The following is a 53,947-nucleotide window of genomic DNA, read 5'->3' on the forward strand; positions in this document are numbered from 1 at the left end:
ATCTGCTCGCGGTCGTGATTACGCATCTGCTCTGCAAGAGATTTCATCGCATCACCTCATAGGCCCAGTCAGTGTTGTTAAAGTCCAGATCCGGCTTGCCAGATTCTTCGCCTGTCTGCTGCTTGTTGCGTTTGATATCGAGTTGGGTCCACTTGTCGCGCAGCGTTGCCGGGCATAGAACATTCCCCTTCCAGAACTTGTCGTTACAGGCCCATTTGAACAGGTCAGCGATTTCGTAATGGGTGCGATCGTCACGCTCGCGCATCAGGCGGATGTCGTTAGCCCACGCTGCATAGTTTGGTTTTTTGGCAGATGGTGAAATGCTTTGCACCATGCTGAACAGCCATTCAGCGCAGCGTAGGTCTTCTGAGTTACCCCACTTCGTGCCGCTCTGAATTGCCGCTTCAGGTTTCATGACAGGCGGTTTCTTTCCGGGCTTGTCAGAGGATTCGTCAGAATTCTCGGACGTAGAGTTATTTATATTCTTGTTATTACCTTCTTGTTCATGATTCTCGGTGAAAAGCTCGGGTAGATGCTCGTCGTAATGCGCGGCATAACCTTCAGAAGCCGCGCCATTACTGTCTCTGCCATGCTCGGCATTAAGCGCGGAGATATGCGCGGTGAAACGCTCGGGTGAATTGTCCGTTTTTTGAGCATATTCAGCGTAATTTATGATGGTTATCACAGAGCCTTTTCGCTTCTCTCCGGAGCGGGAAATCATTCCTTCACGCTCGAAAACATCAAGCATCCTGTCGACGGCGTGGCGACTGCATGGCTTCCCTTCCCTGTCGCATAAATTCAGCCCGAGATCGGCTGAGGTGGTGACCAGTTGCCCGGTATGCAGCGGCCATTGGCGCCCCTTGAAGTTTGCCGTGTATGGCTGGCGAGCAGCACACAGCAGCAGGTTTTCCCACAGCGTGCGCAGGAAGACGTCCTTCGACCAGGTTTGCTTAAGAACACTCCGGTACAACGGGATGAATCCGGTTTTCTGGTTCTCCATCCGGTTGCTCCTGGCGGCGGAATGCGCCGCGAAATTTGCGTAAGCGACGTTCGACACAGTTAAACCTCCTGCGCCTGGCGTTTTGGATTAGCGTTTGTCATAATGACCTCGTAATTACTGCCGTAATTGCACCTGAAAGCCGTTGGTGTTCCAGCACCGCGGCTTTCGCCTTTTCAGAGCAGTCCAGGCTGCTGCACACGCTTAACGCGCTTCTTTTCGAACTTGTCTGACGGAACTTGCTGCTTCTCTGCCCAAAGCTTCGCGTGTCGTAACACGTCATCGAAAATCCTCCCCTTGCGACTGGCCTGTGACATACGCTTGTACATATCGACGGCCTGAAATGCCCCCCCTGAGCCACCGCTACGGTGAATCCCTGTTTAATCAGTTCATCGCGCACATGCTTCTCGATAAATTCGATGTGGTTCATGGTCTTCTCCGGTTACATGACGCCTAGCATCGACGTGACCATCGTCATCAATGGTCCTACCTGCTCCGGCATGAGGCGGAACAGCGAAGCTATACCCTCGCTTACCTCTTTCAGCTTTTGATGCTCTGGAGCGTCCAGCAGCACAGCCTGCTTAGCTTCGGCACACTCTTTCATCGCGGACGCGATCAGCGACATCGTGTCGTTCTGCGGCGCCAGGCGGTTGCGGTACTCCAGCGGCAGGACCGACATGATTGCCGGGGCCAACTGGCGAATGTTGTTGGCGGCGTATTCGGTGTCGCCGTCGATCCAGCGGAATACCTTCTGCATCTGGCGGTGCGAGTCAGTCGGGATATCCAGTCCGGTGCCGCCGGTAGCCCGCCACTCTTCCACAATCAGCGCCGCAACAAATTCACGGCTGCGGCAATCAGCTGCCCAGGCGCGAACAGCTGCGCGGATCCCATCGATGTTTAACGCCGTGGAATCAGGTTCCCGGCGATTCTGGTAAATCATCGCCGTTGGCGAAAATTTGTTACCTTGTTGATACGCAAGTGAATGCATTGCTTTCCCTTTCGTTGTTAGGGCCGCCGTTAAGCGGCTTTTGGTTTACTGATTTCAAGAATCTGGCTCTCGGTAAACTGTCCACCAGATACAGCTGCGATTTTGGATGCATAGCCTGTTTCACCGGTGTAATCGGTACGCGGCAGACAACCGCTGTTAATCCATTTGTAGATAGCGCGGGGAGTGCGCCCGCAAGCCTTCGCCACCACCGGTACACGGATTTGCTTGATGATGTCGCCAAGGTTTTTAGGTTGCATTTGGTAACCCTCAAATTGAACTGTAAGTACATACTATGTCGGAACTGATAGTTCACGCAAGTGATATTATGATTGAACCCATGGTTCAAGAAGAAAGAGCGCGTAAAGAGTTCTCCCAACGGCTAGCGCTGGCCTGCGATAAAGCTGGTTTACCTGCACATGGTCGTCAGACTGAGTTGGCAAAACTCATGAAGCTGACACCTAAAGCGGTAAGCAAGTGGTTCAATGGGGAGGCTATTCCAAGACGTGGGAAGCTGCAGGAATTGGCAGCTATACTTGGCACATCCTCCTCTTTCCTGTTGGGCGATAGCGCTGCTGATGGCATATCTGAAGGGCATATGGCGATGAGGGATGATTCTTTCCGTGTAGACGTTTTTGACATTCAGGCTAGTGCTGGGCAGGGAGTTCTCGTGCGAGATGAATTCATTGAAACCATCAGATCCATTGAGTATTCAACTGAAGAGGCTCACGCCGTCTTTGGAGGCCGCCCGGCTGATCACATAAAAATGATTGCCGTTAATGGCGATTCGATGTCTGGCACGTTCGAGCCGCGAGACCAGATCTTCGTCGACGTCAGCATCGACTGCTTTGACGGTGACGGCATATACATTTTCGTTCTGGACAATGATCTCTACATCAAACGCCTTCAAAAGCAGCACAAAAAATTAGCTGTGATTTCAGACAATAAAAAATATGAAACCTGGTACATCGAAGATGGTGATTTTTCTTCTCTCCGCATATGCGCGAAAGTGCTGGTAAGCCAGTCAAGGGCATACAGATTTCATAGCTGAGGAAGTTAAGCATGGAAGCAAATAAGGTTACTGATCTGAGTGATGGAAGCGTCTTGTACGAGCTTGGCGATCACCTCATCACCTGCAAATTAAGCCAGGATAGGCAGTGGCAGCTAGGGGCTTTTAAACGTGACGAAAGTAACCTGAGAGATGACACGCTTGCGGTTTTGAAGAATGAAAAATTCATGTTTATGGTTAAGCTCGGCGGACAGCTCTCTCCCAAGCCTCAATGCATAGCTGTTAACGGGCGATTTTTATTTTCTGTTCATACCGGCAAAGACAATAACATGGCTGCAACCATAGTCATGGATAAAACCGGGAAAGAGTTATTCAAGGTAGAAACTTCCACTCACCTCATCAGTTCGGCCATATCGGAATTTGGCCGCTACATCGCCCTATCGTTTGCCGGCAGCAAAAATAAGGATGATTTTTACGCGAACCGGCTTGAGGTCATAAACATTGATACCGGAGAAGTGTTGATGTCCGTTATCAAAACAGACTTCCTTCGATACGCTGAACTTTCAGTTGTTGAGCCAGACGGCGGACTTTTCGCAACTTTCAATGGTCGCACAAGGCTTGTCGATGTGACGAACCTCTAATAAATCAAACCAGCCCCAACCCTTCTCGCCTCAATCAATAAAAAACAAAAAAATATTTCTCCTTAAAGTTCATAAAGATAATCGGATATGAACTTTCCATTCATATAAAATGTACTTTCGGTACTTTACATGAATGAACTATTGGTACATTATCAATCCATCGAAACGAAACATCGACAGCTGAGCGAAGTTAGCCAGCGGCGAAGTGGACATTCGGTCAGTCGAACGGCGCGACAGTAAACCATGCGTCGGACGCCCGGCGGGCTCAGGGAGAGCGGCAATGGTGCGTAACTGGAATGTTTTGGGGTGTGGTGGGCAGCTGATTCGTGATGCTCACGGATCAATCCGGTCCACGAATCCACCACACCGACCAAAACATTTCTCCCGCATCAGCGGGTAACGACAGAGGGTAAGAGCATGCGTAAACCTAAAGCTACAAGCGAAACAGTAGTTCATTTCACCATGATGCGCCGACCTGATTGTGCAAAGCATGGTGATCAGCGCGGCAGAGTGTGGCGACATAAGTATCAATTCCTTGATAGCGCATTTTGCAGGGCTGCAAGCCAAATATCTCCCCGCTCATTTAATTTCAATCAATAGCCGCCTAACCAGCGGCTTTTTTCATACCTCAGTCGCTTCACCGAGGCGGCTTAGTTATGACAACCGGCGGCCATCCACCGCCCATTGAAACACTGAATAAATGCGTTGAAGTCTTGTATTAACCGTTCCGTTCGCCGCGATAAGGCTAAGAGGATTTATGACAGACCTGAAAGATATAATCGCAAAGCTTTTAGAAGACGCCCGTCACCTTAATGAAATCGCTCCGAACGCTGGCACCGCAGCGCGTATCAAAGAAGCCGAAGAGGCTCTTAAGGCTGCATCATGACAGTCACCCACAACGGCAAGCAGTACACCGCCAAAAAGCTCAACGATAACGAGTGGCAGCTGACGTCGGTATCGGCACCGCGCGACAAGCTGACGCTTAACCGCCTGCAGATGCATATCGCTGGCCTCCTGAAACAGGTTGAGGTGAAGGTATGATTGGAATGCACTACGGCACCGCATCAGTGCCACGTAGCGAGGTTTTACCGGGCACAATGCTGCAACACCACGGCAAAACTTATCGCGCCTCAGCGAACGTTGAGAAAGGCCTGTACGCCTTCAACATATTCGAAAAAACCATCATCAAAAGTGATTCCGTCGTTGTGCTGCTGAATGAGCGCGGCGAGCCGATGGTTCACTGAGGCCGCTGATATGGAAATCAAAACTCCAGCAAACCCAAGCAAAAAGGCGACGGCCAGAGTAAAGAATCCTCTTCCCGCGCCAACTAATTGTCACCTGTGCTCTGGTTTAGTGCGGATCGGCACTCATGAAGAAGTCTATGGGCGCGACTTCAGTGAATGGCCGTATGTCTATCTTTGCGAATGCTGCGGAGCATACGTCGGGCTTCATCCTTTCACGGCGATACCTCTCGGGACTCTGGCAGACAAGCCAACCCGCGACGCGCGGAAGAGCTGCAAGATGCCTTTTGAACGTATCTGGAAGTCGGGCGCTATGACTCGCACTGAAGCTTACCAATGGCTGGCTGACAAGATGGGCATACCTGTTCATGAATGCCACTTCGGCTGGTTCACCGTAGAGCAGTGCCAGGCTGCAATGCATCACTGTAACGACTGGCTAAACCGCTAACCACCCTATTCAACCGATCGGCCTGGCTCAATGCGGGCGGGATCTGCACATCCAAATTTCAGGAGTTCAGCCATGAACGCATACCTAACTTACGACCGCATCGAAGATCGGCGCTGGGCTGAGCAGCAGCTCACCGACGAGAAAGAGAAGTGGATCGACGACCGGGCGCAGCAAATTATCGACATGATGCCAAAAGAGCCGTCCGGCCTCTTCCACTTCACGATCCCGATCGACTCCAGCCCATACGAAGGACTTCGCAGCGATAAAGCTGGCGAGGCCTACAACGATTTCATTTCGGCAGTTGCTTACGCCCAGGCGGAATACGACTGGGAACACCGTACCGGCTGCCCGTTTTAATTTTTGAGGGGATTAACGATGGCAAACGATTTAACAATCACAGCGACGTCACTTCAGGAGATAGGTGTCGACGTCTCCACCTGGAGCGCGCTGAAGAATAGCATCTACCCTGGCGCCAAAGACGAATCGGTAATGATGGCGCTTGACTACTGCCGCGCACGCCAGCTGGATCCGTTGCTCAAACCTGTCCACCTCGTTCCGATGTACGTCAAAGACTCGAAAACAGGTAAAGGCGACTGGCGCGACGTGGTCATGCCGGGCATCGGGCTTTACCGCATTCAGGCAGACCGCTCCGGCGATTATGCCGGGGCCCGTGAGCCTGAGTTCGGGCCAGACACGACTCAGACGCTTTCTGGTGTCGAGGTGACCTTCCCTCAGTGGTGCAAATACACCGTCTACAAGCGCATGCCCAGTGGAGAGATCGTCGAGTTCAGCGCCAAAGAATACTGGATTGAGAACTATGCCACCGGTGGCCGCGACACCACGGCGCCGAACGCGATGTGGAAAAAGCGCCCTTATGGCCAGCTGGCTAAATGCGCAGAAGCCCAGGCGTTGCGTAAGGCATGGCCTGAGATTGGGCAGCAGCCTACCGCCGAAGAAATGGAAGGAAAATCACTGGATGTTGATATCCGTGACGTCACTCCCCGCAGCACAACAGAATCACTTCCACCAGCAGCAAGCGAAGAAACGCTCCAGGCGATCACCGATCTCTTAACAACTCTGGATAAAGACTGGGAGAAAGACTTCCTCCCACTGTGCAGCGACATCTTCAAACGGCAAATTCTTGAGGCGTCAGAACTCACGGAAGAAGAGGCGCAGAAAGGATTTGGCTTCCTTCAGAAAAGGGCTAAGGCAGTAGCATGACACCAGAAATTATCCATGCCCGGACCGGCATTGACGTAACCACTATTCAACAGGGCGATGAGGCGTGGCACCGGCTGCGCCTCGGCGTTATCACTGCCTCGGAAGTGCACAACGTCATATCCAAGCCACGATCTGGGAAGAAGTGGACAGACATGAAAATGTCCTACTTCCACACGCTGCTCGCAGAGGTATGCACCGGCGTCGCGCCAGAGGTTAACGCCAAGGCGCTTGCCTGGGGCAAGCAGTACGAGGAAGACGCCCGCGCCCTCTTCGAGTTCACCACGGACGTAAAAGTCACGGAGTCTCCGATCCTGTTCCGTGACGAGAGCATGCGCACTGCGTGCTCCCCTGACGGCCTTTGCAGTAACGATTTCGGCCTCGAATTGAAATGCCCTTTCACCTCCCGCGACTTTATGAAATTCCGTCTTGGCGGTTTCGAAGCCATCAAGTCCGCCTACATGGCCCAGGTGCAGTACAGCATGTGGGTGACCGGCAAAGACGCATGGTTCTTTGCCAACTATGACCCGCGCATGAAGCGCGAAGGTATTCACCACGTCGTCGTTGAGCGGGATCCGCAGTACATGACCGACTTCAACGAAATGGTGCCGGATTTCATTGAGAAGATGGACGAAGCGCTGGCGGAGATCGGCTTCACGTTCGGAGAGCAGTGGAAATGAAACGCACACCCTTCTACCGCCGGCCCGGGCGAACCGGGCAATTCTCTGGACTACGTGAGCGCGTTATCTGGATGATTCAGACGCGGGGCCGTCCGGTAACCGGCAGCGAAATCGCTGAGAAGTTTGGCGTAACGCTCATTGAGTTTAACCGGGTCGCCAACGGAATCACCCGCGGCTCCGGACAGATAGCGCAGATCGTTGAGTCTGAGAAATGGCTCAACGAAGACGGCATCTGCGACCGGAAATTTAGCCTGGCCAGCAAGCCAAAGGTTGTAACGCCGCAAGGCAAATCACGGTTGTTCACCCGGCGCGCTATTGAGCAATCGCAGGAAGGTAGACGGCAGGAGTGCATTGAACGTGCCGCCCGCCGTCGTCGCCTGATTGCCGCAGGCCTCTACATCGACGAAATGGAGTCAGTGCTATGAAAGCGTGGTCACTCGAAGAACTGGCGCTGCTGTGGAGACACTCAAACGCTGAAGTCGCAGCGATAACCGGCCGCAGCATTGAAGAGGTAGGAGATAAGCGGCTGCAAACCAATATTGAGCGTAATGGCTGGGATGTTAACGATCCGGAGCGGGAGGATGCATGAGCAAAGTAGGCGACTATTTCTTCGAGTTCCCGGCGTCTCGCGGCATGCAGGGTGGCACGGCGACTTACATGATCACGGCGCCTGCCCGCGCGCTAACGCGCATACTTGCGTCCGACAATCACGGCAGCACGCTCGAGCGCTCTCAACGCGAAATTAACCAGGCGCGCGTGAAGAAGTTTTACCAGTACCTCGTCAATGCATACCAAAATAAAGAGCCCTTCATCATCCCGCCGCTGGTCGGCAACTGCGACGCGGATATTGAGTTTGAAGAGTTCGGCAATACGAATGTGGGCGTCGCACGCTTTCCTATGGATGCAGTGATCAAGCTGTTCGACGGCCAGCACCGCGCCGCCGGGTTAGCTGAGTTCTGCCGGACTTACGGAGAGCCAATCAGCATCCCGCTGATGCTGACCCATAATCTCCCGCTGAAGGCACGCCAGCAGTTCTTCTCCGATATCAATAACAATGTCTCGAAACCTTCCGCTGCGATCAACATGGCCTATGACGGGCGTAATGATGTGGCCCAGGGCATGGTGACGTTCCTGTCTCAGCATGACACCTTCGCAGAAGTGACAGACTTCGAGCACAACGTCGTTCCGGCGAAAAGTAAGCTGTGGGTGAGCTTCAAGGCGCTTAGCGACGCGACGGCCAAGTTTACCAACGCGGGCAGTAAGCCGCTGGAAATGGGCGACATCGAATCCATCTGGGAGGCCTGGTTGGCCCTGACGCAGATCGAAGCGATTCGCCACGGCACCAGCCAGGCAGACTACAAGCGCGACTACATTCAGTTCCACGCAGTGATGATTAACGCCTTCGGCTATGCCGTTCAGCGGCTGATGGCTGACCACTCAATCGTCGATATCGCCCAGATGATTGAGGATCTGGCGAGCTGTGCGGGCTCCTCTGAGATGGAAGACTTCTTCCTGATTTCGCGATGGGGTGGCGTCTGTGTGAATGCCGAAAAAGACCGGCCAACGATCATTGCCTCCGTTCCGGCGCAGAAATCAGCTGCTGAAAGGTTGGTGTCCGTAATAAGAAACGGTGCACTGGAGGAACAAAATGCCGCAGCATAACTATCAAAATGGTAAGCCCTGGTCTGATTCCGACATTGCTTTTCTCCGGAGAATGGCCGGCGTAATGACGTTGCGTGATATTGCGTCAGAACTTAACCGCACTCACGCTGCGGTACGTACGATGAGTACGAGACTGTCCCTCAATCTTCGAGAAAGCTACGCCAGGTGGACCTCAGTAGAGCTTCAGATATTGAGATCGTGTGCGGGCACCATGACTGCCACTCAAATTGCTGGAAAGCTCGGGCGCACTCTCGATTCTGTTAAGGGGAAAGCCAGCCTGTTGGGCTTAAGCCTGCTATGTATTGGCGAAAGACATCATCATGCAGTTTACAGTGATCACGACGTATCTCTGTGTGTTGCGCTTCATGAAGAGGGCCTATCACAAGCTGTCATCGCAGAAAAAATGGAGATACCCGCCCATAGCGTTCATGCCTTTATACACGGCCGGAGGCTTACTCATGATGATGCTTCGTGGAGGAGCATGTCTCGGAAAGGAGGCGCTTGATGAGCGGTAATTACTCTCTTATCTACGCTGATCCGCCATGGTCTTACGGCAACACAATCAGCAACGGCGCTGCCTCCGATCACTACTCCACCATGAAATTAATCGACATTAAACGCCTGCCAGTGTGGGAACTTGCCGCCGAAAACTCGGTGCTGGCGATGTGGTACACCGGCACGCACAACCAGGAGGCTATCGAACTGGCCGAGGCCTGGGGATTTACAGTTCGCACGATGAAGGGCTTTACCTGGGTGAAGCTGAATCAGAACGCGGAATTGCGCATCAACAAGGCGCTGGCAGAGGGTGAAGTCACCGACTTTTACGACTTCCTCGATCTGCTTAACGCCGAGACGCGCATGAACGGCGGCAACCACACCCGGGCCAATACCGAAGACCTGCTGATTGCCACCCGCGGCGCCGGGCTGGAACGTAAGCACGCCGGGATTAAGCAGGTTGTCTACAGCCCGCTCGGCCCGCACAGCGAAAAGCCGTGGGAAGTACGCCACCGACTGGAACTGCTTTACGGTGATGTGCCACGCATTGAACTGTTTAGCCGTAGCGCGGCGCCGGACTGGCATCACTGGGGAAACCAGTGCGACACCGCCGCGGTAGAACTGCTGCCAGGCTGCGCCATTGATGTTGTGAAAACGGAGGCAGCATGACGCCAGAAACAGACAACGCCATCCGCGCCGCCTGCCGCCGCTGCACCGAGGAAATACAGCAGGCCATGCGCAAGAAGCCAAAGCCTAACTGGAACGAAACGGTTCCTCCCATCATCAACAAGCATCACAAGAAAATTGAAGCTCTGGGGGTTAGCCTCCTGGAGTTCGTCGTCAAAACTGGCCGCCTTAACGGGCGGTTTGGAGCCGAACAATGATTCGCCGACAGATTGATACATCAACTCGATTTCTGCTTGATACCGCCTTTCACCGACTTGAAATAATCCGTGATGACGGTCTTTACCGCCACCTGCGCATGAAGCAGCCCGGCACTTCCTGTTATTACTTCGACATTATCACCTGGCCGGGATATCTGACTGTCACCGGCGACATGGGCACCTGGACATTCTCCCGTATCGCGGACATGTTCGACTTTTTCGGTCCGTGGCAAGACGGTATTAACACCGGTTACTGGTCAGAAAAGCTGGAGGCTGGCGCTGGCTATTCAGCGTGTGAGCTATTGGCGAAAGAGTACGATCATGATGCTTTTTGCCGAAGCCTGAAGGAATCAATGAGCGAGTATCTGGAAGATACACCAGAAGACCAGCAGGAAGACGAAGACTGGGATGATGAAGACGATACTCCAGACAGTGATAAAGCCAAGGTCCGTGAGGTAGTACGTGAATTATGCCGGGGTGGATTTAGCAATGATTGGGAAGCATGTCAGGCAGTTTATAACGCTGACTGGCCAGAAAGTTGGAGTGCCTGGGATGTCTGCGACGGGCTGACATTCAAGACCTACACCAGCCACTTCCGCTGGATACTCTTTGCCATCACCTGGGCGATCTCCAAATACCACAACACAAAGCTGGTCGATAAGGCGATGGCTACATTCTTCGCAGTGAAAGGGTTACCAGCATGAAGGCACTGATCACCAGGTCGCTATCGCGGCCTTTTTTATTGCTGGCGTTCACCTTCAACCGAATTAACCGACAGTTCCGGGAGCATTGATCATGGCCGACATCATCGACACAGCAGCAGAGATTGAAGAGCTTCAGCGTAACGCTGCCCTTTCCGCTCACCGACTCAACCGCAACGCCGTATCAGCTGAACATTGCGCGGAGTGCGACGAACCAATTCCCGAGCCGCGGCGCGCTGCCGTTCCCGGCTGCCAGACATGCGCGGAGTGCCAGAGCGTCATCGAGTTGAGGAACAAGCAGAGGGGGATCCAGTGAAAGAGCGCGGAATGATTTTTAATGAGTATCAGGTGCGCGCCTTGCTTGATGGCAGCATGACGCAGGTTCGGCGCCCTATCAAATGGCGTCAGACTCGGGCCACCGAAATTGCAGAACGTGAAGACGGTAGCCGGTGGCCGTGGAGTGAAGATGCGGAAAATGTGTGCGATTACTGGCATCCATGCCCATTCGGTGCAGTCGGCGATGTTATTTACGTCAGAGAGTCATTTTCACGGCTCGACTCATTTAACTTCTTCGATCCCGCAGTGCCTCATGAAGTACCGGATTTCTGGTATTGGGCCGATGGTGATCCGGAGTGGGGAGACTGGACGCGCCCACAATCTGGCGCAGTCATGCCTCGCGACGCCCGCCGAATCAGCCTGGAGATAACCGGAATCCGCGTCGAGAGACTTCAAGATGCCGATGAATCAGCCATGCTGAATGACCTTGGTGACATGCTCGAACACTGCGAAACCGTAGCGGGTCGCGCCTTTAACCATGCCGAGCATTATGCGATCGCTGGCGTTCCGGTAGGGCTGTGTCCAGAAATGCACGGCTTTAAAGCGTGGTGGGATAAGGCCAATGGTGCCGGTAGTTTCGACTCCAATCCATGGGTCTGGGTAGTCAAATTTAAGGTGGTGCCCAATGTTCCAACTAATTCAACGGGGTCAGATTTACGCTGACCAGCACGGTTGGCCCGTCATCATCCACAGCTGCACATCTCAGATAGTCCGCTACTGGCGACAGGGCCGGATAAACACCGCTTCAATCGACAGATTCAACAATGACTTTGAGCACCTCGATCACCGTGAGGCGACGCAGATACGCGCCGAACTGGAGACGAGCGAGCACATTAAGTCGCTGCGCGCCCAGCGTGCGGCATGAGGAGAGAACGTGAAACCTTACGAATCGAAGAAATCACAGTTCATCAGAAACCTGATCCGGCGGCGCCACGCTGAATGGTCAGAAAAAACCTTCGGTAATGTCGGTCCCGTCGGGCCGCTGAAACACCTTTCAAAAGAGGCGCTGGAAGCTGCAGCCGATCCTGGCGACCTCGGCGAGTGGGCTGATATGCAGTTCCTGCTATGGGACGCGCAGCGGCGCGCCGGTATCACCGATGAGCAAATCACCGCGGCGCTGGAAGAAAAGCTGAAGGTGAACATGAACCGCCACTGGCCGGAACCGAAAGACGGTGAGCCGCGTCTTCACATCAAACCATGACGCAACTGATAGCCAGTTATGAGCTGGCTATTGGGTGCGAAAGCACTGCTCCGTTATCCCTTTTGCCCGGTACGCCGGGCTTCTTTTTACCTGATTTCGAATAATCAACACGTCAACGCAGCCTCGATTATAATGCCTGGCGGCTAAGGAGTTCTCATGGCTAAGCTTCTCAACTTGCAGGAATGGGCTGCTGAGGTCTACACGACTCCCCCTTCCCTTTCTACTCTGCGTCGATGGACGCGGGAGGGGAGAATTTATCCCGCGCCGGAGCTGCACGGAAAGGAATATAAGGTTAAGCCTGACGCTATCTACGTGGATCCGCGCAAGAAGAATCTGCGCGCCAAACCGAAACACACTAAACTGCCGTCCGGCGGCACCTTACTGGAGAGACTGACTCATGGCGAAAAGGCCAGTACGTTACGACGCTAACCTGCCCCGTAACCTGACCTATCGTAAAAGAGACAGACTTTACAGCTGGCGCAATCCGGTGACCGGGCAGGAAATATCTCTTGGCCGGATTGATCGCAAGGATGCTGTTGCCCAGGCCATTGAGGCCAACAACTACATCGACCAGAATTACCTTCCCTCTTCTCTCCTGGATCGCATAAAAGACGTGCCCACTTTCACAGTGGCCGCATGGCTGGAGCGTTACGAGGTAATTCTCGAACGGCGCGAGCTGAAACCAAACACTATGAAGGTCAGGCGAAACCAGATCGCCACCATAAAGGAAGAGTTCGGCAAAATTCCCCTCGCTTCCGTCACGACAAAGGATATCGCCTCATTTCTTGAATCGTACATTCTCTGCGATAAAAAGAGCATGGCTTCCGGGCTGCGGTCTGTTCTGATGGACATCTTCAGGGAGGCGATCGTAGAAGGACATGTCGACAGGAACCCGGCAGAGCCGACGCGAACGCCGACGCCGAAAGTTAAGCGAGAGCGCCTGCTGCTCGAGCATTTCAACGTCATCCGCCAGGCCGCGTTAACTCATTCTGACTGGGCACCTAACGCATGCGATCTTGCGCTAATCACCGGCCAGCGGCGGGAGGATATCTCACTGTTCAGGTTCAGTGACGTTAAAGACGGGAGGCTTTTCGTTACTCAGGAGAAAACAGGTCACAAACTGGCGCTCCCCCTTGATTTGAGGCTGGACGTCGCCGGGCTTGTGTTGCAGGATGTCATTGATCGATGCCGGGTGAACAACCCTTCCGATTTCATGCTCTACTCGCCGGTTCGCCGCGGGGGAAGAAAGCCAGGGCCGCTAACTCCTGACGGACTCACCCAGGCGTTCGCAGAGATAAGGGATTCGACCGGGTTAAAATTCGGCCCTAACCCACCGCCGTTTCATGAGATCAGAAGTCTGGCGAGCAGGCTCTATGAAAAGGAGCGAGGGGAAGAATTTGCTCAGCGTTTACTCGGCCACAAAAATTTAACAATGACCAAAAAATACCTGGACGCACGCGGTGCAGAGTATGTTATGGTTTAGACAGGATATGGAATATTCGAGTAATTTTCGGGGGATTTCGTGTTGAGACCGAAAAAACCTGTGAAAAACAAATAGATAAAAAGAGACCGAATACGATTCCTGTATTCGGTCCAGGGAAATGGCTCTTGGGAGAGAGCCGTGCGCTAAAAGTTGGCATTAATGCAGGCTAAGTCGCCTTGCCTTTTAAGAATAGATGACGACGCCAGGTTTTCCAGTCCACAGCTAAAGCGGTCGGAAAAAAAGCGCCAGAGCATCATAAAATGTGAAAAACCGCAGTGCTTTCGCAAGCATCTGCGGTTTTTTATTGGAAACCTGAACGTTAGCAGAGCTTGTCGGCACGCTCGATAAACGGCGCCAGACTCATCTTTTGTCCCGGATGCGCCGGGTCATCGATCTGAATAATGCTGATCGGCTGGCCGCTACTCTTGCCGCTGGCTACCTGCTGCTCTGCGGTATCATTTAACGGGTATTGCACCAGCGTGCTCGGGTTAATGGCATACAGCGCATGGCCCGGACGGCAGGTCAGCATCACCTCTTCGCGATTGAACGCCCATTTGTCCTTACCGACTTCAAAACGGCTGACGGTGATAACCTGCGGTGCGGCAAGCGCGCTCCCCGTGCAGGCCAGCAATATGAGAGAAAGTACTGTCTTTTTCATATGATATTTAACCTTGTCAGAAGGGTTCCCAGGTAGCGAACAGACTGACCGTTGCCAGTACCAGCGCGCCCAGCACCACTTCTGCCTGTGTCATCCTGATAAAAATCTGTTGTGCTCGCCCGGTCTCCGGACGAAACCGTGGCACCAGAAAATACCGATTTGCCAGCGCAATTACCACCATCAACGCCACCAGCGCACATTTGAACAACAAAAACTGCACGTAGCCAGCCTGCCAGGGTATATGGACGCCCAGTATCATGAGCGTATTGATCGCTCCGCTGAGCAGCACGCCCGCGACGGCATAATGGCCCACGCGCGAGAAGCGCATCATGGTATAGATGGCGGCATTCTGCCAGCGCCCTTTCGCCAGACGCATGCAGAACAACAGGGGCAGCAATCCGCCAAGCCAGGCTGCAGCGCAGATCAGGTGAAAAGCATAGTTAAGCCGCTGCAACGCCCCCATAGGACCGTCGTTCATCGCCGCGTGACCTACCCCAGCCAGCAGGATAAGCTGGCCCATGGCGAGCAGCAGCCGCCGCGAACCTTTCAGCGGCGCGAGCCATGCTGCAGCGACCGTCATCACAGCAAGAATTATTTGCCACAGCCAGACGCCACCAAACTGTGTCCTAAATACGCCGTACCAGACCTGCGGAGCAAATACATCTCCCCAGCCGTTACCCATCAGTCCGCCCTGAAGCATAAACATCAGGAGTGCAGCCGCCAGGCTCAACAAGGCAGCAACTTTCTGCTGCAGCTGGAAACGCCGGGACATCAGCCGCTGGAGGGAAGAAGGCGCAAACCAGACGCTGTAAAGCGCGTTGCCAAAAACCAGCATCAGCGCCCCGAAATGGATAAAGCGCAACCCGATATAACACAGCGCCAGCATGCTATTTCACGCTAAAGTGATAGCTGCCTTTGGTTTTATGACCGTCTACAGAGACGACATGCCAGTCTACCTGGTACGTCCCTGACGTCAGCGGTTGTTCCAGCGGAACGGTGAGTTGCGCCTTGTTCTTTTCGTCTCGCGTAGCGGTACCCGTTTTGATGACCTGCTTTTGCGCGTCCGTCACCACCACACCGCTAAATCCCGGTTCGATGCCTTCTGAAAAATGCAGCGTAAGTGCCTGCGGAGCGCTCACCACGCTGTCCGCTGCCGGGATCGGCTGCTTAAGATGCGCATGCGCCAGCGCGGAGGAGGTCATCATTGTAGAGGTCAGAAAAACCAGTGCGCATACCGCGCGGGAAGCGGAGAAACCCATCGCAATCATTCCTTTTTGTTATGTCTGTATGCTAAAGAATAACGCTGTATAATAAACGAGTCGAGGAACATCCTGCCTCCGCTTGTCATCGTCGTGCAATCGCGGTAACGTTGCCGCCGCATAAAAAGGAGAAGGTAATGAAGATCAATCTGGCCGCCCTTCCACAGGACGAGATGGATAAAGTAAATGTCGATCTCGCTGCCGCTGGCGTCGCGTTTAAAGAGCGTTACAACATGCCTGTTGTGGCTGAAGTCGTTGAACGGGAACAGCCCGCCCATCTGCGCGACTGGTTTCGCGAAAGACTCATCGCCCACCGTCTCGCCTCGGTTAACCTCTCCCGTTTACCGTACGAACCTAAAGTTAAATAAGCTTAACGAGCCGTTACACTTCCTTACGCGGAATCTGGCAGGATAAGAAAACCCTGATAAATTTAGGTGTATTCTTAAATCTCTGCGACTCAGTGTATAAGGAAGTCACGATGTCACATTGGAATATAGCGGCAGCTCAGTATGGCGGTCAGTACCAGAGTGTGGATGACCATGTTACGCACCACCTGCGCTTCATCGCCGAAGCAGCACGGCAGCGATGTGATTTGCTGGTCTTCCCTGAACTCTCATTAACGGGCTCAGGCGCACCGACGTTACCTCCCCCACCCGATGACGCGCAGCTGGAACCGCTGCTGGACGCGGCGCATTTTTACCGGATTACCGTGATTGCCGGGCTCCCCCTGGAACGGAACGGTCAGCGCCAGAACGGCCTCGCGCTCTTCACGCCCGCCCGTCACCGCATCCTGCGCTACCCGCAAGGTAGCGGTGCCAGCCTGGTGCCGGGGGAGAAACAGCTCAGCATTATTGATGCGCATGCCGATTCCCCCAATCTCGATCCCAGAGCGTCGCTGTTTACCAGCAGTCAGTCCGTAGAGGATCACCGCTGGCGGCAGTCCATCAGTACCCTGCAGCGCTTCGCGCATAAATATGCCATTGCGGTACTGATGGCGAACGCCTGCGGCGGCAGTGCGCTGTGGGATGAAAAAGGCCAGCTGATCGTCCGCGCAGATCGAGGCGAGCTGCTGTTGACCGGCACGCTCGGCGGAGAGGGTTGGCAAGGCGATATCATTCCTTTAGGCTAGGCGTTTTAAGCTCAGGAGTGTTCAATGCTGCGCGTCATCGATACCGAAACTTGCGATCTTCAGGGCGGAATAGTGGAAGTGGCTTCTGTCGACGTGGTTGATGGTAAAATCGTCAACCCTATGAGCCATCTGGTGCGTCCCGACCGACCCATCAGCCCTCAGGCGATGGCTATCCATCGCATTACCGAATCGATGGTGGCGGATAAGCCGTGGATCGAAGAGATCATTCCGCACTACTACGGTAGCCCGTGGTACGTCGCGCATAACGCCAGTTTTGACCGCCGGGTGTTACCTGAAATGCCGGGGGAATGGATTTGTACCATGAAGCTGGCGCGTCGCCTCTGGCCGGGAATTAAATACAGCAACATGGCGCTGTACAAGTCCCGCAAGCTCAGCGTCCGCACGCCTGAGGGGCTTCACCATCACCGGGCCCTGTATGACTGCTATATAACCGCCGCGTTACTGATAGATATTATGAATATCTCTGGCTGGACGCCGGATGATATGGCGACCATCACCGGCCGTCCTGCACTTCTGACCACATTTACCTTTGGGAAATATCGCGGGAAGCCGGTGTCCGAGGTGGCGGATAAAGACCCGGGCTATTTGCGCTGGCTGTATAACAACCTCGACAGAATGAGCCCGGAACTGCGCTTAACGCTGAAACATTATCTGGGCGACGCTTAACGCTCCGCACGGCCTGGCAGCGTGTCCTGCGCCAGGCCTATTAAAAAGGCATATTCCAGGGCAACTCCTTCGTAGGATTTAAATCGTCCCGATTTCCCGCCGTGACCGGAGTCCATATCGGTACACAGCAGCAGCAGGTTGTCATCGGTTTTCAGCTCCCGCAGTTTTGCCACCCATTTTGCCGGCTCCCAGTATTGCACCTGAGAATCATGCAGACCGGTGGTGACCAACATGTGGGGATAGGCTTTCGCTTCCACGTTATCGTACGGGCTGTACGTTTTCATATAGCGGTAGTACATCTCATCCTGCGGATTCCCCCACTCTTCAAACTCCCCTGTCGTAAGTGGGATGGATTCATCGAGCATGGTCGTCACCACATCGACAAACGGGACCTGTGCGACAATCCCCTTAAAGCGGTCGGGACGCTGGTTGATCGCCGCCCCCATCAGCATGCCGCCCGCGCTGCCGCCCATCCCAAAGCAAAGCTGCGGATCCCCGTAGCCCTGCTCAATCAGCGCATCGCAGACGTCGAGGTAGTCATTGAAGGTATTTTTCTTTTTCAGGAATTTCCCGTCTTCATACCAGTGCTGCCCCAGTTCACCGCCACCGCGAATATGGGCGATGGCAAAAACAAAGCCGCGATCGAGCAGGCTTAACCGGCTGCTGCTGAAATCGGCGTCCATGCTTGAGCCATACGAGCCGTAACCGTACACCAGGATCGGGTTTTTGCCTTTCTGGAAGTGGGCTTTGTGATAGACGAGCGAGACGGGGACCTCGACGCCATCCCGGGCGGTGACCCACAGGTGCTCGCTGCGGTAGTTTTCAGACTCAAACCCTTTGACCTCGGTCTGTTTAATCACCTGACGCTGCCCGGTATCCATATCCAGCTCAAACAGGGTGTCCGGCGTGGTCATCGATGAGTAGCCGTAGCGCAGCCGCGAGGATTCAGGTTCAGGGTTGAAACCAATCCACGTCACATAGGCCGGGTCGTCGAACGCGATCCCCACCACTTCCCGCGTTTTACGGTTGATTTGCCGGATACTGGTCAGCCCTCGCTGACGCTCTTCCACCACCAGCCAGTCGGTAAACAGGGTGAACCCTTCAAGCATTACCTGATCCCGCGCGGGGATAAGCACCTCCCATTTGCGCTCATCGCGCACTTTGGTTTTATAGAGACCAAAGTTTTTACCCTCGCGATTAGAGCGCAAATAAAAGCTGTGCTGAAAGTGATCCAGGCTGTACTCGTGATCCTTGCGGCGCGGCAGGAAACAGAGCGGCTGGGCGTCGGGCAGTTCGGCATCCAGCAGCAGAACTTCCGAGGTCGTCGCGCTGGCCAGGAAGATAATCACATAGTGGCGCGAGGAGGTTTTATGCAGGCTGACATAGAACGTTTCGTCTTTCTCTTCATAGACCAGTTCGTCGTCAGCGGAGTCCGTTCCCACGGTGTGTCGCCACACCTGATAAGGCAGCAGCGTCGAGGCGTGCTTTTTGACGTAGTAAACCGTCTCGGAATCATTCGCCCAGACAAAATCCGGGGAGACGTTTTCCAGCATTTCCGGATACCAGTTGCCGGTGTCCAGATTGCGAAAACGCAGGCCGTACTGGCGACGGGAGAGATAATCCTCCGCCAGCGCCATCACCGCGTTATCCGGCGAAATGGACATGCCGCCCAGGGTATAAAATTCGCTGTGGGCGGCGCGCTGGTTGGCATCCAGCAAAATATCCCACTCATCCCATTCGGCGCTTAATACCGACTGACGCTGGTAGATGGGATACTCATTGCCGGGCTCGTAAATATGGCGATAGCGATAGCTGTTTTTGGTCCAGGGCGCGGAGATATCACGCTGAGGAATACGCTGCACCATCTCATTCAGCAGCTGGTCCTGCAGCGTCTGCTGGCTGGACATGACCTTGCGGCCATAGTCGTTTTCCTCGTGCAGGTAGTCGAGTACCTCTGGCCGGGAGCGCGAATCGTCCCGCAGCCAGTAATAGTTGTCTATGCGCGTATCGCCATGCGTGGTGATCGCATATGGTATACGTCGGGCTTTCGGTGGCATGTCATCATTCTTTTAAGTTTTACACCCTATAAGGTTGGCAAAACCCACGCATGATGCAAGCGAAACAGCGTCGCGACGGCGGAGGCTATCCCTGTAACGCCTGTTTTTGTTCGCGGATATCCCGCTCAATGCCCTCGCGCACGTCCTGAGGGATCTTTAACGCATCGCCCAGGGCGTTAAGGTAGCTCCGCTCCATAAAATGGTCGATATCGATGGCGGCGCAGCTGAGGAAATAGAGCTCCAGCGCCTCTTCCTCATTTTTCACACTTTGCGCAAGACGCTGCGGCTCAAGCGGCTGTTCGATGGCCTGCGCCACCAGCGCTCTTCCCTTCTCTTCAACGCCGGCTTCGCGCAGCTGCTGCTCGATCGCCGATCGTTCTTTGTCGTCGATATGCCCGTCACTTTTCGCGGCAAAAACCAGCGCAAGAATGAGCCGTTCGGTACGTAGATCCAGCGGCGAGGTGTGCTCGCCATAATGCGGTTCATCGCTGTGCGCGGTCCGTACCCGGTCCTTGTACTTATTCCACAGCACGGTGCCCGCGATGGCGCCGCCGCCGGCCAGCAGCGCGCCGGTGCCATATTTTGCCAGCAGCTTGCGCGAGGATTTATTCGCGACCAGCAGGCCTGCCAGCCCGCCGAGCGCCCCGGGTACCAGCAGTTTGCTCAGGTCCCGCTCGCCAGACGATGTTTTCTGCCCTAACAGGGATTGCAATTGATTTAACCAGCCAGACATGGTTTCCCTCACTTAACAGTGAACATGTTCCACAGCGTAAGCGAGCGGGCGTCAGGAAATGTCTGGTCGGGCTAAAGAAGCGCAAATTTCTGCCCTCGCGTTTATCCCTGCGCAAGACAGACGCAAACGTTTTCGTTTATACTGCGCGCAACTTTTTTAGGGGGATTGTTATGATTCGTTTAGGAACTGCGCTGCGACCTGCGGCGACGCGAGTGATGCTGTTGGGATCGGGCGAGCTGGGAAAAGAGGTCGCCATTGAGTGCCAACGTTTAGGTGTGGAAGTCATCGCCGTAGACCGTTACGCCGACGCACCCGCCATGCACGTCGCCCATCGTTCTTATGTGATTAACATGCTGGATGGCGATGCCCTTCGCGAACTGATTACGTGCGAGAAGCCCGATTTCGTTGTACCGGAAATTGAAGCGATTGCCACCGATACGCTGATCGCCCTGGAGCAGGAAGGCCAGCGCGTGGTGCCCTGCGCGAAAGCCGCAAAGCTGACCATGAACCGCGAAGGCATTCGTCGCCTGGCGGCAGAAGAGCTGGGATTGCCCACCTCGAGCTACCGTTTTGCGGGCGATAAAGCCGCGTTCCTGCAGGCCGTAGAGGAGATTGGCTACCCGTGTATCGTTAAGCCGGTGATGAGCTCCTCCGGTAAAGGGCAGAGCTTCATTCGCGACAGCAGCACGCTCGATAAGGCGTGGGATTACGCCCAACAGGGTGGCCGCGCCGGCGCCGGTCGCGTCATCGTTGAAGGCGTCGTGAAGTTTGATTTCGAGATCACCCTGCTGACCGTCAGCGCCGTTGACGGCGTCCATTTCTGCGATCCGATTGGCCACCGTCAGGAAGATGGCGATTACCGCGAATCCTGGCAGCCGCAGCAGATGAGCGCCCTGGCGCTGGAGCGTGCGCAGGCGATCGCCCGTAAAACCGTCCTCGCGCTGGGCGGCTATGGCCTGTTTGGCGTGGAGCTGTTTGTGTGCGGCGACGAGGTGATTTTCAGCGAAGTCTCCCCTCGCCCGCATGACACCGGCATGGTCACGCTCATTTCGCAGGATCTTTCCGAGTTCGCCCTGCACGTGCGCGCCTTCCTCGGCCTGCCCGTCGGCGGTATCCGTCAGTACGGCCCGGCCGCCTCGGCGGTCATCCTGCCGCAGTTAACCAGCCAGAACGTTACGTTTGAAAACGTCGACGCGGCAGTGGGTGCCGGGTTGCAGGTACGTTTGTTCGGCAAGCCGGAGATCGACGGTACCCGTCGTCTTGGCGTGGCATTAGCCACCGGGGATAACGTTGAGGACGCCGTGGCGAGAGCGAAAGCAGCCGCAGCAAGCGTTAAGGTAACGGGATAAAAAAACGGGCCGAAAGGCCCGTTTTTCATGCGGCGAATGGCTTACTGCTTCGCGCCTTCCACCGCTTCGCGAGCCAGTTTTGTGATGCGATCCCAGTCGCCCGCTTCCAGCGCATCCGCCGGAACCAGCCATGAGCCACCGATGCACAGCACGCTTTTCAGCGCCAGGTAGTCACGGTAGTTGGCAGGAGAGATCCCCCCCGTCGGGCAGAAGCGTACCTGAGAGAAGGGACCCGCAATCGCCTGCAGCGCTTTAGTGCCGCCGTTCGCTTCAGCCGGGAAGAATTTGAACTCTTTCAGACCGTAGTCCATGCCCAGCATCAGTTCAGAGACGGTGCTGATGCCCGGGATCAGCGGAATGGTGCCTTCGGTCGCGGCTTTCAGCAGCGACTCGGTCAGGCCCGGGCTAATGGCAAACTGCGCGCCCGCTTCGGTCACTTCAGCCAGCTGTTTTACGTTCGTCACGGTACCCGCACCGATGATGGCGTCCGGCACTTCTTTAGCAATCGCGCGAATGGCATCCATCGCGCAGGCGGTACGCAGGGTCACTTCCAGAACGCGAACGCCACCCGCAACCAGCGCTTTCGCCATCGGTACAGCGTGCTCCAGCTTGTTTACCACGATAACCGGCACGACAGGGCCAGTGGTCAGGATTGCTTCTGCACTTGTTTTCCAGTTTTTCATCAGAGTCTTCTCTCGCCAGATCGTTAAAATCAAGTCGTCTTAAAACGTAATACAGGTTGCGCCCTGCTCCGCACCGGAGAGCTTCTCACGCAGCGCGCTGAACATTTCGCGTCCGGTCCCCACGCGCGATGCGCTCAGGTCAGGAATATGGGGTTGACGTGCCGCCAGCTCGGCGTCATCCACCAGCAGGGTTAACTCGCCGGTCTGACCGTTAACGCGGATCATGTCACCGTCACGCACTTTCGCCAGCAACCCGCCGTCGTAGGCTTCAGGCGTCACGTGGATGGCTGAAGGCACTTTACCGGATGCCCCGGAGAGGCGTCCATCGGTGACTAACGCAATTTTGAAACGGCGGTCCAATAATACACCAAGTGGTGGCATAAGTTTATGTAATTCTGGCATCCCGTTAGCTTTAGGCCCCTGATGACGCACCACCACCACGCAGTCTTTGTCGAGCAGACCGGCGTCAAAGGCGGGTAATACGTCGTGCTGGCTTTCAAACACCACCGCCGGCGCTTCGATAATCTGGTTCTCTTCCGGTACGGCAGAGATCTTCATTACCGCGCGACCGAGGTTGCCGCTCAGCACTTTGGTGCCGCCGTGAGGAGAGAACGGTTTGTCGATGGTGGCGATCACCTGCGCATCAAGAGACGCGCTCGCCCCTTCGCGCCAGTCCAGCTCGCCGTTGTTCAACCACGGCTCCTGGGTATAGCGCTGAAGGCCAAAGCCTGCCACGGTATTTACGTCTTCATGCAGAAGTCCGCCTTTCAGCAGCTCGCGCATCAGCAGCGGTACGCCGCCCGCGGCCTGGAAGTGGTTAATGTCCGCCGGACCGTTCGGGTACAGGCGTGCCATCAGCGGCACCACGGAAGAGATCTCGGAGAAGTCATCCCAGTTAATCAGAATGCCCGCCGCACGCGCCATGGCCACCAGGTGCATGGTGTGGTTGGTTGACCCCCCAGTTGCCAGCAGCGCGACAATCCCGTTGACGATGACCTTTTCGTCGACCATTTTGCCCATCGGCATCCATTCGTTGCCGTTGCCGGTAAGACGCGTGACCTGACGGGCCGCAGCCTCGGTCAGCGCCTTGCGAAGCGGCGCGTCCGGCTGGATAAAGGACGAGCCCGGAAGCTGCATCCCCATAAACTCCACCACCATCTGGTTCGTGTTCGCGGTACCGTAAAACGTACAGGTGCCCGGCGCATGGTAGGACGCGGCTTCCGCCTCCAGCAGCGCCTGACGGTCTGCTTTCCCTTCCGCGTACAGCTGGCGGATACGCACTTTTTCTTTGTTCGGTAGACCGCTCGCCATTGGGCCTGACGGCACGAAGATCGCTGGCAGATGCCCAAACGACAGCGCCGCCATTACCAGGCCCGGGACAATCTTGTCGCACACGCCGAGATACAGCGCGCCATCAAACATATTGTGCGACAGGCCAACCGCCGCGGACATAGCAATCACTTCGCGACTCAGCAGGGAGAGCTCCATACCGTCCTGGCCCTGCGTCACGCCGTCGCACATGGCGGGTACCCCACCCGCCACCTGGCCGACCGCATTCACGCTGTGCAGCGCTTTACGGATGATATCCGGGTAAACCTCATAGGGCTGGTGCGCGGAGAGCATATCGTTATAGGAGGTAATGATGGCGATATTGTTACGCAACATGCTTTTCAGCGACGCTTTATCATCAGGCTGGCAGGCGGCGAAACCGTGCGCCAGGTTACCGCAGGCCAGTTGAGATCGGTGGACGGTGTTGCTCTTTGCCTGTTCAATCCGGGAGAGGTAGGCCGAGCGGGTCTCTTTCGAGCGCTCAATAATGCGCTGTGTTACGCGTAACAATGTCGGATTCATAAAAGCTCCTCTAATTTATCTGTCCGGGCTCGGGAGTTTACAAAGTCGCTGGCAGTTGTTAACAACGCTGAAACGCTTGCTGTCCGGAGCTCAGGGGCAAAATCACTTCCGGCAGTGTAATAAAAAAAGCTCCGCGGGTGAATCCACGCGGAGCTTAAAAGTTGAAAATTGTGCCACTAGCTGAGTTAGATCATGTTACCGGTAAAATAACACTTTCGGGCTAGCGGATTATCTTACTCAAACTCGTTCCAGGAGCGGCCATCGCGGGTGATCATCGCCACCGACGCGACCGGTCCCCAGGTGCCCGCCTGATACGGTTTTGGCGCATCCTGGTCGGCAGCCCAGGCTTCGGTGATGGAGTCGACCCATTTCCACGCCTCTTCCACTTCATCGCGGCGCACGAACAGCGCCTGGATACCGCGCATGGTTTCCAGCAGCAGACGCTCGTAAGCATCGGCCAGGTGCGTCTGGTTAAAGGTTTCAGAGTAGCTCAGATCCAGCTTGGTGGTCTGCAGGTTGTGTTTATGATCCAGACCCGGCACTTTGTTCAGGATCTGGATATCCACGCCCTCGTCCGGCTGCAGACGAATGGTCAGTTTGTTCTGCGGCAGCTCCTGCCAGGACTCTTTGAACAGGTTCAGTTCCGGGTTTTTGAAGTAAACAACCACTTCGGAACATTTGGCCGGCAGACGTTTACCGGTGCGCAGGTAGAACGGAACCCCCGCCCAACGCCAGTCGTCGATATCCACGCGGATCGCCACGAACGTCTCGGTGTTGCTGGACTTGTTCGCGCCCTCTTCTTCCAGGTAGCCAGGCACTTTTTTGCCTTGCGCAAACCCGGCGGTGTACTGACCGCGAACGGTCTTCTCACGCACGTTGGAGCGGTCGATGCGGCGCAGTGACTTCAGCACTTTCACTTTTGCGTCACGGATGCTGTCCGCCGTCAGGTCAGACGGTGGAGACATAGCAATCATGCACAGGATCTGCAGCAGGTGGTTCTGGATCATGTCGCGCATCTGACCGGCCTGGTCAAAGTAACCCCAGCGACCTTCAATCCCCACCTCTTCCGCCACGGTGATTTCCACGTGGTCGATAGTGCGGTTGTCCCAGTTATTTACAAACAGGGAGTTAGCAAAACGCAGCGCCAGCAGGTTCAGTACCGTCTCTTTACCGAGATAGTGGTCGATACGGTAGACCTGGCACTCTTCAAAGAACTCGCCCACCTGGTCGTTGATTTCACGCGAGGTTGCCAGCGAGGTACCCAGCGGCTTCTCCATCACGACGCGCGCCGGTTTGGCGTTCAGTTTGGCTTCGCCCAGGCCTTTGCAGATGGCGCCGAAGGTGCTTGGCGGCATGGCGAAATAGTTAATGGTGACACGGTTTTTCTGATCCAGCATCGCGCCTAAGCGGGTAAACGCGCTGACGTCATTAACGTCCAGGTTGCAGAAATCGAGACGTCCACTCAGGGTATCCCACAAACTTTCATCAATTTTTTCCTTCATGAAAGTTTCGAGCGCCTCGCGGACGACTTTGGTATAAGCGTCCTTGTCCCAGTCGGCGCGCCCTACACCCAGGATACGGGTATCCGGATGAATTTGACCCGCTTTCTCCAGTTGATACAGGGAAGGCAGCAATTTTCGGCGTGCAAGGTCGCCTTTCGCGCCGAAAATGACCAGGTCACATGCCTGGGCTGTTTGCGTTACCGCCATGTCATTCTCCTCAGTTGGATCACCTGGTACTTCTGCCAGGTATCGTTGTAATTTTATTACAATGCACTGTACTGCTTTTACGTCATTCCCGAAACCATTAGCGCTTATCGTCGCGTGCGATACCGCGATTTTTCACCCTTTGGATGATTACGACCGCTTAATGACGCAACAACCGTCGTTTCTTTGCGCAACAGGGTCACAGCAAAACCCGACACCGATCAAGTAATGAAAAAAAACAACAACATTATCTTGTCGATTATTACCCTTTATGGAAGCCACGAGGGTAATATCGGCTAAATCGAATCACGATTTCATCAATTTATGAAATCGTTTACACCCATGAGCATCCTGTTAACATGAACATGCTGGAAAAAATCCAGTTTCAACTGGAACACCTTAGCAAATCCGAGCGAAAAGTGGCCGAGGTCATTCTCGCCTCTCCCGCTCAGGCGATTCATTCAAGCATCGCCGCTCTGGCACAGGAAGCGGGTGTTAGCGAACCCACGGTCAATCGCTTTTGCCGCAGCCTGGAAACGCGCGGCTTCCCTGATTTTAAACTGCATCTGGCACAAAGTCTGGCTAACGGCACCCCTTATGTTAATCGTAATGTGGATGAAGACGACAGCGTTGATGCCTATACCGCGAAAATTTTTGAATCGGCTATGGCTTCGCTTGACCACGTCCGACAGTCTCTGGACATGAGTTCCGTGAATCGCGCGGTGGATTTACTCACCCAGGCGAAGAAGATTGCGTTCTTTGGTCTCGGCTCGTCGGCAGCCGTCGCGCATGACGCCATGAACAAATTTTTCCGCTTTAACGTCCCGGTGATTTATTCCGATGACATTGTCCTGCAACGCATGAGCTGTATGAATTGCAGTGAAGATGACGTCGTGGTACTGATTTCGCATACCGGCCGCACCAAGAGTCAGGTAGAGCTGGCGCAGCTGGCCCGTGAAAACGATGCCATGGTGATTGCCCTCACCACGGCAGGCACGCCGCTGGCGCGTGAGGCAACGCTGGCGATCACCCTCGACGTGCCGGAAGACACCGACATTTATATGCCGATGGTCTCCCGCCTGGCCCAGCTCACCGTGATTGACGTGCTGGCGACCGGTTTTACCTTACGTCGGGGCGCAAAATTCCGGGATAACTTGAAGCGGGTCAAGGAAGCGCTGAAGGAATCGCGTTTTGATAAAGAATTGCTTATAAAGAGCGATGTTCCCTAATAGTTGATAACGAAGACGTAACCAATAATTACGATGTAACGATTTACGGCATTCGGTCCACTCTCCGCTGCCTTGCAGCAGATGAAGACCGATTCTATGTTCACGCAACACCAAAGTTGTTTCAGTCAACGGAGTATTACATGTCCAGAAGGCTTCGCAGAACCAAGATCGTAACCACCTTAGGCCCGGCCACCGATCGCGATAATAATCTTGAGAAAATTATCGCCGCTGGTGCCAACGTGGTGCGTATGAACTTCTCTCACGGTACGCCAGAAGACCATAAATTACGTGCCGACAAAGTGCGTGAAATCGCAGCAAAACTGGGCCGCCACGTGGCTATTCTCGGTGATTTGCAGGGTCCCAAAATCCGTGTCTCAACCTTTAAAGAAGGTAAAGTTTTCCTCAATATCGGCGACAAATTCCTGCTGGATGCCAACCTGGGCAAAGGCGAAGGCGATAAAGAAAAAGTCGGTATCGACTATAAAGGCCTGCCGGCTGACGTGGTGCCTGGCGATATCCTGCTGCTTGACGACGGTCGCGTACAGCTGAAAGTGCTGGAAGTTCAGGGCATGAAAGTGTTCACCGAAGTCACCGTCGGCGGCCCGCTCTCCAACAATAAAGGCATCAACAAACTGGGTGGCGGCCTCTCTGCAGAAGCGCTTACCGATAAAGACAAAGCGGACATCGTGACGGCTGCGCTGATCGGCGTGGACTACCTGGCCGTCTCCTTCCCGCGCTGCGGCGAAGACCTGAACTATGCGCGTCGCCTGGCACGCGATGCAGGCTGCGATGCCAAAATCGTCGCCAAAGTTGAGCGTGCGGAAGCCGTTTGCGATCAGGATGCCATGGACGACGTGATCCTCGCGTCTGACGTAGTGATGGTTGCGCGCGGCGACCTGGGTGTGGAAATTGGCGACCCTGAGCTGGTCGGTATCCAGAAAGCCCTGATTCGTCGCGCACGTCAGCTGAACCGCGCGGTGATCACCGCCACTCAGATGATGGAATCGATGATCACCAACCCAATGCCAACCCGTGCAGAAGTCATGGACGTGGCAAACGCCGTGCTGGACGGAACCGATGCGGTGATGCTCTCCGCAGAAACCGCAGCGGGCCAGTATCCGGCAGAAACCGTGGCCGCCATGGCGCGCGTCTGCCTGGGCGCTGAAAAGATCCCAAGCATCAACGTCTCTAAACACCGTCTGGACGTGCAGTTCGACAATGTGGAAGAAGCGATTGCGATGTCGGCAATGTATGCGGCAAACCATCTGAAGGGCGTTACCGCGATCATCACCATGACCGAATCTGGCCGCACCGCGCTGATGACCTCGCGTATCAGCTCGGGTCTGCCGATCTTCGCCATGTCCCGTCACGAACGTACTCTGAACCTGACGGCGCTGTACCGCGGTGTGACGCCGGTCCACTTCGACAGCACCAATGACGGCGTGGCCGCCGCGCACGATGCCGTAAACCTGCTGCGCGACAAAGGCTATCTGGTGTCCGGTGATATCGTTATTGTGACCCAGGGCGATGTGATGAGCACCATCGGCTCAACCAACACCACCCGCGTTATGACCGTCGAGTAATAACGTCTCTGTTAAAAAGCCCTCTCCAGATGGAGAGGGCTTTTTTTATTTCGTTGGATACAGCTCTTTGCGTTTATACGGCTCTGTTTCGCCCGGTTTGCGCGTTTTAAGCAGCTTCAGAATCCACGTGTACTGTTCGGCATGCGGCCCCACCAGTATCTCTACCTCTTCGTTCATTCGACGCGCGATAGTGTGGTCGTCTGCGGTCAGCAGATCATCCATCGGAGGACGGACCTCAATACTCAGACGATGCGTTTTGCCGTCATAGACCGGGAATAGCGGGATCACGCGGGCACGACAGACTTTCATCAGGCGGCCTATCGCAGGGAGCGTCGCTTTATAGGTCGCAAAGAAATCAACAAACTCGCTGTGCTCGGGGCCGTGATCCTGATCCGGTAGATAGTAGCCCCAGTACCCCTGACGTACCGACTGAATGAAGGGCTTAATGCCATCGTTACGGGCATGCAGGCGTCCACCAAAACGACGACGCACCGTATTCCAGACAAAATCGAAGATCTTATTTCCCTGATTATGGAACATTGCCGCCATCTTCTGGCCCTGAGAGGCCATCAGCATCGCCGGAATATCAACGCCCCAGCCGTGGGGGACGAGGAAAATGACTTTCTCGTCATTGCGGCGCATCTCCTCGATGATCTCCAACCCTTTCCAGTCAACGCGATCGACGATTTTATCCGGCCCTTTCAGCGCCAGCTCCGCCATCATCGCCATGGCCTGCGGCGCGGTGGTATACATCTCATCAATGATTGCCTCGCGCTCGGCGTCGCTTTTCTCAGGAAAACAGTAATAGAGGTTGATCTGCGCGCGGCGGCGGGCGCTCTTGCCTAAACGCCCCGCCAGACGACCAATTTTACCCAGAACTGGATCGCGAACAGAGGCAGGCAGCATCGCCATCCCCGCAAAGGCGTAAACACCAAGCCAGGCGCCCCAGTTGCGCGGATGGCGGAAGGATTTTTCAAACTCAGGAATGTATTCAATATTGTTTTTTTGGGTTTCCATGCTGGATCCAGGGTCTGATGACGCAAAATTTTATTCAGATAGTGTAGCGAGGCAGTCGTCCACGCACAAAAGAAAAAGCCGGCGTCAGTGTGCGCCGGCTTTTTTAACAAAAACAGAGAACTTAGTTTAAGCTCAGCTGCGGCATCACCTCTTTCACCTGCGCCAGATAATCAGTACGATCTTTACCTGTCAGGCCTTCAGTGCGCGGCAGTTTCGCGGTCAGCGGGTTCACTGCTTGTTGGTTGATCCACACTTCATAGTGCAGGTGCGGGCCGGTAGAGCGTCCGGTATTTCCGGAGATCGCGATACGGTCCCCGCGCTTCACCTTCTGGCCCGGTTTGACCAGCAGCTTACGCAGGTGCATATAGCGGGTCGTATACGTACGGCCATGACGTACCGCGACGTAATATCCGGCGGCACCGCTACGCTTGGCCACCACCACTTCGCCATCCCCTACCGCCAGTACCGGTGTGCCCTGCGGCATAGCAAAGTCAACGCCACGGTGCGGCGCGACGCGCCCGGTTACCGGGTTCAGACGACGCGGGTTAAAGTTCGAGGAGACGCGGAACTGTTTTGCCGTCGGGAAACGCAGGAAGCCTTTCGCAAGACCCGTACCGCTGCGGTCATAGAACTTACCGTCTTCGGCACGAATCGCGTAGTAATCTTTGCCCTCAGAGCGCAGACGTACGCCCAGCAGCTGGCTTTGCTCGCGCTTGCCGTCCAGCATTTCGCGGGACATCAGAACGGAGAACTCATCGCCCTTCTTCAGCTTACGGAAATCCATCTGCCACTGCATGGCTTTGATCACCGAACTGATTTCAGCGCTGGTCAAGCCCGCATCTCGCGCGCTGGAGACAAAGCTCGCGCCCACGGTGCCTTTCAGAACGCTGTTAACCCAGTCGCCCTTCTGCATTTCGCTGGTCATCTTGAAACCGTTTGCAGTGCGATCGTAGGTGCGGGTTTCGCGGCGGGACATTTCCCAGGTCAGACGCTGGAGATCGCCATCCGCCGTTAGTGTCCAGGAGAGCTGTTGTCCGATTTTCAGGTTACGAAGATCTTTATCCGCAGCCGCCAGCTGGCTGATATTGCCCATGTCGATGCCGTACTGGTTCAGCACGCTGCTCAGCGTGTCCCCGGTAGACACAACATATTCGTGAATACCGGCTTCGTTCTCGGTTTTATCGTCCAGCTCATCCTGCGGAATGGCTTCATCTTCCTGAGCCGCCTGGTCGATAGGCTCACTGGCTTCAGGCAGCAAAGAACGGATTTCGCTCTTTTCAAGCTCAATGGTTTTGATGATAGGGGCAGAACTCGGGTGGTAAACATAGGGCCGCCAGACGGCGACCGCTAAGGTGAGTACTGTAAGCGACCCCAGCATAACGCGGTGGGGTCGAGGCAGATTGTTAAATGCCAGGGCGACAGAGCGGGCTATCTGTTGCACGTATTCACTTCCTCGTTAATCTCCTTTCAGGCAGCTCGCATACTGGTTCGCCAGTTGGCTGAGGAACTGCGAATAGCTCGCTTTGCTCAACTGGATATTCGTACCTAGCGGGTCAAGGGTTCCCATGCGCACGGATGTTCCCCTGGCCACGGCTTCTACGACCGCTGGCCTGAACTGTGGCTCAGCAAAAACGCATGTCGCTTTTTGCTCAACCAGCTGTGTTCTGATTTCATGTAAACGCTGCGCACCAGGCTGAATTTCAGGGTTGACGGTAAAATGACCCAGCGGGGTCAAACCGTAGTGTTTTTCGTAATAGCCATAGGCGTCATGAAAAACGAAATACCCTTTACCTTTCAACGGTGCGAGCTCATTACCTACCTGCTTATCGGTTGCGGCTAATTGTGCCTCAAAATCCTTCAGGTTGGCGTCTAGTTTGGCTCGACTTTGCGGCATAAGTTCCACTAATTTGTCATGGATTGCAACCGCTGAAAGCCGCGCTATCTCTGGGGATAACCAAAGATGCATGTTGTACTCGCCGTGATGGTGATCTCCATCACCTTTTTCACCCTCTGCAGCGTGATGGTCATGTTCGTCACCGTCGTCATCCGCCCCTTTCATGAGCAGCGGTTTCACGCCGGGGAGGTCTGCAATCGCGACCTGCTTTTCGCCGGCAACCTGTTTTGCTGACTTCTGCATGAACGCTTCCATTTCCGGGCCAATCCAGACGACTAAGTCCGCGTTTTGTAAGCGTTTTACATCTGACGGGCGCAGGGAATAGTCATGCTCGGATGCACCATCAGGGAGCAGAACCTGGGTTTCCGTGACCCCGTCTGCAATGGCCGACGCGATGAATCCGAGTGGTTTAAGCGAAGCGACAACCGCAGCGTTAACATCTTGTGCGGTTGTACCCCAAAGGGCAGCGGATAATGCTGCGAAAAGAAGCGTATTTTTATGTAACATAATGCGACTAATCATCGTAGTGAATGCGTGTAATGTGATATTATAACATTCGTTGACTTCTTCAAGCTTAAAATGACATGACGACATTGGTTTCCCTTGAAAATATTTCGGTCTCATTTGGCCAGCGCCGCGTCCTCTCTGACGTGTCGCTCGATCTGAAGCCCGGCAAAATTCTGACGCTGCTCGGCCCCAATGGCGCAGGCAAATCCACCCTGGTGCGCGTGGTGCTGGGTCTGGTCGCACCCGATGAAGGCGTGATCAAGCGCGAGGAAAAATTGCGTATCGGTTATGTGCCGCAAAAACTTCATCTCGACGCCACGCTGCCGCTGACGGTCAGCCGCTTCCTGCGTCTGCGCCCCGGCACGCGTAAAGCCGATATTCTCCCGGCACTGAAACGCGTGCAGGCGGGCCATCTTGTCGATGCGCCGCTGCAAAAACTGTCCGGCGGTGAAACTCAGCGAGTCTTACTTGCCCGTGCGCTGCTGAGCAGCCCGCAGCTGCTGGTGCTGGATGAGCCAACACAGGGGGTCGACGTCAACGGCCAGGTCGCGCTATACGATCTTATTGACCAACTGCGTCAGGAACTGGACTGCGCGGTGCTGATGGTATCCCACGACCTGCATCTGGTGATGGCAAAGACTGACGAAGTGCTGTGTCTTAACCACCATATCTGCTGCTCCGGCACGCCAGAAGTGGTCTCCATGCACCCGGAATTTATCTCCATGTTCGGCCCTCGCGGCGCTGAACAGCTGGGCATCTATCGCCATCATCATAATCATCGCCATGATTTACAGGGACGAATCGTACTGCGTCGGGGAAATGGACACTCATGATTGAACTGTTACTGCCCGGCTGGCTGGCCGGGATTATGCTTGCCTGCGCCGCGGGTCCGCTCGGCTCGTTTGTCGTCTGGCGCAGAATGTCCTATTTTGGCGATACTCTGGCGCACGCGTCCCTGCTGGGTGTTGCCTTTGGTCTGTTGCTTAATGTGAACCCGTTTTACGCGGTGATCGTCGTCACGCTGTTGCTGGCCGCCGGTCTGGTCTGGCTGGAGAAGCGCCCTCACCTCGCAATTGATACGCTGCTTGGCATTATGGCGCACAGTGCCCTGTCACTGGGCCTGGTGGTGGTCAGCCTGATGTCGAACATCCGCGTGGATCTGATGGCCTACCTCTTCGGTGACCTGCTGGCCGTGACGCCTGAGGATCTCATCGCTATCGCCATTGGCGTGGTGGTGATGCTCGCTATTCTGCTCTGGCAGTGGCGTAACCTGCTGGCCATGACCGTCAGCCCGGACCTGGCCTTTGTCGACGGTGTGAAGCTGCAGCGCGTTAAGCTGCTGCTGATGCTGGTAACGGCGTTAACCATTGGCGTGGCGATGAAGTTTGTCGGCGCGCTGATTATTACGTCGCTGCTGATCATCCCTGCGGCTACGGCGCGTCGTTTTGCCCGTACGCCGGAGCAGATGGCCGGTGTGGCCGTGATTGTCGGAATGATTGCGGTAACGGGTGGACTCACCTTCTCGGCGTTCTATGACACGCCTGCGGGGCCGTCTGTGGTGTTGAGTGCAGCGGTGCTGTTTATCTTCAGTATGATGAAGAAGACCGCAAATTAACATCGAGGGCGCTGATGCCCTCACCCTGGCCCTCTCCCACAGGGAGAGGGAACAATGCATTACGGCATTGCCGGTGGCGTAATGCCAAAATGATTCCACGCCCGCACCGTCGCCATACGTCCACGCGGGGTGCGCTGCAGGAAGCCCTGCTGGATCAGATACGGTTCAAGCACGTCCTCGATGGTTTCGCGCTCTTCCCCGATTGCCGCCGCCAGGTTATCCAGCCCAACCGGGCCGCCAAAGAACTTATCCAGCACCGCCAGCAGCAGTTTACGGTCCATATAGTCAAAGCCTTCGGCATCGACGTTCAGCATATCCAGCGCCTGCGCGGCGATCTCGGCGGAAATCGAGCCATCGTGCTTCACTTCGGCAAAGTCACGTACGCGGCGCAGCAGGCGGTTAGCGATACGCGGCGTACCGCGGGAACGCTTCGCCACTTCAAACGCGCCCTCTTCGCTCATTTCCAGCCCCATATAGCGGGCGCTACGGCCAACGATATGCTGGAGGTCCGCTACCTGGTAAAACTCAAGACGCTGCACGATACCGAAACGGTCGCGCAGTGGAGAGGTCAACGACCCGGCGCGGGTCGTTGCACCAATCAGGGTAAACGGCGGCAGATCGATTTTGATGGAGCGCGCGGCCGGGCCTTCGCCGATCATGATATCCAGCTGGTAATCTTCCATCGCCGGATAGAGCACTTCCTCCACCACCGGCGACAGGCGGTGGATCTCATCGATAAACAGCACGTCATGCGGTTCGAGGTTGGTCAGCATCGCAGCGAGATCGCCCGCCTTCTCCAGCACCGGGCCGGAGGTAGTGCGCAGGTTGACGCCCATTTCATTGGCGACGATATTCGCCAGCGTGGTTTTCCCCAAACCCGGAGGGCCAAAAATCAGCAGGTGATCGAGCGCATCGCCGCGCAGCTTTGCCGCCTGGATGAAAATCTCCATCTGGGAACGAACCTGCGGCTGGCCGATATACTCATCAAGCAGTTTTGGGCGGATCGCGCGATCCACCACGTCATCTGCCTGAATAGTGCCTGCCGATACCAGGCGGTCTGCTTCAATCATCCTTTACCTCACAATGCAGCGCGCAGCGCTTCGCGAATCAGGGTTTCACTGCTGGCGTCCGGTTTGGCAATTTTGCTCACCATACGGCTGGCCTCCTGAGGTTTATAGCCCAGCGCCACCAGCGCGGCAACCGCTTCCTGCTCGGCATCATCATCCGTGGCGGGGCCGCCTGGCGAGGTCAGTACCAAATCGGCAGCCGGCGTGAACAGATCGCCATGCAGACCTTTAAAGCGGTCTTTCATCTCGACAATCAGGCGCTCTGCCGTTTTCTTGCCGATGCCCGGAAGCTTAATCAGCGCAGCAGGATCTTCGCGCTCAACGGCATTCACAAACTGTGGCGCTGACATGCCGGATAAAATCGCCAGCGCCAGCTTCGGGCCGACGCCATTGGTTTTAATCAGCTCGCGGAACAGGGTCCGCTCCTGCTTGTTATTGAAGCCGTACAGCAGCTGGGCATCTTCACGCACCACAAACTGTGTAAAGACAATCGCCTCTTTGCCCGCGTCCGGCAGCTCGTAGAAGCAGGTCATCGGCATATGGACTTCATAGCCCACGCCCCCCACTTCCAGCAGCACTAACGGGGGTTGTTTTTCAATGATGATGCCTCTGAGTCTGCCTATCACGTGACGCTCCTGCGTTCTGGAAGAAATTAACTACCGACATAATAAAAAAAGGCTGGATAAACATCCAGCCTGATTTGTCATTATCGTAACCTGCCTCGCGCCAGATTGAGCCGCGACTCGCTCATCTGCATCGCGTTCTGGCTGACGTGACAGTGGGTAATCGCAATCGCCAGCGCATCCGCGGCGTCAGCCTGCGGGTTTGCAGGGAGCTTCAGCAGGGTACGCACCATGTGCTGCACCTGACTTTTCTCCGCGCTACCGATGCCCACCACCGTCTGCTTGACCTGACGTGCCGCGTATTCAAATACCGGCAAATCCTGGTTTACCGCAGCCACGATGGCCACTCCGCGCGCCTGACCGAGCTTTAGCGCCGAATCGGCGTTTTTCGCCATAAAGACCTGCTCGATGGCGAAATAGTCCGGCTGAAACTGGGTGATGATCTCCGACACGCCCGCATAAATGAGCTTCAGGCGCGACGGCAGATCGTCCACTTTGGTGCGAATGCAGCCGCTGCCGAGGTAGGTTAACTGGCGTCCCACCTGACGGATAACGCCATACCCGGTGACGCGTGAGCCTGGGTCAATCCCGAGAATAATCGACATCACGCGTCTCCTGTAACGGATCTACACGCTCTCATCAGAGAGTCGCTGCAACCTCATCAGAGATTTCACCGTTGTGGTACACTTCCTGTACGTCGTCGCAGTCTTCGAGCATGTCGATCAGACGCAGCAGTTTTGGTGCAGTTTCCGCATCCATGTCCGCTTTGGTGGACGGAATCATGGAGACTTCAGCGTTGTCCGCTTTCAGGCCAGCCGCTTCCAGCGCGTCGCGCACGGCACCCATCTCTTCCCACGCGGTGTAAACGTCGATAGCACCGTCGTCAAAGGTCACCACGTCTTCCGCACCGGCTTCCAGCGCCGCTTCCATGATCGCATCTTCGTCGCCTTTCTCGAAAGAGATGACGCCTTTTTTGCTGAACAGGTATGCAACGGAACCGTCAGTGCCCAGGTTGCCACCGGTTTTGGTGAATGCGTGGCGCACTTCCGCAACGGTACGGTTACGGTTGTCGGACAGGCACTCAACCATCACCGCCGTACCGCCAGGGCCGTAACCTTCATAAATGATGGTTTCCATGTTCGCGTCTTCATCGCCGCCCACGCCACGTGCGATAGCACGGTTCAGGGTGTCACGCGTCATGTTGTTGGACAGCGCTTTATCAACCGCCGCGCGCAGACGCGGGTTAGAAGCCGGGTCACCGCCGCCCAGACGCGCTGCCGTCACCAGCTCGCGAATGATTTTGGTAAAGATCTTACCGCGCTTGGCATCCTGTGCCGCTTTGCGGTGTTTGGTGTTGGCCCACTTACTATGACCTGCCATAAAAATATCCTCAAAGAGCGCGCCTTTTCAGGCAGCGTTAATTACAAATTCTTCAATCGCCTGCCGGTTGCTCCACGACTTGGTCAGTGCGGCGGCCTCCGCCGCATTCACCCAGCGGTAGGTCAGGTGTTCGGTAAACACGATCTCCCGTTCATGGGGGAGCGCGAGACAGAACCACGACTCCGTGTTGCGCCTGGTACCCGGCGCGTAGCGATGACGTAAATGGCTAAAAATTTCAAACTCCACCGTGCGCTGACAGTCCTTCAGGGTCAGTTGCTCGCGGGCAACGTCAATGGCGACCTCTTCCTTTACTTCACGCGCGGCGGCCTGCGGCGCGGTTTCTCCCTCTTCCAGACTGCCGGTTACCGACTGCCAGAAATCAGGGTCATCGCGCCGCTGCAACATCAGCACCCGCTTCGTGTCTTCTGCATAAATGACCACCAGAACCGAAACGGGAAGCTTATATTCCATATCAGTTTTTCTCTTCCTTCTTCACCACTTCAATGCCCAGCTCAGCCAGAGAGGCTGGGTTAGCAAAGCTTGGCGCTTCGGTCATCAGACACGCTGCGGCAGTGGTTTTCGGGAAGGCAATAACATCACGAATGTTATCGGTGCCGGTCAGCAGCATGGTCAGTCGGTCAAGACCGAAGGCCAGACCTGCGTGCGGAGGCGTACCGTATTTCAGCGCGTCCAGCAGGAAGCCAAACTTCTCGCGCTGCTCCTGCTCGTTGATGCCCAGGATGCCGAACACGGTCTGCTGCATTTCACCGCTGTGAATACGCACGGAACCGCCGCCCACTTCGTAGCCATTGATAACCATGTCATAAGCGTTCGCGACCGCGTCTTCCGGCGCCGCTTTCAGCTCTGCTGCCGTCATGTCTTTTGGCGAGGTGAACGGGTGGTGCATCGCCGTCAGGCCGCCTTCACCGTCGTCTTCAAACATTGGGAAGTCGATAACCCACAGCGGCGCCCATTTGTTTTCGTCGGTCAGACTCAGGTCTTTGCCGAGCTTCAGACGCAGCGCGCCCATCGCATCCGCCACGACTTTCTTATTGTCTGCGCCGAAGAAGATCATGTCGCCGTCCTGCGCGCCGGTGCGCTCAAGGATCGCTTCCACGATGTCCGCGTTCAGGAACTTCGCTACCGGGCTGGTGATACCTTCCAGACCTTTCGCACGCTCGGTCACCTTAATATAGGCCAGACCTTTCGCGCCGTAGATCTTGATGAAGTTGCCGTAGTCGTCGATCTGCTTGCGGCTCAGTGCTGCACCGCCCGGCACGCGCAGGGCCGCCACGCGGCCTTTAGGATCGTTAGCCGGGCCAGCGAAGACGGCAAACTCAACGCCTTTCACCAGGTCTGCAACGTCCACCAGCTCCATCGGGTTACGCAGGTCAGGTTTGTCGGATCCGTAGCGACGCTCGGCTTCAGCGAAGGTCATAATTGGGAAATCGCCCAGCTCAACGCCCTTCACGTCGTTCCACAGGCTACGCACCAGGGCTTCCATCACTTCACGCACCTGCTCGGCGGTCATGAAGGAGGTTTCCACGTCGATCTGGGTAAATTCTGGCTGGCGGTCAGCGCGAAGGTCTTCGTCGCGGAAGCATTTAACGATCTGATAGTAGCGATCGAAGCCGGACATCATCAGCAGCTGTTTGAACAGCTGCGGAGACTGCGGCAGCGCGTAGAATTTACCTTTATGAACGCGGGATGGGACCAGGTAGTCGCGCGCGCCTTCCGGCGTGGCTTTGGTCAGCATCGGGGTTTCGATATCGAGGAAACCGTGATCATCCATAAAGCGACGCACCAGGCTGGTGATTTTCGCACGAGTTTTCAGGCGCTGAGCCATTTCCGGGCGACGCAGATCCAGGTAGCGGTATTTCAGACGCGCTTCTTCAGTGTTGACGTGGTTGGAGTCCAGCGGCAGCGCTTCAGCACGGTTGATGATCGTCAGATCGGACGCCAGCACTTCAATGGCGCCCGTCGCCATGTCGGCGTTGACGTTTTTCTCGTCACGCGCCCGCACGGTGCCAGTAACCTGAATGCAGAACTCATTACGCAGCTCAGAGGCCAGCTTCAACGCATCTGCGCGATCCGGGTCGAAGAACACCTGAACGATACCTTCGCGGTCGCGCATATCGATGAAGATAAGGCTACCAAGATCACGACGACGATTGACCCAACCACACAGGGTGACCTGCTGTCCGACGTGGGACTGACGCAGCTGCCCGCAATATTCTGTACGCATGAGATATCCCTTAATTAGCCGCAGGCTAAATGTCGCCTGGTATGCAGGCTACTATGTCGCAGCTTTCTGTATGTCACAACTGGATGAAAAAAGGCGGCTATTATACTGGAAATTCCGCCGGACGATAAGAGCGAACCACGGCCAGGCGGTCGTTTGCTGCACTCTTATTGCGCATTCTCACAAAAATTAACAAAATTATGCGACCAATAACAGGCCATCACGTCGTATGGTGTCCAGAAGTGATTAATTTAACGGGAGTAACGATGTTAACCCTTGATGCCAAAAAAACCGCGCTTGTAGTGATTGATTTACAGGAAGGCATTTTGCCTTTTGCCGGTGGCCCGCATACCGCAGATGATGTGGTCAGCCGCGCCGCTCGCCTGGCGGAGAAATGCCGTGCCAGCGGTGCGCAGGTGGTCATGGTGCGCGTCGGCTGGTCCGCGGATTACGCCGAAGCGTTAAAACAGCCCGTTGATGTGCAGGCACCCGCGCGAGCCCTGCCGGAAAACTGGTGGACGTACCCGGTCTCACTCGGCAAACGCGACAGCGATATTGAAGTGACCAAACGCCAGTGGGGTGCCTTCTACGGTACCGATCTCGAGCTGCAGCTCCGCCGTCGCGGCATTGACACCCTCATCCTGTGCGGCATTTCCACCAATATCGGCGTGGAGTCGACTGCCCGCAACGCGTGGGAGCTCGGCTTTAATCTGGTGATCGCCGAAGATGCCTGCAGCGCGGCCTCCGCGGAACAGCATCAGGGCAGCATGACGCACATCTTCCCGCGCATCGGTCGCGTGCGCAGCACGGATGAGATCCTTCGCGCACTATGATGTATGTGGGCCTGCCCCAGTGGTCACACCCGAAATGGGTGCGCCTTGGCATCACCAGCCTTGAAGAGTATGCCCGACACTTCAACTGTGTCGAGGGCAACACCACCCTGTATGCGCTCCCCAAAGCCGAGATTGTTGCACGCTGGCGGGAGCAAACAACCGACGATTTCCGTTTCTGTTTTAAGTTTCCGGCGACCATTTCTCACCAGGCCGCACTGCGAAACTGCGGTGAGTTGACCGACGAATTCTTTGCCCGGATGGCGCCTCTGGCAAACCGCATCGGCCAGTACTGGCTGCAGCTTCCGGCCGCCTTTGGCCCGCGCGACCTGCCCGCACTGTGGACGTTTCTGGACGCCCTGCCCCGGGAGTTTACCTATGGGGTGGAGGTCCGACACAAGGACTTCTTTGCGAAGGGCGAAGCAGAAAAAGCGCTCAACCGCGGCCTTCTAGAGCGTTCCATCAACCGGGTGATCCTCGACAGCCGTCCGGTGCACAGCGCGATACCGCACAGTGAGGCCATCATTGAGGCGCAGCGTAAAAAACCGAAAGTGCCGGTCCACGCCATCGTGACTGCGCAGAACCCGATGGTCAGGTTTATCGGCAGCGATAACATGCAGCAAAACCAGGCGATGTTCGCCGTCTGGCTGGAAAAACTGGCCTCGTGGGAACACACCACCACGCCGTATCTCTTTTTGCACACGCCGGATATTGCCCAGGCCCCCGAACTGGTCGATGCTCTGTGGCAGGCCTTGCAGGCTGCGGTGCCGTCCGTGGGCAGCGCCCCTGGCATCCCACAACAATCTTCTCTTTTCTGATATCACCCCCTATCATAGTGAAGTGCCATCTGCCAAAAAACAGGGAGTTTGTATGGTCAGCGCGCTGTATGCGGTGTTAGGTGCATTACTGCTGATTAAGTTTTCATTTGATGTTGTGCGCCTCAGAACGCTGTACCGTGTCTCCTACGGTGACGGCGGATTTTCAGAGCTACAAAGCGCTATCCGCATTCATGGCAACGCGGTCGAATACATTCCCGCAGCCTTAATCCTGCTGCTTTTTATGGAGATGAATGGCGCAGAAACCTGGATGGTGCATATCTGTGGCCTGCTTCTTATTGCTGGCCGCCTGATGCATTATTACGGCTTTCACCACCGCTTAATCCGCTGGCGTCGCTCCGGCATGAGTGCGACCTGGTGTTCGCTTTTGCTGATGGTGCTGGCTAACCTGTGGTATATGCCGTGGGAGTTGGTTTTCTCCCTCCATTAGCGCACAATACGCCACTTTATTTTTCCCGGATTTTTACGTTATGTCAGATCGCGACACGCTTTTTTCCGCGCCTATCGCCAGCCTGGGCGACTGGACCTTCGATGAACGGGTAGCTGAAGTCTTCCCGGATATGATCCAGCGCTCTGTTCCCGGTTATTCCAATATTATCTCTATGATCGGCATGCTGGCTGAGCGCTTCGTTCAACCCGGCACGCAGGTCTATGACCTGGGCTGCTCGCTCGGCGCGGCAACGCTGTCGGTTCGTCGTAATATTCACCAGGAAGGCTGCCGAATCATTGCCGTCGATAACTCCCCGGCCATGGTTGAGCGCTGCCGTCGCCATATTGACGCGTACAAAGCCCCTGTTCCGGTGGACGTGGTGGAAGGTGATATCCGCGAGATTGAAATCAATAACGCCTCGATGGTGGTGCTGAATTTCACCCTTCAGTTCCTGGTGCCGGAAGACCGCCAGCTGCTGCTGGACAAAATTTATCAGGGGCTGAATCCCGGCGGCGCGCTGGTGCTCTCGGAGAAATTCAGCTTCGAAGATGCCGAAGTTGGCGAGCTGCTGTTCAACATGCACCACGATTTCAAACGGGCGAACGGCTACAGCGAGCTGGAGATCAGCCAGAAGCGCAGCATGCTCGAAAACGTGATGCTGACGGATTCCGTAGAAACCCACAAAGCGCGTCTGAGCAAAGCCGGGTTTGAGCACAGCGAACTGTGGTTCCAGTGCTTTAACTTTGGTTCGCTGGTGGCGCTGAAAGCGGGGAAACCGGCATGATCGAATTCAGTAACTTCTATCAGCTGATTGCCAAAAACCAACTCTCCCACTGGCTGGAAACCTTGCCCGCGCAGATTGCCGCCTGGCAGCGCGATCAGCAGCACGGCCTGTTAAAGCAGTGGTCAAACGCGGTGGAGTTTCTGCCCGAGCTGACCCCGCATCGTCTGGATCTTCTGCACAGCGTAACCGCCGAAAGCGAAGAGCCGCTTCCGGCCGGGCAGATCAACCGCATCGAAACGCTGATGCGCAATCTGATGCCGTGGCGCAAAGGCCCGTTCTCGCTGTACGGGGTGAACATCAATACCGAATGGCGCTCGGACTGGAAATGGGATCGCGTTCTGCCGCACCTTTCCGACCTGACCGGACGTACCATTCTGGACGTGGGCTGCGGCAGCGGTTACCACATGTGGCGCATGATTGGCGCGGGCGCGCACCTGGCGGTCGGTATTGACCCGATGCAGCTGTTCCTGTGCCAGTTTGAAGCGGTACGTAAGCTGCTGGGTAACGACCAGCGCGCGCACCTGCTGCCGCTGGGCATTGAACAGCTCCCTGCCCTGAAAGCGTTTGATACCGTGTTCTCCATGGGCGTGCTGTATCACCGTCGTTCTCCGCTGGAGCACCTGTGGCAACTGAAGGATCAGTTGATCAGCGGCGGCGAGCTGGTGCTGGAAACGCTGGTGATTGAAGGCGATGAACATGCTGTTCTGGTACCGGGCGATCGCTACGCGCAGATGCGCAACGTTTACTTTATTCCTTCCGCGCTGGCGCTGAAGAACTGGCTGGAGAAGTGCGGGTTTGTGGATGTGCGGATCGCCGATGTCAGCGTGACCTCTCTCGAAGAGCAGCGCCGCACCGACTGGATGATAACCGAATCGCTGGAGCAGTTCCTCGACCCGGCCGACCACAGCAAAACCATTGAAGGCTATCCGGCGCCGATGCGTGCGGTGTTGATTGCGACCAAGCCGTAGCCTGTTAGCCGGGTGGCGGCTGCGCCTTACCCGGCCTACTCCCGATTTTCCAGGTCCGGTAAGCGAAGCGCCACCTGGCGCAGGAGAAAAAAAGGCCCCTGTTGAAATTGCAGGGGCCTGGTACAAGCAAGCATCATATTGGGCGACATGATGCGCGGTAAAAATCGGTACGTTGCTACACGTGATGGCGCTCAATCAGCGACTTCATTTCCGCAACCGACTCTCCCTCTACGCCGTAGCGTGAATACTCATCTGCTTCAGCATCCGTCGACATTGACAACCCTGTATTGCGATAACGCATGGGCGAAGGTATCCATTTACCCGCGGAGCTGTGCAGCTCTTCTACCCCAGCGTTTAAAAACCGTTCCAGATTGCTGGCGCGGACTCCCGCACCCGCCATTATTATTGGAACACCGGAATGTGCTTTTAGTTCCGTAATTAATTGCAGTCCTTTTTCAGCTGACGCCTGTTGACCCGATGTCAGAATGCGCGCCACGCCAAGTTCTCCAAGCGTTTCAAAGGCCTGAAGCGGATCTTTACACATATCAAATGCACGATGAAAAGTGACGGCCAGCCCCTGTGCGGCGCTCATCACCTGACGCATGCGCGGGAGATCGATATTGCCGTCTTCATCCAGCAGACCGGTGACCAGCCCGGGGAACCCCAGGTCGCGCACGAGGGCGATGTCTTCAAGCATGGCACTGAACTCGCCCGCCGTGTAACAAAAATCACCGCCGCGTGGGCGAATAATCGGGTGAACGGGAATGGTGACGGCCTGACGGGCAGACTTTAACACGCCGAAGGACGGCGTCAGCCCGCCCTCTTTGGGTGCCGCGCACAGTTCAATACGGTCAGCCCCGTGTTTTTGTGCGGTCACAGCACACTCCACGCTGTAACAACAAATCTCCAGCAGCGCCATTTAATCCTCCTGAAATCCCACTAAACGAATCATCATGCCACGCCGTCCATTTTCAGTCGCGGCGTGAACTCACATCTCTTACGCTTCGCTGGCAACGATCTGCTCAATGGTCCACGGATGAAACTTCACCGTGACCTGTCCGTCCGTGACGGCCAGCGTCGGGTTAGGTAACCGCTCGCGCTCGCCTTTGGGAGAACTGGTCTTCACAAAAATCCCCGGCTTGCTTAAGCCGTCGTCAGAAAGCAGGGCCAGCGCGCGCGCGTTCAACGTCTCCGGCTCACCCGGCAGGACAATTTCGATATGCTCCCAGCCTTCGTGCGGATAACGCTTCTCACCCGGCCACGGCAGTTCAATCACGGTGAATTGCCAGTGCGCCACGTTCACCGGTTCATGCAGTTTAAACAGGCAAATGGGGCGACCATTGATGATGTTCTCAGAGAGCAACACGCCGCACTGTTCGAAACCGCGACGCCAGCGCTCTGCGGTGGCATTCTGATGACAGCGCAAAGAGATGTGATCGGCCTCAAGCGGTGCGATATCCAGACCCAGACGGGTGGCAAGTTCTGTGAACGCCTGGGTGAAGCGCGGTAAATCTGCGGAAATATCATGCAGTTCGTCAATGGATTGCCAGTTCGCCATAATTCACTCTCTTTTCGTGTCGCAAAGCCGCTAATTTACTCTGTTGCCCTGTTTTGACCAACCGCTGAATCCGGCTTTTTATGACTGCATGTTTATGCACACCTTCACTGCCTGGATTCTGAGCAATCTTCAGGCCCCGCGATGCTGACGACAGAAGGCATTTGCAGTATACTCCCGCCCTAAATTCTTTAACTGGCGCGGGCGGTTGTAAGCCCGCATCAAAAACGTAAGGTATCCAGGTGAATATTCAGGCTCTTCTCTCCGAAAAAGTCAGTCAGGCACTGATTGCCGCAGGTGCACCTGCGGATTGCGAACCGCAGGTTCGTCAGTCAGCAAAAGTACAGTTTGGCGACTATCAGGCTAATGGCGTGATGGCAGTGGCTAAAAAACTGGGCATGCCGCCGCGACAGCTCGCTGAGCAGGTACTGACGCATCTGGATCTCACCGGCATTGCCAGCAAAACCGAAATTGCCGGCCCGGGCTTTATCAATATCTTCCTGGAACCTGCGTTCCTGGCCCGCCACGTTGACGCGGCGCTGAAATCCGATCGTCTGGGTGTGTCCCAGCCGGAAGCGCAGACCGTCGTGATCGACTATTCTGCGCCGAACGTGGCGAAAGAGATGCACGTTGGCCACCTGCGCTCCACCATCATCGGTGATGCCGCAGTGCGCACGCTCGAGTTCCTCGGTCACAAGGTGATCCGCGCGAACCACGTGGGCGACTGGGGTACCCAGTTCGGCATGCTGATTGCTTACCTGGAAAAACAGCAGCAGGAAAACGCGGGTGAAATGGCGCTGGCGGACCTGGAAGGGTTTTATCGCGAAGCCAAAAAACACTACGACGAAGACGAAGCCTTTGCCGAGCGCGCGCGCAGCTACGTGGTAAAACTGCAGGGCGGCGATCAATACTTCCTCGAGATGTGGCGCAAGCTGGTTGACATCACCATGTCTCAGAACCAGCTTACCTATAACCGCCTGAACGTCACCCTGACCCGTGACGACGTGATGGGTGAAAGTCTGTATAACCCAATGCTGCCCGGCATTGTGGCGGACCTGAAAGCGAAAAATCTGGCGGTTGAAAGCGAAGGCGCAACGGTTGTGTTCCTTGATGAGTATAAAAACAAGGAAGGTGAACCGATGGGCGTGATCATCCAGAAAAAGGATGGCGGCTATCTCTACACCACAACCGACATCGCCTGCGCAAAATACCGTTACGAAACGCTGCATGCCGACCGCGTGCTGTACTACATCGACTCCCGTCAGCACCAGCACCTGATGCAGGCGTGGACCATCGTGCGTAAAGCCGGTTACGTGCCGGATTGCGTTCCGCTGGAACACCACATGTTCGGCATGATGCTGGGTAAAGACGGCAAGCCGTTCAAAACCCGTGCGGGCGGTACCGTGAAGCTTTCTGACCTGCTGGACGAAGCGCTTGAACGCGCCCGCCGTCTGGTGGCCGAGAAGAATCCGGACATGCCTGCTGACGAACTGGAAAAACTGGCCAACGCCGTGGGTATCGGTGCGGTGAAATACGCGGATCTTTCCAAGAACCGTACCACCGACTATATCTTCGACTGGGATAACATGCTGGCGTTTGAAGGCAACACGGCGCCATACATGCAGTACGCTTACACCCGCGTGCTGTCGGTATTCCGTAAAGCTAATATCGACGAAAGCGTGCTGGCAAATGCTGCCGTGACCATCACGGAAGATCGTGAAGCGCAGCTGGCGGCACGTCTGCTGCAGTTCGAAGAGACGCTGACTGTGGTCGCGCGTGACGGCACGCCGCACGTGATGTGTGCTTACCTGTACGATCTGGCGGGTCTGTTCTCCGGCTTCTACGAGCACTGCCCTATTCTGTCTGCGGAAAACGAATCGGTCCGCAACAGCCGCCTGAAGCTGGCGCAGCTCACGGCGAAGACCCTGAAGCTGGGTCTGGATACCCTGGGTATCGAAACCGTAGAACGTATGTAATACAAAAAACCCGGCAAGCGCCGGGTTTTATTTTTTGCAGTCCTGCTCACGCAACCGTCAGCGGTAGTTCACGATGACAGAATTACTCTGCACCTTCAGCGCCGGGATCAAACGTCCCCCGCCCGGCACTTCCCAGATGAAACGCAAAGGCTCAATGGCCGGTACGCCGTTGAACGCCTGCGTCGTACCATTTTCGCCGTCGATTTCCGTGCAGCGCGTCTGAGAACAGAGACGTACCCGCAGTCCGGCTGGCGTAGGGCCAATCAGCCGGTAGTTCCAGACCACAAGGCCCATCTGACCGGAAACGCCTTCAGAAGGCGAAAGCGGATTAGAGGACATGGCGACGCCCCGGTTGCTGAGGGTCACCCCCATGCTGCTTGCCTGCCAGGTTCCCTCCCCGCCAGCCTGTGCCACCAGCGGGAAGAGTAAAATCCAAAGCCATTTACGCATTATTTTCCTCCAATCGTCGCGGTCATGCGGATATGACGGTTGTCCGACAGCTCCAGATTCGAGAGTACGACCAGCTGATTCAGGCTGCGACGCAGGAAGCGAGACAGCAGCGGACGCAGCGCATGGTTCACCAGCAGCACCGGCGGCGCGCCCAGCATCTCCTGACGCGCCAGCGCCTCCTGGGTTTGCGCCAGCAGACGGTCCGCCAGGCCCGGCTCCAGCCCGCCCCCGCCCTGCAGGGCCTGAAGCAGCAGGCGTTCAAGCGGCGTATCGAGGCCAATAACCTGCACTTCTCCAGTTCCCGGGAACCACTGCTGGGTGATCGCACGCCCCAGCGCCACGCGCACCACCGCCGTCAGCTCGTGCGGATCGCTCTGGATTGGCGCATGCTCTGCCAGCGTTTCCAGAATGGTGCGCATATCGCGGATCGGTACCTTTTCTTCGAGCAGGTTTTGCAGCACCTTGTGCAGCGTCGTCAGCGTCACCACGCCCGGGACCAGATCTTCCGTCAGCTTCGGCATCTCCTGCGTGACGCGGTCCAGCAGCTGCTGCGCTTCCTGACGGCCAAACAGCTCTGCCGAGAATTGCCCAATCAGGTGATTAAGGTGGGTCGCCACCACGGTACTGGCTTCAACAACCGTATACCCCTGGATCTGCGCCTGCTCTTTCAGGGCACTTTCAATCCAGATCGCGGCCAGACCAAAGGCCGGGTCGATGGTTTGCTCGCCCGGCAGCGTGCCTGCGGCGGTACCGGGGTTAATCGCCAGCCAGCGGCCTGGATAGGCATCACCGCTGCCAATTTCAACGCCTTTCATCAGAATGCGATAGCGCGCGGGCGGCAGGTCCATATTGTCGCGGATGTGTACCACCGGCGGCAGGAAGCCCATATCCTGCGCGAATTTTTTACGGATGCTGCGGATACGGCCAAGCAGCTCGCCGTCCTGCTGGAAATCGACCATCGGGATCAGGCGATAGCCCACTTCCATTCCCAGGGAATCTTCCAGCTGAACGTCGTTCCAGGTCGCTTCAACGGCCTGGGTATTCTCCGGCATTTTTACCGGAACAGGTTCCGCAGCCGGTTTGGTTTCACGGCCGCGCATCCACCAGGCTAGCCCCAGCAGCCCTGCCGTAAACAGCAGGAAGACGAGGTTTGGCATCCCCGGCACCAGACCGAGCAACCCGAGAACCGCCGCGGCAAGCAGCATGACGCGCGGGTTACTGAACAACTGACCCACCATCTGCTCGCCAACGTCCTGATCGGTACTCACGCGGGTCACGATGACACCCGCCGCCGTGGAGATAACCAGCGCCGGGATCTGCGCGACCAGACCGTCACCAATGGTCAGCAGCGTATAGCTTTCCGCCGCGTGGCCCATGTCCATCCCGTGCTGCAGTACCCCCACCAGCAGGCCGCCGACCACGTTAATCACCATGATCAGAATGCCTGCGATGGCGTCACCACGCACAAACTTACTCGCACCGTCCATGGAGCCGTAGAAGTCCGCTTCCTGCGTTACTTCCGAACGGCGTTTTTTGGCTTCATCTTCGGCGATAAGACCGGCATTCAGGTCGGCGTCGATCGCCATCTGCTTGCCCGGCATCCCGTCCAGCACAAAACGCGCGCCCACTTCCGCGATACGCCCTGCACCTTTGGTGATAACCATAAAGTTGATGATAACGAGGATAACGAACACCACGATACCGATAGCGAAATTGCCGCCCACCAGGAAGTGGCCGAACGCTTCCACCACTTTACCCGCCGCTGCCGCCCCGGTGTGACCTTCCATCAGGATGATACGCGTGGACGCCACGTTCAGCGCCAGTCGCAGCAGGGTGGTAAACAGCAGAATGGTCGGGAACGCGGCGAATTCCAGGGTACGCTGGGTGAACATCGCCACCAGCAGCACCATAATGGACAGCGCAATATTGAAAGTGAAAAGCAGGTCGAGGATGAACGCCGGGAGCGGCAGTACCATCATCGACAGAATTAGCAGGATCAGAATCGGCCCGGCCAGGATCTGCCATTGGGTCGATTTCAGGTTGCCGGGCAGGCGCAACATTGCCACCAGATTAGCCATCAGTGTCCTTCTCGTTCATAAAATCCAGCGCGGCAGGCACCGGAAGGTTCTCAGGTTTCACAGGCCGTTGACCGCCGGCCAGACGCCAGCGCTTCAACTGCCATACCCAGGCCAGCACTTCCGCCACGGCGGCGTAGAGCTGTCCCGGGATCTGTTGTCCAATATCCGCATGGCGGTACAGGGCACGCGCCAGCGGAGGAGCTTCCAGGATCGGCACGCGGTGTTCGGTGCCAATTTCCCGGATACGCAGAGCAATCAGCCCCGCCCCTTTCGCCACCACTTTCGGCGCGCTCATTTTGTTTTCGTCATAGCGCAGCGCAACGGAATAGTGCGTCGGGTTAGTAACAATGACGTCGGCCTTCGGCACATCTTCCATCATGCGGCGACGGGCGGCGGCACGCTGCATCTGGCGGATGCGCCCTTTCACGTGCGGGTCACCTTCCATCTGCTTATATTCGTCACGAATATCCTGCCGTGACATGCGCAGTTTTTTGAAGTGGGTATAAAGCTGGAAGATCACGTCAAAACCCACCATCGGGATAATGCTGAGCACCACTAGCAGCGCGCAGAGCCCGACCAGATTCAGCGCGTTGCTCATCGCGGTGAGCGGTGATTCGCTGATAAGACGCATCATTTCCGGCCAGTGGTACCAGAGGTAAAACCCTGCGGAACTGCCCATCAGCACCGATTTGAGAACGGCTTTGAGCAGCTCAGCCCCGGTCTGGGCAGAGAACATTTTCGCAATGCCCGGCAGCGGGTTCAGTTTGGAAAATTTCGGCTGCAGCGATTTGGCGCTAAAAACCAGACCGCCGAGCATCACCGGCGAGACCAGTGCGACCAGCACAACCCCGGTAATCAGGGGCAGCAGCGCAACCATGGCCCCTTTAATAAGCTGAATAATCTGGCTGAGGATCAGATTCGGATCGTTGACCATGCTGTGGTCAAAGCGTAAGCCGGTGGACAACATTCCCGCCAGTTTGCGGGCGAGCGACTCCCCGCCCCACCAGATAATGCACACCCCTACGATAAGGATCAGCAGGGAGGTCAATTCTCGGGATCGGGGGATCTGCCCTTCCTCACGCGCCTTTTCTAGTCGGTGGGGTGTGGGGGCTTCCGTTTTGTCGTCGTTCTCTTCTGCCACAGTGCATGCTCAGCCCATTACGTCACGGGTATCATGCCAGCGCAGCGGAAATCCAATGGCGGGAAAAGCCCGTTTATTCGGGCTCTTTTCGGTGATTTTGTCGCAAACCGCCTCAGGTGGCGTTAACCTCCTGAGGCGGAACGGACCATCAGAAGCCGAGGCTGTCCAACAGGTCGTCGACCTGATCCTGGCTTGCCACAACGCCCGCTTTGCTGGCGTCGAGCTGAGGACCATTGAGCAGGCTTTCATTCTCGCGTTTTGGACGGGCTGCCGGCTCCGGAATGTTCTCCAGCAGAACCATCAGCAGCTGACGTTCAATCTCCTGGATAACATCCATCATGCGCTTGATCACCTGACCGGTCAGGTCCTGGAAATCCTGCGCCATCATGATGTCCAGCAGCTGGGCGTTGGTGAAGCTGGTGTGACCCGGCACATCACCCAGGTACTGACGGGTATCCGTCACCAGCTCACGGGCATCCGCCAGCTCGATAGGGTTCTCAAACCACTCGTCCCAGCGTTTGCTCAGCGCTTTCGCCCCCTTTTCCATCGCATCCTGGTGCGGCTGTGACGCTTCAACGCTGTTCAGCGCACGTTCCGCGGCCTGAGCGGTCATCTGCACAACATAGTCCAGACGATCGCGGGCATCAGGAATGGCTTCCGCGGCTTCGGCAATCGCCTGATCCAGACCCAGCTCGCGCAGGCTGTCACGCAGCATGCGCGTCAGGCTGCCGATGCGGACGATGATATCGCTCGGCGAGTGTTCTTCAACGGGTTTCATAGCAGGTTGCAACATTTCCATCACCTCACATGCCGAGTTTCTCGAAGATCTTACCGAGCTTCTCTTCCAGGGTTGCCGCGGTGAATGGCTTCACCACATAGCCGCTTGCGCCCGCCTGTGCAGCGGCAATGATGTTCTCTTTTTTCGCTTCTGCAGTGACCATCAGAACCGGCATAGACGCCATTCCCGCATCGGCACGAATGGTTTTCAGCAGTTCCAGACCGTCCATGTTAGGCATGTTCCAGTCGGAGATAACAAAACCAAACCCGCCAGCCTGCAGTTTGTTCAGCGCATCAACGCCGTCTTCTGCTTCTTCAACGTTGTTGAAGCCCAGCTCTTTCAGCAGGTTGCGCACGATGCGACGCATGGTGGAAAAGTCATCCACAACCAAAAACTTAAGCTCTTTATCCGCCATAAAATAATACTCCTGAGTCAAATACGTATTGCCTGTCCGGCACTGATTTTCGCCAGCATCTGCTGGCTTACCTGGCTAAGATCGACCACTTCGCTCACGCCACCCATATTGATGGCCTCGCGCGGCATGCCGAACACCACACAACTTGCTTCATTCTGCGCAATCGTCCAGGCGCCAGCCTGGTGCATTGCAAGCATTCCGGCGGCACCATCGTTGCCCATCCCCGTCAGGATCACCCCAACGGCGTTGCGCCCCGCATGTTTCGCCACCGAATGAAACAGCACATCCACCGACGGACGGTGCCGGTTGACCGGCGGTCCGTCATGAATTTTGATTTGATAGTTAGCGCCGCTGCGCGCCAGCTCCATATGCTTGTCGCCCGGGGCGATGTAGGCATGTCCCGGGAGCACGCGCTCGCCGTCTTCCGCCTCTTTCACGCTGATCTGGCATAGCTTGTTCAGGCGTTCGGCGAACGAACGGGTAAAGCCTGGCGGCATATGCTGAGTGATCAGAATACCCGGACTTGAAAGCGGCAATGGCTGGAGTACATGACGAATTGCCTCTGTTCCTCCGGTTGACGCGCCAATCACCAGCAGTTTTTCCGAGCTGAGTAAGGGACCGGCCTTCAGGGTCGCAGGCGCGGCCATCGGCGTGTGGGCGGCAAGCTTCGCACGAGACGCGGTGCGGATCTTCTCGGCGATCATTTCGCTGTAGGCCAGCATCCCTTCGCGAATGCCGAGCTGCGGTTTGGTGACAAAATCCACCGCCCCCAGCTCCAGCGCGCGCAGGGTGATTTCCGAGCCTTTTCCGGTCAGGGAGGAGACCATCACCACCGGCATGGGCCGAAGCCGCATTAATTTTTCGAGGAAATCTATGCCATCCATGCGCGGCATCTCGACATCCAGCGTTAGCACGTCGGGGTTATATTTTTTAATTAAATCCCGCGCTACCAGCGGATCGGGCGCGGTTGCCACCATCTCCATGTCGCTGTGGCTATTGATAATTTCAGTCATGATCTGACGCATCAGCGCTGAATCATCGACAGACAACACCCTGATTTTACTCATGCTTTTTCCTTACTCAGCGCATATACCGTTTGCCCACGCAGGCTAAACTCACGCGCGAGGTTGCTGAAGTTTTCCGAGTGCCCTGCAAACAGTAAACCGTCAGGCTTGAGCAACGGAACAAACCGACGCAGAATGTCCTGTTGCGTCGTTTTATCAAAATAGATCATGACGTTACGGCAAAAGATAGCGTCGAACGGCCCCGGCACGTTGTACTGCTTATCCAGCAGGTTTACGGGCGCGAATTCAACGCAGTTCGCCAGCTCCTGGCGTACGCGTACCAGGCCTTCATGCGGGCCTGTCCCGCGCATGAAATAACGCTGCAGCTGCTGCGGTGACAGCGTTTTCAGTTCATCCTGGCGATAAACGCCGTTACGCGCCTTCTCCAGCACCTCGGTATCGATATCGCTGGCGTAGACTTTCCAGCGTCCGGGCGTCATGCCCAGGGTGTCAGCCAGGGTGATCGCCAGCGAATACGGCTCTTCACCCGTCGAGGCGGCCGCACTCCATACGCGATACTCCCCGGTGCGACGGCGTGCGTGCTCGGCCAGGACCGGGAAGTGGTGGGCTTCACGGAAAAACGCCGTCAGGTTGGTGGTTAACGAGTTAATAAAAGCCTGCCACTCTGCGCTGTTCTGGTTCGCCTCGAGCATGCTCAGATAGCGGCCAAAATCATCCAGCCCCAGCGTACGCAAGCGCCGCACCAGACGGTTGTAGACCATGTCGCGCTTATGATCCGCAAGCACGATCCCCGCACGCTGGTAGATTAACTGACATATCCGACGAAAATGCGCGTCGGACAGCGCGAGGCGCTGTGTCATCTGCAACAATAATGACGTTTGCCCAGGGGGCATTGGTGATGTCATAGCGCCTTCTTAATTACATTCAGGATACAACTGGCACGGCCTGCGACCGCCCGACTTCTGTTACTGCTTCAACGTGCTCTTTCACATTAAACACCGCGACCAGTCCGGTCAGACGATCTGCCTGGCTGGCCAGCTGATCGGTTGCCGCTGCCGCTTCCTCAACTAACGAGGCGTTCTGTTGCGTCACCTGATCCATCTGGCTGACGGCCTGTGCAACCTGCTCAATCCCGCGACGCTGTTCGTCCGACGCCGAGGCAATTTCGCCCATGATGTCGTTCACCCGCGTGACGGAGGTGACGATCTCGTGCATGGTTTTCGCCGCCGTATCCACAAGCGTTGAGCCATGCTGAACGCGCGAGACCGACTCTTCGATCAGCACCTTAATCTCTTTCGCCGCGTTGGCGCTGCGGCTCGCCAGGTTACGCACTTCCCCCGCCACCACCGCAAATCCTCGCCCCTGCTCCCCGGCGCGCGCCGCTTCCACGGCGGCATTCAGCGCCAGAATGTTGGTCTGGAACGCGATACC

Annotated in this window: 65 protein-coding genes and 1 pseudogene (2 of these 66 running past the window's edge); 35 read left to right on the plus strand and 31 right to left on the minus strand. The window is 56.0% G+C overall.

The window, feature by feature from the left end; genetic code table 11:
* The 4 genes from ACMGG5_RS20475 to ACMGG5_RS20490 all read right to left on the minus strand — a co-directional run.
* Window positions 1-47, minus strand: partial view of a replication protein P gene (locus tag ACMGG5_RS20475; RefSeq protein ID WP_420278442.1) — the 5' portion only. 628 nt of this gene lie to the left of the window's left edge; only the first 47 of its 675 coding nucleotides appear in the window; the start codon lies at window positions 45-47; its stop codon lies off the left edge, out of view.
* A complete protein-coding gene (locus ACMGG5_RS20480) occupies window positions 44-1,000 on the minus strand; it encodes a replication protein (RefSeq protein ID WP_420278632.1) in 957 nt (318 codons plus the stop codon). Before ACMGG5_RS20480 ends, ACMGG5_RS20475 begins: the two co-directional genes overlap by 4 nt.
* Before the next feature lie 439 nt (window positions 1,001-1,439).
* Entirely contained in the window at window positions 1,440-1,985 is a 546-nt protein-coding gene (locus ACMGG5_RS20485; protein WP_126542218.1) for a toxin YdaT family protein, read from the minus strand.
* A 29-nt stretch (window positions 1,986-2,014) separates the two neighbouring features.
* Entirely contained in the window at window positions 2,015-2,242 is a 228-nt protein-coding gene (locus ACMGG5_RS20490; protein ID WP_045338826.1) for a hypothetical protein, read from the minus strand.
* Window positions 2,243-2,277: 35 nt separating this feature from the next.
* On the opposite strand from ACMGG5_RS20490, the gene ACMGG5_RS20495 reads away from it, so the two are divergent.
* The 21 genes and pseudogenes from ACMGG5_RS20495 (at window position 2,278) to ACMGG5_RS20595 (ending at window position 13,981) form a co-directional block, all read left to right on the plus strand.
* A complete protein-coding gene (locus ACMGG5_RS20495) occupies window positions 2,278-3,033 on the plus strand; it encodes an XRE family transcriptional regulator (protein WP_420278443.1) in 756 nt (251 codons plus the stop codon).
* 11 nt (window positions 3,034-3,044) lie between these two features.
* On the plus strand, window positions 3,045-3,632 hold the full coding sequence (locus ACMGG5_RS20500) for a hypothetical protein (RefSeq protein WP_045330129.1): 588 nt from the start codon (window positions 3,045-3,047) through the stop codon (window positions 3,630-3,632).
* A 757-nt stretch (window positions 3,633-4,389) separates the two neighbouring features.
* Window positions 4,390-4,518: a hypothetical protein gene (locus ACMGG5_RS20505; protein ID WP_258320270.1), complete on the plus strand. Its 129-nt coding sequence runs from the start codon at window positions 4,390-4,392 to the stop codon at window positions 4,516-4,518.
* Window positions 4,515-4,673, plus strand: coding sequence for a hypothetical protein (locus ACMGG5_RS20510; RefSeq protein WP_420278444.1), 159 nt, complete (start codon window positions 4,515-4,517; stop codon window positions 4,671-4,673). Before ACMGG5_RS20505 ends, ACMGG5_RS20510 begins: the two co-directional genes overlap by 4 nt.
* Window positions 4,670-4,876, plus strand: a complete 207-nt coding sequence (locus tag ACMGG5_RS20515; RefSeq protein WP_001752704.1) for a cell division protein FtsZ — start codon at window positions 4,670-4,672, stop codon at window positions 4,874-4,876. Before ACMGG5_RS20510 ends, ACMGG5_RS20515 begins: the two co-directional genes overlap by 4 nt.
* A 10-nt stretch (window positions 4,877-4,886) precedes the next feature.
* The gene (locus tag ACMGG5_RS20520) at window positions 4,887-5,321 is read left to right on the plus strand and encodes a zinc-finger-containing protein (RefSeq protein ID WP_420278445.1); all 435 of its coding nucleotides are present in this window, start codon (window positions 4,887-4,889) and stop codon (window positions 5,319-5,321) included.
* Window positions 5,322-5,393: 72 nt separating this feature from the next.
* On the plus strand, window positions 5,394-5,678 hold the full coding sequence (gene gamL, locus ACMGG5_RS20525) for a host nuclease inhibitor GamL (protein ID WP_045622374.1): 285 nt from the start codon (window positions 5,394-5,396) through the stop codon (window positions 5,676-5,678).
* An 18-nt stretch (window positions 5,679-5,696) separates the two neighbouring features.
* Window positions 5,697-6,542 carry a phage recombination protein Bet gene (bet, locus tag ACMGG5_RS20530; protein WP_420278446.1) on the plus strand — a complete coding sequence of 282 codons (846 nt, stop codon included), beginning with the start codon at window positions 5,697-5,699 and terminating at the stop codon, window positions 6,540-6,542.
* The gene (locus ACMGG5_RS20535; protein WP_420278447.1) at window positions 6,539-7,219 is read left to right on the plus strand and encodes a lambda exonuclease family protein; all 681 of its coding nucleotides are present in this window, start codon (window positions 6,539-6,541) and stop codon (window positions 7,217-7,219) included. Before bet ends, ACMGG5_RS20535 begins: the two co-directional genes overlap by 4 nt.
* Window positions 7,216-7,644 carry a regulator gene (locus ACMGG5_RS20540; protein ID WP_420278448.1) on the plus strand — a complete coding sequence of 143 codons (429 nt, stop codon included), beginning with the start codon at window positions 7,216-7,218 and terminating at the stop codon, window positions 7,642-7,644. Before ACMGG5_RS20535 ends, ACMGG5_RS20540 begins: the two co-directional genes overlap by 4 nt.
* Complete coding sequence (locus ACMGG5_RS20545; RefSeq protein ID WP_420278449.1) at window positions 7,641-7,808, plus strand: hypothetical protein; 168 nt, start codon at window positions 7,641-7,643, stop codon at window positions 7,806-7,808. Before ACMGG5_RS20540 ends, ACMGG5_RS20545 begins: the two co-directional genes overlap by 4 nt.
* Window positions 7,805-8,881 (plus strand): DGQHR domain-containing protein, encoded by a 1,077-nt coding sequence (locus ACMGG5_RS20550; protein ID WP_420278450.1) that lies wholly within the window; start codon window positions 7,805-7,807, stop codon window positions 8,879-8,881. The genes ACMGG5_RS20545 and ACMGG5_RS20550 overlap by 4 nt, the downstream gene beginning before the upstream one ends.
* Before the next feature lie 504 nt (window positions 8,882-9,385).
* Complete coding sequence (locus tag ACMGG5_RS20555; RefSeq protein WP_420278451.1) at window positions 9,386-10,045, plus strand: MT-A70 family methyltransferase; 660 nt, start codon at window positions 9,386-9,388, stop codon at window positions 10,043-10,045.
* Complete coding sequence (locus tag ACMGG5_RS20560; RefSeq protein WP_023300422.1) at window positions 10,042-10,260, plus strand: hypothetical protein; 219 nt, start codon at window positions 10,042-10,044, stop codon at window positions 10,258-10,260. Before ACMGG5_RS20555 ends, ACMGG5_RS20560 begins: the two co-directional genes overlap by 4 nt.
* Entirely contained in the window at window positions 10,257-10,964 is a 708-nt protein-coding gene (locus tag ACMGG5_RS20565) for a hypothetical protein (protein ID WP_188039960.1), read from the plus strand. Before ACMGG5_RS20560 ends, ACMGG5_RS20565 begins: the two co-directional genes overlap by 4 nt.
* A gap of 91 nt (window positions 10,965-11,055) precedes the next feature.
* A complete protein-coding gene (locus tag ACMGG5_RS20570) occupies window positions 11,056-11,277 on the plus strand; it encodes a TraR/DksA family transcriptional regulator (RefSeq protein ID WP_420278452.1) in 222 nt (73 codons plus the stop codon).
* Window positions 11,274-11,960 carry a hypothetical protein gene (locus ACMGG5_RS20575; RefSeq protein WP_420278453.1) on the plus strand — a complete coding sequence of 229 codons (687 nt, stop codon included), beginning with the start codon at window positions 11,274-11,276 and terminating at the stop codon, window positions 11,958-11,960. Before ACMGG5_RS20570 ends, ACMGG5_RS20575 begins: the two co-directional genes overlap by 4 nt.
* The gene (locus ACMGG5_RS20580) at window positions 11,923-12,162 is read left to right on the plus strand and encodes a DUF4222 domain-containing protein (RefSeq protein WP_058683360.1); all 240 of its coding nucleotides are present in this window, start codon (window positions 11,923-11,925) and stop codon (window positions 12,160-12,162) included. The genes ACMGG5_RS20575 and ACMGG5_RS20580 overlap by 38 nt, the downstream gene beginning before the upstream one ends.
* 57 nt (window positions 12,163-12,219) lie before the next feature.
* A pseudogene (locus ACMGG5_RS20585) lies at window positions 12,220-12,492 on the plus strand (dATP/dGTP pyrophosphohydrolase domain-containing protein); the annotation flags it as partial.
* A 162-nt stretch (window positions 12,493-12,654) separates the two neighbouring features.
* On the plus strand, window positions 12,655-12,927 hold the full coding sequence (locus ACMGG5_RS20590; protein ID WP_219939851.1) for an excisionase: 273 nt from the start codon (window positions 12,655-12,657) through the stop codon (window positions 12,925-12,927).
* Window positions 12,896-13,981, plus strand: coding sequence for a tyrosine-type recombinase/integrase (locus ACMGG5_RS20595; protein WP_420278455.1), 1,086 nt, complete (start codon window positions 12,896-12,898; stop codon window positions 13,979-13,981). The genes ACMGG5_RS20590 and ACMGG5_RS20595 overlap by 32 nt, the downstream gene beginning before the upstream one ends.
* Window positions 13,982-14,300: 319 nt before the next feature.
* Here ACMGG5_RS20595 and ACMGG5_RS20600 read toward each other — a convergent pair whose 3' ends face one another.
* From ACMGG5_RS20600 to yobA, 3 genes are read right to left on the minus strand one after another with little or no spacing between them, the layout of a single operon-like run.
* Complete coding sequence (locus tag ACMGG5_RS20600) at window positions 14,301-14,639, minus strand: YebY family protein (protein ID WP_024909705.1); 339 nt, start codon at window positions 14,637-14,639, stop codon at window positions 14,301-14,303.
* A gap of 16 nt (window positions 14,640-14,655) precedes the next feature.
* On the minus strand, window positions 14,656-15,525 hold the full coding sequence (copD, locus tag ACMGG5_RS20605; protein WP_420278456.1) for a copper homeostasis membrane protein CopD: 870 nt from the start codon (window positions 15,523-15,525) through the stop codon (window positions 14,656-14,658).
* A 1-nt stretch (window position 15,526) separates the two neighbouring features.
* Entirely contained in the window at window positions 15,527-15,898 is a 372-nt protein-coding gene (gene yobA / locus ACMGG5_RS20610; protein WP_248165038.1) for a CopC domain-containing protein YobA, read from the minus strand.
* A 137-nt stretch (window positions 15,899-16,035) separates the two neighbouring features.
* Here yobA and ACMGG5_RS20615 point away from each other — a divergent pair, with 137 nt between their 5' ends.
* The 3 genes from ACMGG5_RS20615 (at window position 16,036) to exoX (ending at window position 17,714) form a co-directional block, all read left to right on the plus strand.
* Window positions 16,036-16,266, plus strand: coding sequence for a DNA polymerase III subunit theta (locus ACMGG5_RS20615; protein WP_008500465.1), 231 nt, complete (start codon window positions 16,036-16,038; stop codon window positions 16,264-16,266).
* Between the two features lie 110 nt (window positions 16,267-16,376).
* The gene (locus ACMGG5_RS20620; RefSeq protein ID WP_370883517.1) at window positions 16,377-17,027 is read left to right on the plus strand and encodes a nitrilase-related carbon-nitrogen hydrolase; all 651 of its coding nucleotides are present in this window, start codon (window positions 16,377-16,379) and stop codon (window positions 17,025-17,027) included.
* A gap of 24 nt (window positions 17,028-17,051) precedes the next feature.
* Window positions 17,052-17,714 (plus strand): exodeoxyribonuclease X, encoded by a 663-nt coding sequence (gene exoX, locus ACMGG5_RS20625; protein ID WP_010432611.1) that lies wholly within the window; start codon window positions 17,052-17,054, stop codon window positions 17,712-17,714.
* On the opposite strand, the gene ptrB is transcribed toward exoX, so the two are convergent.
* Window positions 17,711-19,771, minus strand: a complete 2,061-nt coding sequence (gene ptrB, locus ACMGG5_RS20630) for an oligopeptidase B (protein WP_420278457.1) — start codon at window positions 19,769-19,771, stop codon at window positions 17,711-17,713. The two genes, exoX and ptrB, sit on opposite strands and share 4 nt — an antisense overlap.
* An 85-nt stretch (window positions 19,772-19,856) precedes the next feature.
* Window positions 19,857-20,504 (minus strand): tellurite resistance TerB family protein, encoded by a 648-nt coding sequence (locus ACMGG5_RS20635; RefSeq protein WP_024909700.1) that lies wholly within the window; start codon window positions 20,502-20,504, stop codon window positions 19,857-19,859.
* A gap of 170 nt (window positions 20,505-20,674) precedes the next feature.
* Between ACMGG5_RS20635 and purT the strand changes: the two genes are divergently transcribed.
* Complete coding sequence (purT, locus tag ACMGG5_RS20640; RefSeq protein WP_420278458.1) at window positions 20,675-21,853, plus strand: formate-dependent phosphoribosylglycinamide formyltransferase; 1,179 nt, start codon at window positions 20,675-20,677, stop codon at window positions 21,851-21,853.
* A 41-nt stretch (window positions 21,854-21,894) separates the two neighbouring features.
* Here the strand turns inward: purT and kdgA are convergent, their stop codons facing one another.
* The 3 genes from kdgA to zwf form a co-directional block, all read right to left on the minus strand.
* Window positions 21,895-22,536 (minus strand): bifunctional 4-hydroxy-2-oxoglutarate aldolase/2-dehydro-3-deoxy-phosphogluconate aldolase, encoded by a 642-nt coding sequence (gene kdgA / locus ACMGG5_RS20645; protein WP_024909698.1) that lies wholly within the window; start codon window positions 22,534-22,536, stop codon window positions 21,895-21,897.
* A 39-nt stretch (window positions 22,537-22,575) separates the two neighbouring features.
* Window positions 22,576-24,387: a phosphogluconate dehydratase gene (edd, locus tag ACMGG5_RS20650; RefSeq protein WP_420278459.1), complete on the minus strand. Its 1,812-nt coding sequence runs from the start codon at window positions 24,385-24,387 to the stop codon at window positions 22,576-22,578.
* 233 nt (window positions 24,388-24,620) lie between these two features.
* Entirely contained in the window at window positions 24,621-26,096 is a 1,476-nt protein-coding gene (gene zwf / locus ACMGG5_RS20655; protein WP_023312228.1) for a glucose-6-phosphate dehydrogenase, read from the minus strand.
* A gap of 356 nt (window positions 26,097-26,452) precedes the next feature.
* On the opposite strand from zwf, the gene ACMGG5_RS20660 reads away from it, so the two are divergent.
* Both ACMGG5_RS20660 and pyk read left to right on the plus strand, forming a co-directional pair.
* Window positions 26,453-27,322, plus strand: coding sequence for a MurR/RpiR family transcriptional regulator (locus ACMGG5_RS20660; RefSeq protein WP_090419760.1), 870 nt, complete (start codon window positions 26,453-26,455; stop codon window positions 27,320-27,322).
* Window positions 27,323-27,462: 140 nt separating this feature from the next.
* Complete coding sequence (gene pyk / locus ACMGG5_RS20665) at window positions 27,463-28,905, plus strand: pyruvate kinase (RefSeq protein WP_008500455.1); 1,443 nt, start codon at window positions 27,463-27,465, stop codon at window positions 28,903-28,905.
* 45 nt (window positions 28,906-28,950) lie between these two features.
* Here pyk and lpxM read toward each other — a convergent pair whose 3' ends face one another.
* From lpxM to znuA, 3 genes are all read right to left on the minus strand, one after another.
* The gene (gene lpxM, locus ACMGG5_RS20670) at window positions 28,951-29,922 is read right to left on the minus strand and encodes a lauroyl-Kdo(2)-lipid IV(A) myristoyltransferase (RefSeq protein WP_061714872.1); all 972 of its coding nucleotides are present in this window, start codon (window positions 29,920-29,922) and stop codon (window positions 28,951-28,953) included.
* 121 nt (window positions 29,923-30,043) lie between these two features.
* On the minus strand, window positions 30,044-31,363 hold the full coding sequence (gene mepM / locus ACMGG5_RS20675) for a murein DD-endopeptidase MepM (RefSeq protein ID WP_024909694.1): 1,320 nt from the start codon (window positions 31,361-31,363) through the stop codon (window positions 30,044-30,046).
* Between the two features lie 15 nt (window positions 31,364-31,378).
* Complete coding sequence (gene znuA / locus ACMGG5_RS20680; RefSeq protein WP_032642638.1) at window positions 31,379-32,323, minus strand: zinc ABC transporter substrate-binding protein ZnuA; 945 nt, start codon at window positions 32,321-32,323, stop codon at window positions 31,379-31,381.
* 77 nt (window positions 32,324-32,400) lie between these two features.
* On the opposite strand from znuA, the gene znuC reads away from it, so the two are divergent.
* Together znuC and znuB are read left to right on the plus strand one after the other, a co-directional pair.
* Complete coding sequence (znuC, locus tag ACMGG5_RS20685) at window positions 32,401-33,156, plus strand: zinc ABC transporter ATP-binding protein ZnuC (protein ID WP_061714871.1); 756 nt, start codon at window positions 32,401-32,403, stop codon at window positions 33,154-33,156.
* The gene (znuB, locus tag ACMGG5_RS20690; RefSeq protein ID WP_420278460.1) at window positions 33,153-33,938 is read left to right on the plus strand and encodes a zinc ABC transporter permease subunit ZnuB; all 786 of its coding nucleotides are present in this window, start codon (window positions 33,153-33,155) and stop codon (window positions 33,936-33,938) included. Before znuC ends, znuB begins: the two co-directional genes overlap by 4 nt.
* 59 nt (window positions 33,939-33,997) lie before the next feature.
* Here znuB and ruvB read toward each other — a convergent pair whose 3' ends face one another.
* From ruvB to aspS, 6 genes are all read right to left on the minus strand, one after another.
* Window positions 33,998-35,008, minus strand: a complete 1,011-nt coding sequence (gene ruvB, locus ACMGG5_RS20695; protein ID WP_023312235.1) for a Holliday junction branch migration DNA helicase RuvB — start codon at window positions 35,006-35,008, stop codon at window positions 33,998-34,000.
* An 8-nt stretch (window positions 35,009-35,016) separates the two neighbouring features.
* Entirely contained in the window at window positions 35,017-35,631 is a 615-nt protein-coding gene (gene ruvA / locus ACMGG5_RS20700; RefSeq protein WP_023312236.1) for a Holliday junction branch migration protein RuvA, read from the minus strand.
* An 80-nt stretch (window positions 35,632-35,711) separates the two neighbouring features.
* Window positions 35,712-36,233: a crossover junction endodeoxyribonuclease RuvC gene (gene ruvC / locus ACMGG5_RS20705; protein WP_003859749.1), complete on the minus strand. Its 522-nt coding sequence runs from the start codon at window positions 36,231-36,233 to the stop codon at window positions 35,712-35,714.
* Between the two features lie 34 nt (window positions 36,234-36,267).
* Complete coding sequence (locus ACMGG5_RS20710; protein ID WP_008500447.1) at window positions 36,268-37,008, minus strand: YebC/PmpR family DNA-binding transcriptional regulator; 741 nt, start codon at window positions 37,006-37,008, stop codon at window positions 36,268-36,270.
* A gap of 27 nt (window positions 37,009-37,035) precedes the next feature.
* The gene (gene nudB / locus ACMGG5_RS20715; RefSeq protein WP_048992232.1) at window positions 37,036-37,479 is read right to left on the minus strand and encodes a dihydroneopterin triphosphate diphosphatase; all 444 of its coding nucleotides are present in this window, start codon (window positions 37,477-37,479) and stop codon (window positions 37,036-37,038) included.
* 1 nt (window position 37,480) lies between these two features.
* Window positions 37,481-39,253: an aspartate--tRNA ligase gene (gene aspS / locus ACMGG5_RS20720; RefSeq protein WP_048992234.1), complete on the minus strand. Its 1,773-nt coding sequence runs from the start codon at window positions 39,251-39,253 to the stop codon at window positions 37,481-37,483.
* 263 nt (window positions 39,254-39,516) lie between these two features.
* Here aspS and ACMGG5_RS20725 point away from each other — a divergent pair, with 263 nt between their 5' ends.
* From ACMGG5_RS20725 to cmoB, 5 genes are read left to right on the plus strand one after another with little or no spacing between them, the layout of a single operon-like run.
* Window positions 39,517-40,083: a hydrolase gene (locus ACMGG5_RS20725; RefSeq protein WP_048992236.1), complete on the plus strand. Its 567-nt coding sequence runs from the start codon at window positions 39,517-39,519 to the stop codon at window positions 40,081-40,083.
* Window positions 40,080-40,898 carry a DUF72 domain-containing protein gene (locus tag ACMGG5_RS20730; RefSeq protein WP_420278461.1) on the plus strand — a complete coding sequence of 273 codons (819 nt, stop codon included), beginning with the start codon at window positions 40,080-40,082 and terminating at the stop codon, window positions 40,896-40,898. Before ACMGG5_RS20725 ends, ACMGG5_RS20730 begins: the two co-directional genes overlap by 4 nt.
* 52 nt (window positions 40,899-40,950) lie before the next feature.
* Entirely contained in the window at window positions 40,951-41,346 is a 396-nt protein-coding gene (locus ACMGG5_RS20735) for an MAPEG family protein (RefSeq protein ID WP_021240443.1), read from the plus strand.
* 40 nt (window positions 41,347-41,386) lie between these two features.
* Window positions 41,387-42,130, plus strand: a complete 744-nt coding sequence (gene cmoA / locus ACMGG5_RS20740) for a carboxy-S-adenosyl-L-methionine synthase CmoA (RefSeq protein ID WP_048992239.1) — start codon at window positions 41,387-41,389, stop codon at window positions 42,128-42,130.
* Entirely contained in the window at window positions 42,127-43,098 is a 972-nt protein-coding gene (gene cmoB / locus ACMGG5_RS20745) for a tRNA 5-methoxyuridine(34)/uridine 5-oxyacetic acid(34) synthase CmoB (protein ID WP_267217023.1), read from the plus strand. The genes cmoA and cmoB overlap by 4 nt, the downstream gene beginning before the upstream one ends.
* 175 nt (window positions 43,099-43,273) lie before the next feature.
* On the opposite strand, the gene cutC is transcribed toward cmoB, so the two are convergent.
* Together cutC and ACMGG5_RS20755 are read right to left on the minus strand one after the other, a co-directional pair.
* Window positions 43,274-44,017 (minus strand): copper homeostasis protein CutC, encoded by a 744-nt coding sequence (gene cutC / locus ACMGG5_RS20750; RefSeq protein WP_032647799.1) that lies wholly within the window; start codon window positions 44,015-44,017, stop codon window positions 43,274-43,276.
* A gap of 78 nt (window positions 44,018-44,095) precedes the next feature.
* Window positions 44,096-44,656 carry a VOC family protein gene (locus ACMGG5_RS20755; RefSeq protein ID WP_148770083.1) on the minus strand — a complete coding sequence of 187 codons (561 nt, stop codon included), beginning with the start codon at window positions 44,654-44,656 and terminating at the stop codon, window positions 44,096-44,098.
* A gap of 239 nt (window positions 44,657-44,895) precedes the next feature.
* Between ACMGG5_RS20755 and argS the strand changes: the two genes are divergently transcribed.
* Window positions 44,896-46,629, plus strand: a complete 1,734-nt coding sequence (gene argS, locus ACMGG5_RS20760) for an arginine--tRNA ligase (protein ID WP_090419738.1) — start codon at window positions 44,896-44,898, stop codon at window positions 46,627-46,629.
* Between the two features lie 57 nt (window positions 46,630-46,686).
* Here the strand turns inward: argS and flhE are convergent, their stop codons facing one another.
* From flhE to tap, 8 genes are all read right to left on the minus strand, one after another.
* On the minus strand, window positions 46,687-47,079 hold the full coding sequence (gene flhE / locus ACMGG5_RS20765) for a flagellar protein FlhE (protein WP_024909681.1): 393 nt from the start codon (window positions 47,077-47,079) through the stop codon (window positions 46,687-46,689).
* On the minus strand, window positions 47,079-49,157 hold the full coding sequence (flhA, locus tag ACMGG5_RS20770) for a flagellar biosynthesis protein FlhA (protein ID WP_024909680.1): 2,079 nt from the start codon (window positions 49,155-49,157) through the stop codon (window positions 47,079-47,081). The genes flhE and flhA overlap by 1 nt, the downstream gene beginning before the upstream one ends.
* On the minus strand, window positions 49,150-50,298 hold the full coding sequence (flhB, locus tag ACMGG5_RS20775) for a flagellar biosynthesis protein FlhB (RefSeq protein ID WP_024909679.1): 1,149 nt from the start codon (window positions 50,296-50,298) through the stop codon (window positions 49,150-49,152). The genes flhA and flhB overlap by 8 nt, the downstream gene beginning before the upstream one ends.
* Window positions 50,299-50,446: 148 nt before the next feature.
* Window positions 50,447-51,091 carry a protein phosphatase CheZ gene (gene cheZ / locus ACMGG5_RS20780; protein WP_023312251.1) on the minus strand — a complete coding sequence of 215 codons (645 nt, stop codon included), beginning with the start codon at window positions 51,089-51,091 and terminating at the stop codon, window positions 50,447-50,449.
* Between the two features lie 10 nt (window positions 51,092-51,101).
* Entirely contained in the window at window positions 51,102-51,491 is a 390-nt protein-coding gene (gene cheY, locus ACMGG5_RS20785) for a chemotaxis response regulator CheY (RefSeq protein WP_008500431.1), read from the minus strand.
* Window positions 51,492-51,508: 17 nt separating this feature from the next.
* On the minus strand, window positions 51,509-52,558 hold the full coding sequence (locus ACMGG5_RS20790; RefSeq protein ID WP_008500430.1) for a protein-glutamate methylesterase/protein-glutamine glutaminase: 1,050 nt from the start codon (window positions 52,556-52,558) through the stop codon (window positions 51,509-51,511).
* A complete protein-coding gene (cheR, locus tag ACMGG5_RS20795; RefSeq protein ID WP_023312253.1) occupies window positions 52,555-53,421 on the minus strand; it encodes a protein-glutamate O-methyltransferase CheR in 867 nt (288 codons plus the stop codon). The genes ACMGG5_RS20790 and cheR overlap by 4 nt, the downstream gene beginning before the upstream one ends.
* 19 nt (window positions 53,422-53,440) lie before the next feature.
* Window positions 53,441-53,947, minus strand: partial view of a methyl-accepting chemotaxis protein IV gene (gene tap / locus ACMGG5_RS20800; protein WP_407858736.1) — the 3' portion only. The gene runs 1,095 nt beyond the window's last position; 507 of the gene's 1,602 nt are visible here — the last part of the coding sequence; the start codon falls outside the window, past its right edge; it ends in the stop codon at window positions 53,441-53,443.

Source organism: Enterobacter sp. BNK-34, assembly GCF_048684445.1.
Lineage (GTDB): Bacteria > Pseudomonadota > Gammaproteobacteria > Enterobacterales > Enterobacteriaceae > Enterobacter > Enterobacter pseudoroggenkampii.

What these genes read in the sequence shown, in the direction of transcription:
- edd (WP_420278459.1), bottom strand. Translation starts at nt 24,387, where the DNA reads ATGAATCCGACATTGTTACGCGTAACACAGCGCATTATTGAGCGCTCG.
- flhA (WP_024909680.1), bottom strand. Translation starts at nt 49,157, where the DNA reads ATGGCTAATCTGGTGGCAATGTTGCGCCTGCCCGGCAACCTGAAATCG.
- kdgA (WP_024909698.1), bottom strand. Translation starts at nt 22,536, where the DNA reads ATGAAAAACTGGAAAACAAGTGCAGAAGCAATCCTGACCACTGGCCCT.
- cutC (WP_032647799.1), bottom strand. Translation starts at nt 44,017, where the DNA reads ATGGCGCTGCTGGAGATTTGTTGTTACAGCGTGGAGTGTGCTGTGACC.
- bet (WP_420278446.1), top strand. Translation starts at nt 5,697, where the DNA reads ATGGCAAACGATTTAACAATCACAGCGACGTCACTTCAGGAGATAGGT.
- flhE (WP_024909681.1), bottom strand. Translation starts at nt 47,079, where the DNA reads ATGCGTAAATGGCTTTGGATTTTACTCTTCCCGCTGGTGGCACAGGCT.
- znuB (WP_420278460.1), top strand. Translation starts at nt 33,153, where the DNA reads ATGATTGAACTGTTACTGCCCGGCTGGCTGGCCGGGATTATGCTTGCC.
- ACMGG5_RS20615 (WP_008500465.1), top strand. Translation starts at nt 16,036, where the DNA reads ATGAAGATCAATCTGGCCGCCCTTCCACAGGACGAGATGGATAAAGTA.
- ruvC (WP_003859749.1), bottom strand. Translation starts at nt 36,233, where the DNA reads ATGTCGATTATTCTCGGGATTGACCCAGGCTCACGCGTCACCGGGTAT.
- yobA (WP_248165038.1), bottom strand. Translation starts at nt 15,898, where the DNA reads ATGGGTTTCTCCGCTTCCCGCGCGGTATGCGCACTGGTTTTTCTGACC.
- ACMGG5_RS20790 (WP_008500430.1), bottom strand. Translation starts at nt 52,558, where the DNA reads ATGAGTAAAATCAGGGTGTTGTCTGTCGATGATTCAGCGCTGATGCGT.
- purT (WP_420278458.1), top strand. Translation starts at nt 20,675, where the DNA reads ATGATTCGTTTAGGAACTGCGCTGCGACCTGCGGCGACGCGAGTGATG.
- ACMGG5_RS20505 (WP_258320270.1), top strand. Translation starts at nt 4,390, where the DNA reads ATGACAGACCTGAAAGATATAATCGCAAAGCTTTTAGAAGACGCCCGT.
- ACMGG5_RS20600 (WP_024909705.1), bottom strand. Translation starts at nt 14,639, where the DNA reads ATGAAAAAGACAGTACTTTCTCTCATATTGCTGGCCTGCACGGGGAGC.
- ACMGG5_RS20490 (WP_045338826.1), bottom strand. Translation starts at nt 2,242, where the DNA reads ATGCAACCTAAAAACCTTGGCGACATCATCAAGCAAATCCGTGTACCG.
- ACMGG5_RS20550 (WP_420278450.1), top strand. Translation starts at nt 7,805, where the DNA reads ATGAGCAAAGTAGGCGACTATTTCTTCGAGTTCCCGGCGTCTCGCGGC.
- ptrB (WP_420278457.1), bottom strand. Translation starts at nt 19,771, where the DNA reads ATGCCACCGAAAGCCCGACGTATACCATATGCGATCACCACGCATGGC.
- znuA (WP_032642638.1), bottom strand. Translation starts at nt 32,323, where the DNA reads ATGTTACATAAAAATACGCTTCTTTTCGCAGCATTATCCGCTGCCCTT.
- ACMGG5_RS20710 (WP_008500447.1), bottom strand. Translation starts at nt 37,008, where the DNA reads ATGGCAGGTCATAGTAAGTGGGCCAACACCAAACACCGCAAAGCGGCA.
- znuC (WP_061714871.1), top strand. Translation starts at nt 32,401, where the DNA reads ATGACGACATTGGTTTCCCTTGAAAATATTTCGGTCTCATTTGGCCAG.
- ACMGG5_RS20730 (WP_420278461.1), top strand. Translation starts at nt 40,080, where the DNA reads ATGATGTATGTGGGCCTGCCCCAGTGGTCACACCCGAAATGGGTGCGC.
- ACMGG5_RS20620 (WP_370883517.1), top strand. Translation starts at nt 16,377, where the DNA reads ATGTCACATTGGAATATAGCGGCAGCTCAGTATGGCGGTCAGTACCAG.
- cheR (WP_023312253.1), bottom strand. Translation starts at nt 53,421, where the DNA reads ATGACATCACCAATGCCCCCTGGGCAAACGTCATTATTGTTGCAGATG.
- ACMGG5_RS20635 (WP_024909700.1), bottom strand. Translation starts at nt 20,504, where the DNA reads ATGTCTGGCTGGTTAAATCAATTGCAATCCCTGTTAGGGCAGAAAACA.
- ACMGG5_RS20480 (WP_420278632.1), bottom strand. Translation starts at nt 1,000, where the DNA reads ATGGAGAACCAGAAAACCGGATTCATCCCGTTGTACCGGAGTGTTCTT.
- ACMGG5_RS20570 (WP_420278452.1), top strand. Translation starts at nt 11,056, where the DNA reads ATGGCCGACATCATCGACACAGCAGCAGAGATTGAAGAGCTTCAGCGT.
- ACMGG5_RS20735 (WP_021240443.1), top strand. Translation starts at nt 40,951, where the DNA reads ATGGTCAGCGCGCTGTATGCGGTGTTAGGTGCATTACTGCTGATTAAG.
- ACMGG5_RS20520 (WP_420278445.1), top strand. Translation starts at nt 4,887, where the DNA reads ATGGAAATCAAAACTCCAGCAAACCCAAGCAAAAAGGCGACGGCCAGA.
- ACMGG5_RS20555 (WP_420278451.1), top strand. Translation starts at nt 9,386, where the DNA reads ATGAGCGGTAATTACTCTCTTATCTACGCTGATCCGCCATGGTCTTAC.
- cheY (WP_008500431.1), bottom strand. Translation starts at nt 51,491, where the DNA reads ATGGCGGATAAAGAGCTTAAGTTTTTGGTTGTGGATGACTTTTCCACC.
- ACMGG5_RS20515 (WP_001752704.1), top strand. Translation starts at nt 4,670, where the DNA reads ATGATTGGAATGCACTACGGCACCGCATCAGTGCCACGTAGCGAGGTT.
- ACMGG5_RS20560 (WP_023300422.1), top strand. Translation starts at nt 10,042, where the DNA reads ATGACGCCAGAAACAGACAACGCCATCCGCGCCGCCTGCCGCCGCTGC.
- pyk (WP_008500455.1), top strand. Translation starts at nt 27,463, where the DNA reads ATGTCCAGAAGGCTTCGCAGAACCAAGATCGTAACCACCTTAGGCCCG.
- ACMGG5_RS20660 (WP_090419760.1), top strand. Translation starts at nt 26,453, where the DNA reads ATGAACATGCTGGAAAAAATCCAGTTTCAACTGGAACACCTTAGCAAA.
- ACMGG5_RS20485 (WP_126542218.1), bottom strand. Translation starts at nt 1,985, where the DNA reads ATGCATTCACTTGCGTATCAACAAGGTAACAAATTTTCGCCAACGGCG.
- exoX (WP_010432611.1), top strand. Translation starts at nt 17,052, where the DNA reads ATGCTGCGCGTCATCGATACCGAAACTTGCGATCTTCAGGGCGGAATA.
- ACMGG5_RS20495 (WP_420278443.1), top strand. Translation starts at nt 2,278, where the DNA reads ATGTCGGAACTGATAGTTCACGCAAGTGATATTATGATTGAACCCATG.
- cheZ (WP_023312251.1), bottom strand. Translation starts at nt 51,091, where the DNA reads ATGTTGCAACCTGCTATGAAACCCGTTGAAGAACACTCGCCGAGCGAT.
- ACMGG5_RS20755 (WP_148770083.1), bottom strand. Translation starts at nt 44,656, where the DNA reads ATGGCGAACTGGCAATCCATTGACGAACTGCATGATATTTCCGCAGAT.
- lpxM (WP_061714872.1), bottom strand. Translation starts at nt 29,922, where the DNA reads ATGGAAACCCAAAAAAACAATATTGAATACATTCCTGAGTTTGAAAAA.
- copD (WP_420278456.1), bottom strand. Translation starts at nt 15,525, where the DNA reads ATGCTGGCGCTGTGTTATATCGGGTTGCGCTTTATCCATTTCGGGGCG.
- ruvB (WP_023312235.1), bottom strand. Translation starts at nt 35,008, where the DNA reads ATGATTGAAGCAGACCGCCTGGTATCGGCAGGCACTATTCAGGCAGAT.
- ACMGG5_RS20545 (WP_420278449.1), top strand. Translation starts at nt 7,641, where the DNA reads ATGAAAGCGTGGTCACTCGAAGAACTGGCGCTGCTGTGGAGACACTCA.
- ACMGG5_RS20595 (WP_420278455.1), top strand. Translation starts at nt 12,896, where the DNA reads ATGGCGAAAAGGCCAGTACGTTACGACGCTAACCTGCCCCGTAACCTG.
- aspS (WP_048992234.1), bottom strand. Translation starts at nt 39,253, where the DNA reads ATGCGTACAGAATATTGCGGGCAGCTGCGTCAGTCCCACGTCGGACAG.
- ACMGG5_RS20510 (WP_420278444.1), top strand. Translation starts at nt 4,515, where the DNA reads ATGACAGTCACCCACAACGGCAAGCAGTACACCGCCAAAAAGCTCAAC.
- ACMGG5_RS20500 (WP_045330129.1), top strand. Translation starts at nt 3,045, where the DNA reads ATGGAAGCAAATAAGGTTACTGATCTGAGTGATGGAAGCGTCTTGTAC.
- ACMGG5_RS20535 (WP_420278447.1), top strand. Translation starts at nt 6,539, where the DNA reads ATGACACCAGAAATTATCCATGCCCGGACCGGCATTGACGTAACCACT.
- ACMGG5_RS20580 (WP_058683360.1), top strand. Translation starts at nt 11,923, where the DNA reads ATGTTCCAACTAATTCAACGGGGTCAGATTTACGCTGACCAGCACGGT.
- ACMGG5_RS20725 (WP_048992236.1), top strand. Translation starts at nt 39,517, where the DNA reads ATGTTAACCCTTGATGCCAAAAAAACCGCGCTTGTAGTGATTGATTTA.
- ACMGG5_RS20590 (WP_219939851.1), top strand. Translation starts at nt 12,655, where the DNA reads ATGGCTAAGCTTCTCAACTTGCAGGAATGGGCTGCTGAGGTCTACACG.
- cmoB (WP_267217023.1), top strand. Translation starts at nt 42,127, where the DNA reads ATGATCGAATTCAGTAACTTCTATCAGCTGATTGCCAAAAACCAACTC.
- gamL (WP_045622374.1), top strand. Translation starts at nt 5,394, where the DNA reads ATGAACGCATACCTAACTTACGACCGCATCGAAGATCGGCGCTGGGCT.
- cmoA (WP_048992239.1), top strand. Translation starts at nt 41,387, where the DNA reads ATGTCAGATCGCGACACGCTTTTTTCCGCGCCTATCGCCAGCCTGGGC.
- zwf (WP_023312228.1), bottom strand. Translation starts at nt 26,096, where the DNA reads ATGGCGGTAACGCAAACAGCCCAGGCATGTGACCTGGTCATTTTCGGC.
- ACMGG5_RS20540 (WP_420278448.1), top strand. Translation starts at nt 7,216, where the DNA reads ATGAAACGCACACCCTTCTACCGCCGGCCCGGGCGAACCGGGCAATTC.
- ACMGG5_RS20565 (WP_188039960.1), top strand. Translation starts at nt 10,257, where the DNA reads ATGATTCGCCGACAGATTGATACATCAACTCGATTTCTGCTTGATACC.
- nudB (WP_048992232.1), bottom strand. Translation starts at nt 37,479, where the DNA reads ATGGAATATAAGCTTCCCGTTTCGGTTCTGGTGGTCATTTATGCAGAA.